General features: G+C 71.1%; 53 protein-coding genes, 1 tRNA gene, 1 rRNA gene and 2 pseudogenes (1 of these 57 running past the window's edge). 21 read left to right on the forward strand and 36 right to left on the reverse strand.

All coding sequences use genetic code 11. The annotated features are described in order from the left end of the window. Positions 1-434: 434 nt before the first annotated feature. A 16S ribosomal RNA gene (locus H629_RS14270) occupies positions 435-1,961 on the reverse strand. Between the two features lie 543 nt (positions 1,962-2,504). On the opposite strand from H629_RS14270, the gene tgt reads away from it, so the two are divergent. After that, positions 2,505-3,842: a tRNA guanosine(34) transglycosylase Tgt gene (tgt, locus tag H629_RS0112170; protein WP_029746948.1), complete on the forward strand. Its 1,338-nt coding sequence runs from the start codon at positions 2,505-2,507 to the stop codon at positions 3,840-3,842. A 7-nt stretch (positions 3,843-3,849) separates the two neighbouring features. Here tgt and H629_RS0112175 read toward each other — a convergent pair whose 3' ends face one another. From H629_RS0112175 to H629_RS0112195, 5 genes are all read right to left on the reverse strand, one after another. Beyond that, positions 3,850-4,584 (reverse strand): queuosine precursor transporter, encoded by a 735-nt coding sequence (locus H629_RS0112175; RefSeq protein ID WP_024357526.1) that lies wholly within the window; start codon positions 4,582-4,584, stop codon positions 3,850-3,852. Positions 4,585-4,594: 10 nt separating this feature from the next. Then, the gene (locus H629_RS0112180) at positions 4,595-5,617 is read right to left on the reverse strand and encodes an NAD(P)/FAD-dependent oxidoreductase (RefSeq protein WP_024357527.1); all 1,023 of its coding nucleotides are present in this window, start codon (positions 5,615-5,617) and stop codon (positions 4,595-4,597) included. A 2-nt stretch (positions 5,618-5,619) separates the two neighbouring features. After that, positions 5,620-7,146 (reverse strand): glutamate--tRNA ligase, encoded by a 1,527-nt coding sequence (gene gltX, locus H629_RS0112185; protein WP_024357528.1) that lies wholly within the window; start codon positions 7,144-7,146, stop codon positions 5,620-5,622. Positions 7,147-7,287: 141 nt separating this feature from the next. Continuing rightward, a complete protein-coding gene (locus H629_RS0112190) occupies positions 7,288-8,568 on the reverse strand; it encodes an MFS transporter (RefSeq protein WP_024357529.1) in 1,281 nt (426 codons plus the stop codon). Next, complete coding sequence (locus H629_RS0112195) at positions 8,565-9,515, reverse strand: LysR family transcriptional regulator (protein WP_024357530.1); 951 nt, start codon at positions 9,513-9,515, stop codon at positions 8,565-8,567. The genes H629_RS0112190 and H629_RS0112195 overlap by 4 nt, the downstream gene beginning before the upstream one ends. Positions 9,516-9,607: 92 nt before the next feature. On the opposite strand from H629_RS0112195, the gene H629_RS0112200 reads away from it, so the two are divergent. Continuing rightward, entirely contained in the window at positions 9,608-10,684 is a 1,077-nt protein-coding gene (locus H629_RS0112200; RefSeq protein WP_024357531.1) for an aminotransferase class V-fold PLP-dependent enzyme, read from the forward strand. Positions 10,685-10,697: 13 nt separating this feature from the next. Here the strand turns inward: H629_RS0112200 and rlmN are convergent, their stop codons facing one another. The 15 genes from rlmN to guaB1 form a co-directional block, all read right to left on the reverse strand. Next, positions 10,698-11,999, reverse strand: a complete 1,302-nt coding sequence (gene rlmN / locus H629_RS0112205) for a dual-specificity RNA methyltransferase RlmN (protein WP_024357532.1) — start codon at positions 11,997-11,999, stop codon at positions 10,698-10,700. A gap of 56 nt (positions 12,000-12,055) precedes the next feature. Beyond that, entirely contained in the window at positions 12,056-12,889 is an 834-nt protein-coding gene (locus tag H629_RS0112210) for an aldo/keto reductase (protein ID WP_029746953.1), read from the reverse strand. Between the two features lie 91 nt (positions 12,890-12,980). Then, complete coding sequence (locus H629_RS0112215) at positions 12,981-14,084, reverse strand: carboxylate-amine ligase (protein WP_024357534.1); 1,104 nt, start codon at positions 14,082-14,084, stop codon at positions 12,981-12,983. A 179-nt stretch (positions 14,085-14,263) separates the two neighbouring features. Further along, positions 14,264-16,069, reverse strand: coding sequence for an alkaline phosphatase family protein (locus tag H629_RS0112225; protein WP_024357535.1), 1,806 nt, complete (start codon positions 16,067-16,069; stop codon positions 14,264-14,266). Between the two features lie 14 nt (positions 16,070-16,083). Continuing rightward, positions 16,084-16,872 (reverse strand): fumarylacetoacetate hydrolase family protein, encoded by a 789-nt coding sequence (locus H629_RS0112230; RefSeq protein ID WP_024357536.1) that lies wholly within the window; start codon positions 16,870-16,872, stop codon positions 16,084-16,086. A 65-nt stretch (positions 16,873-16,937) separates the two neighbouring features. Then, complete coding sequence (locus H629_RS0112235) at positions 16,938-18,038, reverse strand: branched-chain amino acid aminotransferase (protein ID WP_024357537.1); 1,101 nt, start codon at positions 18,036-18,038, stop codon at positions 16,938-16,940. 64 nt (positions 18,039-18,102) lie between these two features. Continuing rightward, the gene (locus tag H629_RS0112240; RefSeq protein WP_024357538.1) at positions 18,103-19,161 is read right to left on the reverse strand and encodes a 3-isopropylmalate dehydrogenase; all 1,059 of its coding nucleotides are present in this window, start codon (positions 19,159-19,161) and stop codon (positions 18,103-18,105) included. Positions 19,162-19,668: 507 nt separating this feature from the next. Beyond that, positions 19,669-19,741 (reverse strand) — tRNA-Glu (locus H629_RS0112245). Positions 19,742-19,905: 164 nt separating this feature from the next. Further along, positions 19,906-21,612, reverse strand: a complete 1,707-nt coding sequence (locus H629_RS0112250) for a hypothetical protein (protein ID WP_024357539.1) — start codon at positions 21,610-21,612, stop codon at positions 19,906-19,908. 9 nt (positions 21,613-21,621) lie between these two features. Then, complete coding sequence (locus H629_RS0112255) at positions 21,622-22,209, reverse strand: ATP-binding cassette domain-containing protein (protein WP_051137900.1); 588 nt, start codon at positions 22,207-22,209, stop codon at positions 21,622-21,624. A gap of 73 nt (positions 22,210-22,282) precedes the next feature. Next, positions 22,283-22,693 (reverse strand): phage holin family protein, encoded by a 411-nt coding sequence (locus tag H629_RS0112260; RefSeq protein WP_024357541.1) that lies wholly within the window; start codon positions 22,691-22,693, stop codon positions 22,283-22,285. A 50-nt stretch (positions 22,694-22,743) separates the two neighbouring features. After that, positions 22,744-24,336, reverse strand: a complete 1,593-nt coding sequence (locus H629_RS0112265; protein ID WP_152485715.1) for an Ig-like domain-containing protein — start codon at positions 24,334-24,336, stop codon at positions 22,744-22,746. An 88-nt stretch (positions 24,337-24,424) separates the two neighbouring features. Beyond that, positions 24,425-25,618 carry an AI-2E family transporter gene (locus tag H629_RS0112270; protein ID WP_024357543.1) on the reverse strand — a complete coding sequence of 398 codons (1,194 nt, stop codon included), beginning with the start codon at positions 25,616-25,618 and terminating at the stop codon, positions 24,425-24,427. 242 nt (positions 25,619-25,860) lie between these two features. Then, the gene (gene thrC / locus H629_RS0112275; RefSeq protein ID WP_024357544.1) at positions 25,861-27,291 is read right to left on the reverse strand and encodes a threonine synthase; all 1,431 of its coding nucleotides are present in this window, start codon (positions 27,289-27,291) and stop codon (positions 25,861-25,863) included. 192 nt (positions 27,292-27,483) lie between these two features. Further along, positions 27,484-28,995 carry a GMP reductase gene (guaB1, locus tag H629_RS0112280; RefSeq protein ID WP_024357545.1) on the reverse strand — a complete coding sequence of 504 codons (1,512 nt, stop codon included), beginning with the start codon at positions 28,993-28,995 and terminating at the stop codon, positions 27,484-27,486. A gap of 197 nt (positions 28,996-29,192) precedes the next feature. Between guaB1 and H629_RS14640 the strand changes: the two genes are divergently transcribed. Together H629_RS14640 and mscL are read left to right on the forward strand one after the other, a co-directional pair. Next, positions 29,193-30,260, forward strand: coding sequence for a DUF4190 domain-containing protein (locus H629_RS14640; protein WP_024357546.1), 1,068 nt, complete (start codon positions 29,193-29,195; stop codon positions 30,258-30,260). A 27-nt stretch (positions 30,261-30,287) separates the two neighbouring features. Continuing rightward, on the forward strand, positions 30,288-30,749 hold the full coding sequence (gene mscL, locus H629_RS0112295; protein WP_024357547.1) for a large conductance mechanosensitive channel protein MscL: 462 nt from the start codon (positions 30,288-30,290) through the stop codon (positions 30,747-30,749). 162 nt (positions 30,750-30,911) lie between these two features. Here mscL and H629_RS0112300 read toward each other — a convergent pair whose 3' ends face one another. Together H629_RS0112300 and H629_RS0112305 are read right to left on the reverse strand one after the other, a co-directional pair. Beyond that, a complete protein-coding gene (locus tag H629_RS0112300) occupies positions 30,912-32,357 on the reverse strand; it encodes a dipeptidase (RefSeq protein WP_024357548.1) in 1,446 nt (481 codons plus the stop codon). A 159-nt stretch (positions 32,358-32,516) separates the two neighbouring features. After that, the gene (locus H629_RS0112305; RefSeq protein ID WP_024357549.1) at positions 32,517-33,236 is read right to left on the reverse strand and encodes an SOS response-associated peptidase family protein; all 720 of its coding nucleotides are present in this window, start codon (positions 33,234-33,236) and stop codon (positions 32,517-32,519) included. A 46-nt stretch (positions 33,237-33,282) separates the two neighbouring features. On the opposite strand from H629_RS0112305, the gene H629_RS0112310 reads away from it, so the two are divergent. Further along, the gene (locus tag H629_RS0112310; protein WP_024357550.1) at positions 33,283-33,732 is read left to right on the forward strand and encodes a YdeI/OmpD-associated family protein; all 450 of its coding nucleotides are present in this window, start codon (positions 33,283-33,285) and stop codon (positions 33,730-33,732) included. A gap of 13 nt (positions 33,733-33,745) precedes the next feature. Here H629_RS0112310 and H629_RS0112315 read toward each other — a convergent pair whose 3' ends face one another. From H629_RS0112315 to H629_RS0112330, 4 genes are all read right to left on the reverse strand, one after another. Continuing rightward, on the reverse strand, positions 33,746-34,867 hold the full coding sequence (locus tag H629_RS0112315) for a YihY/virulence factor BrkB family protein (RefSeq protein ID WP_029746960.1): 1,122 nt from the start codon (positions 34,865-34,867) through the stop codon (positions 33,746-33,748). A gap of 94 nt (positions 34,868-34,961) precedes the next feature. Continuing rightward, positions 34,962-35,480 (reverse strand): lipocalin family protein, encoded by a 519-nt coding sequence (locus H629_RS0112320; protein ID WP_024357552.1) that lies wholly within the window; start codon positions 35,478-35,480, stop codon positions 34,962-34,964. 144 nt (positions 35,481-35,624) lie between these two features. Next, a complete protein-coding gene (locus H629_RS0112325) occupies positions 35,625-36,062 on the reverse strand; it encodes a VOC family protein (RefSeq protein WP_024357553.1) in 438 nt (145 codons plus the stop codon). A gap of 69 nt (positions 36,063-36,131) precedes the next feature. Continuing rightward, positions 36,132-36,578 carry a MarR family winged helix-turn-helix transcriptional regulator gene (locus tag H629_RS0112330; RefSeq protein WP_024357554.1) on the reverse strand — a complete coding sequence of 149 codons (447 nt, stop codon included), beginning with the start codon at positions 36,576-36,578 and terminating at the stop codon, positions 36,132-36,134. Between the two features lie 51 nt (positions 36,579-36,629). Here H629_RS0112330 and H629_RS0112335 point away from each other — a divergent pair, with 51 nt between their 5' ends. The 5 genes and pseudogenes from H629_RS0112335 to H629_RS14275 all read left to right on the forward strand — a co-directional run bounded on the left by H629_RS0112335 (position 36,630) and on the right by H629_RS14275 (position 41,514). Next, positions 36,630-36,905 (forward strand): hypothetical protein, encoded by a 276-nt coding sequence (locus H629_RS0112335; RefSeq protein ID WP_024357555.1) that lies wholly within the window; start codon positions 36,630-36,632, stop codon positions 36,903-36,905. A gap of 143 nt (positions 36,906-37,048) precedes the next feature. Continuing rightward, entirely contained in the window at positions 37,049-39,148 is a 2,100-nt protein-coding gene (locus H629_RS0112340; protein WP_024357556.1) for an MMPL family transporter, read from the forward strand. Continuing rightward, positions 39,114-40,433, forward strand: a complete 1,320-nt coding sequence (locus H629_RS0112345) for a sensor histidine kinase (RefSeq protein ID WP_024357557.1) — start codon at positions 39,114-39,116, stop codon at positions 40,431-40,433. The genes H629_RS0112340 and H629_RS0112345 overlap by 35 nt, the downstream gene beginning before the upstream one ends. Further along, on the forward strand, positions 40,430-41,047 hold the full coding sequence (locus tag H629_RS0112350; RefSeq protein ID WP_024357558.1) for a response regulator: 618 nt from the start codon (positions 40,430-40,432) through the stop codon (positions 41,045-41,047). Before H629_RS0112345 ends, H629_RS0112350 begins: the two co-directional genes overlap by 4 nt. A 23-nt stretch (positions 41,048-41,070) precedes the next feature. After that, positions 41,071-41,514: pseudogene (locus tag H629_RS14275) on the forward strand (DUF2871 domain-containing protein). 183 nt (positions 41,515-41,697) lie between these two features. Here H629_RS14275 and H629_RS0112360 read toward each other — a convergent pair. Beyond that, on the reverse strand, positions 41,698-42,057 hold the full coding sequence (locus tag H629_RS0112360; protein WP_024357559.1) for a VOC family protein: 360 nt from the start codon (positions 42,055-42,057) through the stop codon (positions 41,698-41,700). A gap of 336 nt (positions 42,058-42,393) precedes the next feature. Between H629_RS0112360 and H629_RS14280 the strand changes: the two are divergent. Continuing rightward, positions 42,394-42,630, forward strand: a pseudogene (locus H629_RS14280) (IS1380 family transposase); the annotation flags it as partial. Between the two features lie 188 nt (positions 42,631-42,818). On the opposite strand, the gene H629_RS0112370 reads toward H629_RS14280, so the two are convergent. The 3 genes from H629_RS0112370 to H629_RS0112380 all read right to left on the reverse strand — a co-directional run bounded on the left by H629_RS0112370 (position 42,819) and on the right by H629_RS0112380 (position 44,505). Further along, positions 42,819-43,313, reverse strand: coding sequence for a DUF6328 family protein (locus tag H629_RS0112370; RefSeq protein WP_029746962.1), 495 nt, complete (start codon positions 43,311-43,313; stop codon positions 42,819-42,821). Positions 43,314-43,316: 3 nt separating this feature from the next. Beyond that, on the reverse strand, positions 43,317-43,538 hold the full coding sequence (locus tag H629_RS0112375) for a hypothetical protein (RefSeq protein ID WP_024357561.1): 222 nt from the start codon (positions 43,536-43,538) through the stop codon (positions 43,317-43,319). A 139-nt stretch (positions 43,539-43,677) separates the two neighbouring features. After that, the gene (locus H629_RS0112380; protein ID WP_051137902.1) at positions 43,678-44,505 is read right to left on the reverse strand and encodes a glycerophosphodiester phosphodiesterase family protein; all 828 of its coding nucleotides are present in this window, start codon (positions 44,503-44,505) and stop codon (positions 43,678-43,680) included. Between the two features lie 198 nt (positions 44,506-44,703). On the opposite strand from H629_RS0112380, the gene H629_RS15280 reads away from it, so the two are divergent. Further along, positions 44,704-45,483 (forward strand): hypothetical protein, encoded by a 780-nt coding sequence (locus H629_RS15280; protein ID WP_024357563.1) that lies wholly within the window; start codon positions 44,704-44,706, stop codon positions 45,481-45,483. Positions 45,484-45,489: 6 nt separating this feature from the next. On the opposite strand, the gene H629_RS0112390 is transcribed toward H629_RS15280, so the two are convergent. Then, positions 45,490-45,756 carry a DUF7218 family protein gene (locus H629_RS0112390; protein ID WP_024357564.1) on the reverse strand — a complete coding sequence of 89 codons (267 nt, stop codon included), beginning with the start codon at positions 45,754-45,756 and terminating at the stop codon, positions 45,490-45,492. A gap of 285 nt (positions 45,757-46,041) precedes the next feature. On the opposite strand from H629_RS0112390, the gene H629_RS0112400 reads away from it, so the two are divergent. Next, positions 46,042-46,713: a DUF6766 family protein gene (locus H629_RS0112400; protein WP_024357565.1), complete on the forward strand. Its 672-nt coding sequence runs from the start codon at positions 46,042-46,044 to the stop codon at positions 46,711-46,713. A gap of 13 nt (positions 46,714-46,726) precedes the next feature. Here H629_RS0112400 and H629_RS0112405 read toward each other — a convergent pair whose 3' ends face one another. Both H629_RS0112405 and H629_RS15285 read right to left on the reverse strand, forming a co-directional pair. Next, positions 46,727-47,740 carry a cation efflux transmembrane domain-containing protein gene (locus H629_RS0112405; protein WP_024357566.1) on the reverse strand — a complete coding sequence of 338 codons (1,014 nt, stop codon included), beginning with the start codon at positions 47,738-47,740 and terminating at the stop codon, positions 46,727-46,729. Beyond that, the gene (locus tag H629_RS15285; RefSeq protein ID WP_152485716.1) at positions 47,737-47,919 is read right to left on the reverse strand and encodes a hypothetical protein; all 183 of its coding nucleotides are present in this window, start codon (positions 47,917-47,919) and stop codon (positions 47,737-47,739) included. The genes H629_RS0112405 and H629_RS15285 overlap by 4 nt, the downstream gene beginning before the upstream one ends. A gap of 246 nt (positions 47,920-48,165) precedes the next feature. On the opposite strand from H629_RS15285, the gene H629_RS14285 reads away from it, so the two are divergent. Both H629_RS14285 and H629_RS0112420 read left to right on the forward strand, forming a co-directional pair. Continuing rightward, positions 48,166-48,393, forward strand: a complete 228-nt coding sequence (locus H629_RS14285; protein ID WP_024357567.1) for a hypothetical protein — start codon at positions 48,166-48,168, stop codon at positions 48,391-48,393. Next, entirely contained in the window at positions 48,371-48,952 is a 582-nt protein-coding gene (locus H629_RS0112420) for an HAD-IIIA family hydrolase (protein ID WP_024357568.1), read from the forward strand. The genes H629_RS14285 and H629_RS0112420 overlap by 23 nt, the downstream gene beginning before the upstream one ends. Before the next feature lie 9 nt (positions 48,953-48,961). Here H629_RS0112420 and H629_RS0112425 read toward each other — a convergent pair whose 3' ends face one another. After that, positions 48,962-49,984, reverse strand: coding sequence for a DNA topoisomerase IB (locus tag H629_RS0112425; protein WP_024357569.1), 1,023 nt, complete (start codon positions 49,982-49,984; stop codon positions 48,962-48,964). A 255-nt stretch (positions 49,985-50,239) separates the two neighbouring features. Between H629_RS0112425 and H629_RS0112430 the strand changes: the two genes are divergently transcribed. The 4 genes from H629_RS0112430 (at position 50,240) to H629_RS0112445 (ending at position 53,956) form a co-directional block, all read left to right on the forward strand. Then, entirely contained in the window at positions 50,240-51,418 is a 1,179-nt protein-coding gene (locus H629_RS0112430) for a type III polyketide synthase (protein WP_024357570.1), read from the forward strand. After that, on the forward strand, positions 51,415-52,125 hold the full coding sequence (locus tag H629_RS0112435; protein ID WP_024357571.1) for a methyltransferase domain-containing protein: 711 nt from the start codon (positions 51,415-51,417) through the stop codon (positions 52,123-52,125). The genes H629_RS0112430 and H629_RS0112435 overlap by 4 nt, the downstream gene beginning before the upstream one ends. Further along, on the forward strand, positions 52,122-53,348 hold the full coding sequence (locus H629_RS0112440) for an FAD-dependent oxidoreductase (RefSeq protein WP_024357572.1): 1,227 nt from the start codon (positions 52,122-52,124) through the stop codon (positions 53,346-53,348). Before H629_RS0112435 ends, H629_RS0112440 begins: the two co-directional genes overlap by 4 nt. Before the next feature lie 149 nt (positions 53,349-53,497). Then, positions 53,498-53,956: an arsenate reductase ArsC gene (locus H629_RS0112445; RefSeq protein WP_205618714.1), complete on the forward strand. Its 459-nt coding sequence runs from the start codon at positions 53,498-53,500 to the stop codon at positions 53,954-53,956. 124 nt (positions 53,957-54,080) lie between these two features. Here H629_RS0112445 and H629_RS0112450 read toward each other — a convergent pair whose 3' ends face one another. Next, positions 54,081-54,410, reverse strand: a complete 330-nt coding sequence (locus H629_RS0112450; RefSeq protein WP_024357574.1) for a DUF7882 family protein — start codon at positions 54,408-54,410, stop codon at positions 54,081-54,083. A gap of 200 nt (positions 54,411-54,610) precedes the next feature. Between H629_RS0112450 and H629_RS0112455 the strand changes: the two genes are divergently transcribed. Together H629_RS0112455 and H629_RS0112460 are read left to right on the forward strand one after the other, a co-directional pair. Continuing rightward, complete coding sequence (locus H629_RS0112455; RefSeq protein ID WP_051137903.1) at positions 54,611-55,573, forward strand: AraC family transcriptional regulator; 963 nt, start codon at positions 54,611-54,613, stop codon at positions 55,571-55,573. A gap of 165 nt (positions 55,574-55,738) precedes the next feature. After that, positions 55,739-56,123, forward strand: the beginning of a protein-coding gene (locus H629_RS0112460; RefSeq protein WP_024357576.1) for an SDR family oxidoreductase. It continues 524 nt past the right edge of the window; the window shows 385 of its 909 coding nt (coding positions 1-385); its start codon is at positions 55,739-55,741; its stop codon lies off the right edge, out of view.

Here is a 56,123-nt window from a genome sequence, read left to right on the forward strand (position 1 = left end):
CCCATGGCCGGTGTGCGACCAATGAAATTAAAGTATCAACCAACCCCAACCCACAACCCGCCCCACAAAGGAAACAGAATCATGATTTGACGTTGGCTAGATGCTCGCGTCCACTGTGTAGTTCTCAACGTACGGCCGATCCCACCATCATGGACAACACGTTCCATGACCGCGGGCCAGAAGAAACCCAGTCCACCCACCCCCAAAAGGAGGCGAATCGGCTGGTCTTCCAGGACCCAATAGTATGCACCTGCCGCAACCCCGCTCACACACCCCCACGTTCCAACATCATCTCCACGAAGAAGACCATGCGTACTAGCGCAGGCGAGCAAACAAGCTTGCTTGTTATATGTTCCACCCATGAGCGACTCGCAACGAACGTTTGTCGTTGGTCGAGTCATTCTGCGACAGCAGTGCTGTCGAGTGCTCCTTAGAAAGGAGGTGATCCAGCCGCACCTTCCGGTACGGCTACCTTGTTACGACTTAGTCCTAATCACCAGTCCCACCTTCGACAGCTCCCTCCCACAAGGGGTTAGGCCACCGGCTTCGGGTGTTACCGACTTTCATGACTTGACGGGCGGTGTGTACAAGGCCCGGGAACGTATTCACCGCAGCGTTGCTGATCTGCGATTACTAGCGACTCCGACTTCATGGGGTCGAGTTGCAGACCCCAATCCGAACTGAGACCGACTTTTTGGGATTCGCTCCACCTCGCGGTATCGCAGCCCTTTGTATCGGCCATTGTAGCATGCGTGAAGCCCAAGACATAAGGGGCATGATGATTTGACGTCATCCCCACCTTCCTCCGTGTTGACCACGGCAGTATCCCATGAGTTCCCACCATAACGTGCTGGCAACATAGGACGAGGGTTGCGCTCGTTGCCGGACTTAACCGAACATCTCACGACACGAGCTGACGACAACCATGCACCACCTGTATACGAGTGTCCAAAGAGTCCTGCATCTCTGCAGTGTTCTCGTATATGTCAAGCCTTGGTAAGGTTCTTCGCGTTGCATCGAATTAATCCGCATGCTCCGCCGCTTGTGCGGGCCCCCGTCAATTCCTTTGAGTTTTAGCCTTGCGGCCGTACTCCCCAGGCGGGGAACTTAATGCGTTAGCTACGACACAGAACCCGTGGAACAGGCCCTACATCTAGTTCCCAACGTTTACGGCATGGACTACCAGGGTATCTAATCCTGTTCGCTCCCCATGCTTTCGCTCCTCAGCGTCAGTAGCGGCCCAGAGATCTGCCTTCGCCATCGGTGTTCCTCCTGATATCTGCGCATTCCACCGCTACACCAGGAATTCCAATCTCCCCTACCGCACTCTAGCCTGCCCGTACCCACTGCAGGCCCGAGGTTGAGCCTCGGGTTTTCACAGCAGACGCGACAAGCCGCCTACGAGCTCTTTACGCCCAATAATTCCGGACAACGCTTGCACCCTACGTATTACCGCGGCTGCTGGCACGTAGTTAGCCGGTGCTTTTTCTCCAGGTACCGTCACTTTCGCTTCTTCCCTGACAAAAGAGGTTTACAACCCGAAGGCCGTCATCCCTCACGCGGCGTTGCTGCATCAGGCTTGCGCCCATTGTGCAATATTCCCCACTGCTGCCTCCCGTAGGAGTCTGGGCCGTGTCTCAGTCCCAGTGTGGCCGGTCACCCTCTCAGGCCGGCTACCCGTCGTCGCCATGGTGAGCCATTACCTCACCATCTAGCTGATAGGCCGCGAGTCCATCCATGTCCGATAAATCTTTCCAACACCTCACCATGCAGTGGATGCTCGTATCCAGTATTAGACGCCGTTTCCAGCGCTTATCCCAGAGACATGGGCAGGTTACTCACGTGTTACTCACCCGTTCGCCACTCATCCACCCGAGCAAGCTCGGGCTTCAGCGTTCGACTTGCATGTGTTAAGCACGCCGCCAGCGTTCGTCCTGAGCCAGGATCAAACTCTCCGTAAAAAACATGTGCAACCAACCACCGGAATAAGGCGACCAGCTGCGAGTTTGACCTGACAACAGACCATCATTACTGACAATCTCGTTATCCAAAAAAGGAATCTCCAACACCAACCAAAACAGTCGATGCCGGGGATAAATAATTGGCATATGACAATCAAGTGCACACTATTGAGTTCTCAAAGACCAGACACCACCCGTACCAGCCAAAGCCTTCCGAACAGCAACCTGTCCATGCTAGCACATGTTCTGTGCTCGCTGCGCATTGTTTTGAACCGAACCGCTCTGCGGCCCGGCTCCGTTGCGCTGACAAGGGAATACATTACGCAGATCCTGAGCTCCCTGCAATTACCGCCCGAATCCCGGGCGTGTCTCCGCATGATTCCGCGGATTCACCCCTCCGACACCTCCGCGCCACCCGCGCCCGATATGGGCCTCCAGGGGGTCATATTGGGTCATTCGCGTGCGCGGGGCCTGTTTCCCGGGCGCGCCGCACCTCTGGGCACCACGGCAGCACGAGCCCCGCTCGCCCCGGCCCCTGCTTAGATGGAGGGCGTGACTGAGCAGAGCGCATCGCCCACCCTTCCCTCCCCCGCCGACTTCGGCTTCGCCGTCGAGCACCGTCTCGAGCAGGGCGGTGCCGTCGGCAGCGACGGCCGCCCCCTCGGGCGGACGGGCACGATCCGCACCCCCCACGGCGACATTCAGACCCCCGCCTTCATTCCGGTGGGCACCAAGGCCACGGTGAAGGCGCTGCTGCCCGAGACGGTCGGGCAGCTCGGCGGGCAGGCGGTGCTCGCCAACGCGTACCACCTGTTCCTGCAGCCGGGCAGCGACATCGTCGACGAGGCCGGCGGTTTCGGCTGCTTCATGAACTGGGACGGCCCCACCTTCACCGATTCGGGCGGGTTCCAGGTGATGTCGCTCGGGGTCGGCTTCAAGAAGGTCATCTCGATGACCGAGGGCATGCACCGCAGCGACGACGTCATCGCGAAGAACAAGGAGCGCCTCGCGCACGTCGACGAGGACGGCGTCACCTTCAAGTCGTTCCTCAACGGGGATCGTCACCGCTTCACCCCCGAGGTGTCGATGCGGATCCAGCACCAGCTGGGCGCCGACATCATCTTCGCCTTCGACGAGTGCACCACACTGCTCAACACCCGCGCCTACCAGGAGGACTCGGTCGACCGCACCGCGCGCTGGGCCGTGCGCTGCCTCGACGAGCACGCGAGGCAGACGGCGGAGCGCTCGCACCGCCCCTACCAGGCGCTCTTCGGCGTGGTGCAGGGCGCCCAGTACGAGGATCTGCGTCGCAAGGCGGCCCGCGGTCTCGCCGAGATGCACGGCGCCGACGCCGAGGGGCAGCAGTTCGACGGCTTCGGCATCGGCGGCGCCCTCGAGAAGGCCGAGCTCGGCACGATCTGCAGCTGGGTCAATGACGAGCTGCCGGAGCACAAGCCGCGGCACCTGCTCGGCATCTCGGAACCCGACGACCTGTTCGCGGCCATCGCCGCCGGCGCCGACACCTTTGACTGCGTGGCCCCCTCCCGGCAGGCGCGCGGCGCCACGATGTACTCGAGTCGGGGGCGGATCAACGCGAAGGCGGCCACCCAGCGGCGCCGTTTCGAACCGCTCGATCCCGAGTGCGACTGCTACACCTGCGAGAACTACACGGCCGCCTATCTGCACCACCTCTTCAAGGCGAAGGAGATGTTGTCGTCCACGCTGGCCACGATCCACAACGAGCGCTTCATCGTGCGGCTCGTGGATCAGATCCGTGCCTCGATCGTCGAGGGCACCTTCGTCGAGTTCCGCGAGGAGGTGCTCGGTCGCCAGTACGGGGCCGAGTTCGCGCGCGAGGCCGCAGCCCGCTACCGCGTCTGATCCAGGCTCAGGATGCCGCGGCCCCCGACGCGGTGCGCTCCTCCGCGGCGCGCACCGCGCGGATCACGCGCGTGGTGACCGGCAGCAGCACCACCTCGGCGAGCACCTTCACCACGTAGCCGAGCACCACGTACATCACGAAGTCGACGCCCGTGATGATGCCGGCGAACGCGATCGTGCAGAAGAGCAGGGTGTCGACCAGCTGGCCCGCCACGGTCGACGCGATGAGGCGCGTGCGCAGGAAGCGGCCGGAGGTGCGCCGCCGCATGCGGTCCAGCACCCAGGCGTTCAGCAGCTGGCCGGCGAGGAACGCGACAAGGCTCGCCGCAACGATGCGCGGCACGAAGCCGAGCACCGCGGCGAAGGCCTCCTGGTTCTCCCAGCCCGCCGCCGGCGGCGACACCTGCACCGCGAGGATCGTGAGCGACGCGATGAGCGCGAGCCCGAAGGCGGTGAGGATCGCGCGGCGAGAGGCCTTCAAACCGTAGACCTCGGCGAGCACGTCACCCAGGATGTAGGCCAGCGGGAACAGGAACACCCCGCCGTCGAAAACGAGCGGCAGCGAGAACTCGCCGAACGGAATCGCACCGAACGCGATCGGCTTCACCGCGACCACGTTCGAGATCAGCAGGATGCCGACGAAGATCGCCGAGATCGTCGCGTACCGCCCACCCGACGAGGCCGACCGGGCCCCCGGGGTCAGGTACTTCGAAGGGTCTTCGGACTCCTGCACGCTGTTCATCCGCTGCGTCTCACTCATCGATCAGGCCCACTCCAAGCATCCCCCGGATCATGTCCATGTTCAGTTTCGCGGCGACCCGCGCACCGTTGCCGGCCGCGATGATGAGCTGCTGCGGCCCGGGCGGCACGATGTCGCCCACCGCGTACACGCCGCGCACGGAGGTCTCGCCGCGGTCGTCGACCACCACGAGGCCCCAGTCGTCGCGCTCGATGTCGAGCTCCCCCATGAACTCGACCGGGGCGTGCCAGCGCGGCCGCACGAAACCGCCGACGCGCGGGATCACCTCACCATCGGCCAGGCGCACCCCCGTCATCTCGGCCTTCTCGCCCACGATGTCATCGATCGCGCGCCGCTCCACTCGGACCCCGATGGAGGCGAGCTGCGCCTCCTGTTCGGGCCGCACCGTGTCGGCGCCGTTCGTGAACACGATCAGGTCGGAGCTGAACCGGCTGATGAGCAGGGCGCGGGCGAACAGGTCGCTCGTCTCGCCGATGAGCACGAGCGGCTTGTCGGTCTTCTCGAAGCCGTCGCACTCGACGCAGCTGTGCAGTGCGGTGCCGTAGTAGGCGCGGATCATGGGCAGCGCGGGCAGATCCTCGGTGAGGCCCGCGGCGATGAGCACGCGGCGCGCGACGTACTCGACATCGGCCGCGCCCCGGATGCCGGTGCCGCGCACCCGGAAGCCGATGCCGTCGGGGAAACCAGCGGCGATCGCTTCCTCCGCGGAGAGTGGGATCACCTCCCGCGTCATCACCTGCGAGAACACGGCGGTGGGGTACGCCTCGAACTCCTCGCGACCGAGGCGGCGCAGTTCGAGCGGCGACGCACCGTCGCGGGTCAGGAAGCCGTGCGACTGCAGCGTGGCCGAGTGCCGCGGGCGGTTGGAGTCGAGGATCGCGATGCGCCGATTCGCCCGCACCAGCTGCAGGCCGGCCGAGAGGCCGGCGGGCCCTCCCCCGATGATCGCGACGCCGACCCGGGTCGGGTCGCCATCGGCGGGGATCCCCTGATCCGTCCGGACCGCGGCCGACACGGTTACGCCCGATCCGCGAGGTGCGCGTCGAGACGGCGCAGGCGGGCGAGTGACTCGTCGCGGCCCAGCAGCTCGAACGATTCGAAGAGCGGCGGCGAGACCCGACGACCCGAGGCGGCGACGCGCAACGGCCCGAACGCGAGGCGCGGCTTCAGGCCGAGCCCGTCGATGAGGGCCGCCTGCAGCGCCGCCTGGATGGGCTCGGTCTGCCAGTCGGCTGCGGGCACGGCGTCGAGCGCCGCGATGCTCGCGGCGAGCACCTGGCGGGCGTCGTCCTTCAGCGACTTCAGCGCATCGTCTTCGTAGACGAGCGCGTCGGCCGAGGTGAACAGGAACGCCATGAGGCCCACCACGTCGGAGAGCACGGTGATGCGGCTCTGCACGAGCGGCACCGCGCGGCGCACCACCTCGAGCTGCTGCTCGTTCGGCTCGACGGGCAGCGCGCCCCCCGCGATCAGGTAGGGCAGGATGCGCGACTCGAAGTCGCTCTCCGAGAGCAGGCGGATGTGATCGGCGTTGATCGCGTCGGCCTTCTTCTGATCGAAGCGGGCCGGATTCGGGTTGACGTCGGCGACGTCGAACGCGGCCACCATCTCCTCGCGCGAGAACACGTCGCGATCCGGAGCCAACGACCAGCCCAGCAGCGACAGGTAGTTGAGCAGCCCTTCGGGGATGAAACCGCGCGAGCGGTGGTGCAGCAGGTTCGACTCGGGGTCGCGCTTCGAGAGCTTCTTGTTGCCCTCGCCCATCACGTAGGGCAGATGGCCGAAGCGCGGGATCGCGGGCTCGATGCCGAGCTCGACGAGCGCGCTGTGCAGGGCGATCTGGCGGGGCGTCGACGACAGCAGGTCTTCGCCGCGCAGCACATGAGTGATGCCCATGAGCGCGTCGTCGACAGGGTTGACGAGGGTGTACAGCGGGGCACCATTGGGGCGCACCACCACGAAGTCGATCGTGGAACCGGCGGGGAACGAGATGTCGCCGCGCACCAGGTCAGTGAAGGAGAGGTCGGTGTCGGGCACGCGGAAGCGCAGCGCGGGCTGACGGCCCTCGGCGCGGAACGCGGCGCGCTGCTCCTCGGTGAGGTCGCGGTCGAAGTTGTCGTAGCCGAGTTGCTTCGGACGGCCGGCGGCCTCGTTGCGGGCGTCGATCTCCTCGGCCGTGGAGTAGCTCTCGTAGAGGTGACCGGCCTCGGTGAGGCGTGCGATCACGTCCTGGTAGATGTCACCGCGCTGCGACTGGCGGTACGGGCCGTGCTCGCCGCCGGCGTCGATGCCCTCGTCCCAGTCGAGCCCGAGCCAGCGCAGCGAGTCGAGGATCTGCGCGTAGCTCTCCTCGCTGTCGCGCGCCGCGTCGGTGTCCTCGATGCGGAACACGAAGGTGCCTCCCGTGTGCCGGGCGTACGCCCAGTTGAAGAGGGCGGTGCGCACCATGCCGACGTGCGGGGTGCCCGTCGGGGACGGGCAGAAGCGCACGCGCACGTCACTGCCGGTTGCGGTGGAGAACTGGGAAACGCTGCTCGTAGACATCGCCTCTCATTCTAGCCTCCGAGCGCTCGGATTCCCGTTCGGGCACACCCCGGAGATATGGGATCTGCCGGAGATATGGCGATCCGCCCCGCAAACGCCATATCTCCGGCAGATCCCATATTCACGACAGGTGGAGGTGGATCAGCGGCGCACCCGCAGCGTGGCGAGCGCCCCCAGCGCCAGCAGGCCGCCCGTCACGAGCGCGAGGAAGGAGAAGTCGCCGATCGCGAAGACGATGCCCGAGAGCGCACCCGCCACCGCACCGGCCGCGCTCATGATCGTGTCCGATCGCCCCTGCCACCGCGGCCGATCCGCCGACGGGGTGAGCTCGGTGAGCAGGGCCGCCCCGGCGACCGTGACGGCCCCCCAGCCCAGACCGAGCAGCACGAGCGCGATCTGCACGAGCGCGTGCGACGCCCCGGCGAAGTAGGCGAGGGTGACGGCGCCGAGCAGCATGACCCACCCGATCCCGATCACCTGCACGCGGCCGATGCGCCCCGCGAGCACCCCGAAGACGGGCGAGAGCGCGTACATGCCGGCGATGTGCAGGCTGAGGGTCACGCCCACCAGCTGCGGCGTGCCCTCGTGATGCATGAGGTGCAGCGGCGTCATCGCCATGAGCGCCACCATGATGGCCTGCGCCATCGCGATCATGAAGACGGTGAGCACCCGCGGGCGGTTCGACACCGGGATGGGAAGAGGGGCGGATCCGGATCCGCCCTGCGGCCCGTCACCCGCAGCGGGCGCAACGGGCACGCTGTCGGTCTCGGGCGGCAGCTGTCGCGCAGTGAGCAGCGGATCCGGGCGCAACCCGAACCAGTTGACGAGCACCGCGAGGATCTGCGCCACGAAGGGGAAGACGAACACGCCGGCGAGCGGTGTCACGCCGAGGGCCTCGCCCACGACCGCGCCGGGGCCCATGAGGTTCGGCCCGACGACCGCACCCACGGTGATCGCCCAGGCCACCAGAGACAGGTCGCGGGCGCGGTTGCGTGGCAGCGCGAGATCGGTCGCGGCGAAGCGCGACATCAGCTGCACCGAGCTCGCGACGCCCAGCATCGCGATGCCGAGCGCGAGCAGCCACCACTGGTGCACCACCGTTCCGAGGATCGCAACGACCGCGCCCAGCATCGCGACCGCACTGCCCGCGACGAGCGCGCGGCGGCGGCCGTGTCGGGCGGCCACGCGCGCGAGCGGAATGCCCGCGGCAGCCGCTCCCGCGTTGAACATGGCGGATCCGAGCCCCGAGATGGCGTCGTTGCCGCTCACCTCTGCGAGCAGCAGCGCGCCCACCGAGAGGGATGCGCCCACACCGAGGCCGCCGAGGATCGTCGCGGTGGCCAGCACGGCCACCGTGCGGCGCTGCAGCCGCCCGCCGCGGCGCAGCTCCCCCGTCTCGAGCACGACAGTCGCGCCGCTCACGCGACGGGCTCCAGGCCCCAGCACGAGCCGTCGACGCTCGCGAGGAGCCGCTTCGCGAGGCGCACCTGCGGGCTCTCGTTCGCGGTGGCCATCGAGACGATGCCGATCGTGCGGTAGCGGGGCGGATCGAGCCGCAGCGCGTGCGCGTCATCGGGCAGCGTGCGCGCTGCCGCCAGCGCGAGCCCCGGTACGAGCGCGACAGCGCCGCCCGCCGCGGCCATCGCCAGCATGGCCGGCACGTTGTCGGTCTCCTGGATGATGTCGGGCTCGAAGCCGGCTTCGCCCGCCGCGCTCAGCAGGTGCCCGCGGCACTTCTCGCAGCCCGCGATCCAGTGGTCCGAGGCGAACTCGCCGAGCTTCACATCGGCGTCGCCCGGGGCGCGCTCGTCAGAGGCCACGAGACGCACCTCCTCGCGCCACAGCGGCAGGAAGGCGCTGCCCGCGGGCAGTTCCGCGGCGCCCTCGTAGTCGAAGATGAGCGCGCAGTCGACTTCTCCGTCGCGCAGCATCGCCGTGGCGGCCGGCGGCTCGGCCTCGCGGTACTGCAATGCCACGTCGGGCGCTTCGACCGCGAGCTCGCGCATGAGGGCGGGCACGAGTGTCGCGCTCGCACTCGGGAACCCGACGAGGCGCAGCGTGCCGGCGCGCTCGCCTCGCAGATCATCGATCGCGGCAAGGGCGGCGTCGATCTCGGCGACGACCGTGCGACCGTGATCCGCGAGGATGCGGCCCGCGGGGGTGAGACGGATGCCTCGCCCGCTGCGCTCGATGAGCGGCACGGCGAGCCGGGTCTCGACCCGCTTGATGCGCTGGCTGACCGCGGGCTGGCTCAGGCCGAGGCTCGCGGCCGCGGCGGTGAGCGACCCGGTGGTCGCGAGGGCGTGCAGAATGCGCAGCTCGGTCGAATCGATCGAGCCGAGCGGGTCGGCGTTGCGGAGCGTGGTCATGCCTCGATGATACGCCAAACATAACCATGCATGAAGCAAAATATAAGAATGATTCTGTTTGATTATGCATTGCGGTCGCCTAGCCTGGCCGCATGACCCCCGATCCAGCATCCGCCGCAGCGCCGCTACCGCAGCGACTCTCCGAGCTCGGCTTCACCGCGGGCACCGGCTACCTCTCCGCCTGCACCTCGGGCCTGCCGACAGCCGCGACCGCGCACGCCATGCGCAGCTTCGTCGACGACTGGGCCGCGGGGCGGGCCAACGCGCGAACTCTCGGCGAGCAGGCCGAGCGCTGCCGTGCGCTCTTCGCCGGCATCGCCGGCGTCACCGTCGACCGGGTGGCGATCGGCTCCCAGGTGTCGCAGCTCGTCTCCGTGATCGCGAGCTCCATGCCCGACGGCGCCGAGGTGCTCTGCGCCGCCGGCGACTTCTCCTCACTGACCCACCCCTTCGAACAGCACGCGCACCGCGGCGTGCGCGTGCGCTACGCCCCCGTCTCACAGCTCGCCGACGAGATCCGCGCCGGGACGACCCTCGTCGTGTTCTCGCTGGTGCAGTCGGCGACGGGCGAGGTGGCCGACGCCGAGCCGATCCGCGTCGCCGCGGCGCGCGCCGGCGCCCGCACCCTCGTCGACCTCACCCAGTCGCTCGGCTGGCTGCCCACCGGGGCAGGCGCCTTCGACTTCACCGTCTGCCACGCCTACAAGTGGCTGTGCGCGCCCCGCGGCACCGCCTTCCTCACCGTGCGGGCCGGACTGGAGGACGAACTCGTGCCCGTCGCAGCCGGATGGTACTCGGCCGACGACGTGTGGGGCTCCTGCTACGCCGGCCACACCCCGCTCGCCGCGGGCGCCGGACGCTTCGACGTCTCCCCCGCGTGGCCGGTGCTCGGCGGCACCGAGGCCGCACTCACCGGCATCGCGTCGCTCGACCCCGACGCCGTGCACGCCCACGACCTCGCGCTCGCGAACGCCGCGCGCGAAGTGCTCGGACTGCCGCCGAGCGACTCCGCCATCGTCGCCTGGGCCGATCCCGACGGCGACGACCTCGCCGCACTCACCGCCGGCGGCATCACCGCATCGGGGCGGGCCGGCAACGCCCGCATCGCGTTCCACCTCTGGAACACCGCCGCCGACGTCGAACGCCTCGCCCGCGCGCTCCGCCGCTAGGCCGGCCAGGCCCTCAGCTCTCGGCGAAGGCGGCGGCCTCGGCCTTGTCCTGCTCCGTCGCGACGAGCTGCCCGCAGGCTCCGTCGATCTCCTTGCCGCGGGTGTCGCGCAGCGTCGTCGGTACGCCGGCCGCGTTGAGTCGGTCGACGAACTCGCGCGTGACCTCGCGGGTCGACGACGTCCAGATCGATCCGGGCGTCGGGTTGAGCGGGATGGGGTTCACGTGCACCCAGCCGCGCCCGCGCGAGTTGAGCTTGTCGGCGAGCAGGTTGGCGCGCCACGCATGGTCGTTCATGTCTTTGATGAGCGCGTACTCGATCGAGACGCGGCGGCCCGTCTTCTCGTAGTAGTGGTAAGCCGCGTCGAGCACCTCCTCGACCTTCCACCGGCTGTTCACCGGGATCAGGTCGTCGCGCAGCTCGTCGTCGGGCGCGTGCAGCGACAGCGCGAAGGTGATCGGGATGTCCTCGTCGGCGAGCTTGCGGATCGCGGGCGCGAGCCCCACGGTCGACACGGTGATACCGCGCGCCGACATGCCGAGACCCTCGGGCGACGGCGCGATCATGCGGTGCACGGCGTTCATCACGCGCTTGTAGTTGGCGAGCGGCTCGCCCATGCCCATGAACACGATGTTGTTGACCCGCTCGGGTTCGGCGCCGTTGCCCTCGCGGCGGGCCCGGCCGAGGCCGCCCTCGGCGATGACGCGGTTGGCCTGCACCACCTGGTCGAGGATCTCGGCGGTCGACATGTTGCGGGTGAGGCCCGCCTGCCCGGTCGCGCAGAAGGGGCAGTTCATGCCGCAACCGCACTGGCTCGACACGCAGAGCGTGATGCGGCCCGGGTAGCGCATCAGCACCGACTCGACGAGCGCGCCGTCGAACAGCCGCCACAGGAACTTGATCGTGGCCCCATCGTCGGTGACGAGCCGCTTCACCTCGGTGAGCAGCGGCGGGAAGAACGCCTCCGCCAGTTCGGCGCGGCGATCCTTCGGCAGATCGGTCATCTGCTCGGGGTCGGTGGTGCGGTGCTCGAAGTAGTGCTTCGAGAGCTGCTTGGCGCGGAACTTGGGCACGCCCATCTCGACGACCTTCGCCTCGCGCTCCGCGAGCGTGAGGTCGGCGAGGTGCGTGGCGGGCTGCTTCACGCGCGGCGACGCGAACTGCAGCGTGGGGCGGCCGTCGGGCGTGGTGAGCTGCTGCCAGCCCTCGGCCTTCGGCTTGACCTGCGGGCGGGTCGCGCCGGCGGCGCGCGGCCGAGTCTTGACCAGTTTGCCCTCGGCGGGCGGCGCGTCGTGGTTGAGCTTGTTGGGATCCATCTCCCCCATTGTCTCATCCGCGAGCTGGGTGCGGCTGGCCGCGGCGGATCGGCGGCTCAGAACTCCTCGTAGACGGCGGGATCCTGCCCGGCGAGGCGGCCGTCCGCACGGCCGAGCGCAGTGATCGCGTCGACCTCGGCGCCGCTCAGCTCGATCCCGGCAGCGGCGAGGTTCTCGCGCTGGCGAGCCGGATCCTGCGACTTCGGCAGCGGCACCGCCCCGCGGGCCACGTGCCAGGCGAGGATCGCCTGCGTGGGGGTGATGCCGCGGGCCGTCGCGATCTCGACCACGACCCCCTCGAACATCAGCGGATCCCGGCCGCGGCCCACAGGGCTCCACGCCTCGGTGATGATGCCGCGCTCGCGGTGGTAGTCGAGCGCGTCGGGCTGCGGGAAGAACGGGTGCAGCTCGATCTGGTTCACGACCGGCAGCACGCCGGTCTCGCGGTCGAGGCGCTCGATGTGCTCGGGCAGGAAGTTGGAGACGCCGATCTGGCGCACGAGGCCGCGCTCGCGTGCGGCGATGAGCGCGCGCCACGCCTCGACGTAGAGGCCCGTCACCGGGTTGGGCCAGTGGATCAGGTACAGGTCGATCGCGTCGAGCCCGGTGCGGTAGACGCTCTCCTCGATGGTGCGCAGCGCGGCGTCGTACTCGTGGTGGCGGCCGGGCAGCTTGCTGGTCACCACGAGCGAGGCCCGATCCGCCCCGGAATCGCGCGCCGCACGACCGACCGCGCCCTCGTTCTCGTAGCGGAATGCCGAGTCGATCAGGCGGTAGCCGCCGCGCACGGCCTCGGCCACGGCAGCCGCGCCGGCCGCGCCGTTCAGACGGTACGTGCCGAATCCGATGGCGGGAAGGGTGAATCCGTTGTGGGCGCGCTGCTCGGTCATACCCCTCAGCCTACGCGGGGCCTGCCGCGGCATCGAGCCCCCCCTCGCCGCGAAGAACACGGGCGGATCACGCCCGCCCTGCGGCGGCGCTCTACGCGTCGGTCTCGGACGACGCCCGGTACAGCTCCAGCAGGCTGCCGATGCCGCCCGCCGCCCACGCCCGCCGCTGCGCCTCGGCGGCACCGCCGTCGGCGCGCCGCCGCTCCACGAAGCGCTGCACGTGCTCGAGGTCACCGGCGGCCTCGAGCGAGGGGGCGACGTGCGCGAGCAGTGCGTCGACCACCTCGAAGGCGGGTGCCGGTGCGCCGCTCGCCGGGTGCACCAGCTCGCTCGCGAGGCCGTTGCGGGCGGCGACCCAGTGCGCGCCGCGCAGCACGTCGCGCTGCGGCTCGGCCAGCGGGGCGCCGGCTTCGCGCTCGCCCAGCGCCCCCGCCACGAGGGCGCGGAAGATGAGCGCGAAGGCGACCGCGTCACCGCTCTCGAGCTGCGCATCGGCGGTGCGCAGCTCGATCGTGGGGAACCGCTCGGAGAGCCGGATCGACCAGTTCACGAGGGCCGTGTCGAGCAGCGCGCCCGCCCGCACCAGCTGCTGCACGACGTCGTCGTAGGCCGCTGCGTCTGAGAAATGCGGCGGGTAGCCGGAGCTCGGCCACTGCTGCAGCTGCAGGTAGCGCCAGCTCGCGTAGCCGGAGTCGCCGCCGAGCCACAGCGGCGAGTTGCTGGTGAGGGCCACGAGCACGGGCGACCAGTGGGCGATGCGCGCGAACACCTCGACGCCGGCATCCCGCGACGGCACCTCCACGTGCACATGGGTACCCGTCGAGTAGTAGCGGTGCACCATGCCGCGCATCGCACGGTCGATGTCACGGTAGCGCTCGTTGTCGGTGACGCGGCCGGGCACGTCGCCGCCGAGGGGCGGGAGCCCCGTGCCGGCGAGCACGAGCCCCTGCTCGGTCGCGGCCCGCGACGCGGCGACCCGGAACTCGGCGAGCGAGTCGAAGGCCTCAGCCGCGGCCGTGCAGGGCGGGGTGGCCGTCTCGAGCTGGCTGCGGAAGTACTCGTGCTCGGCCCGCAGGCCGGGCAGCGCCGCGATCATGCCCTCTACACCGTCGCGGGGCAGACCGGTCTGCGCGTCGAGCAGCAGATACTCCTCTTCCACGCCGAAGCGCGGCGGGGCGGGGGTGTCGACTGGCATCTCAGCACCGTCCGTTCGAGGTGGGGTTGCGGCGGGGCGGGATCGCCGTCACCGGTCGCGTCATGCTACACCGCGCGGGTCGCGCACGTCACTCGCAGCCGCGGGCCGGGCGGCACCCGGGCTGCGCAGCGGATCCGCCACGGCGCTCTCCCACGCGATCGAGCGCACGTCGAGACCGATCACCCTTCGGCCCGGGCGCCTGATCCGGCGGCGGATCCGGATCCGCCGCCCGTGCCGTGCCCGGTTCCGGCGTCGGCCCCGAACAGCCCTTGCCCGTACTTCTGCAACATGGCGTAAGCATCGGCGAAGGTGCGGGGCGGGTTCGCGCGTTCGCTCTCCGTGCCGTAGCGGGAGATGAGCAGCCCGAGCAAGCCCTTCGCGGGTGGGCTCAGCGGCCGGTCGGGCTCGGCATCGGCGGGGTGCGGGCCGCCCTCCGGGTTCGGCGGCACGAAGGCGGGCGAGGGCTGCGGCCAGTCGGCCACGTGCCGGGGCACCTTGCGGTTGAACGATCCTGCGATCGAGGGCGCACCCGCGTCGCGCTCGGTGAGGGGTTCGAGCCCGAAACGGTCGCAGAGCGTCGCCGAGAGGGAACCGTGGTGCATGACGCCGGTGAACACGCTGCCCCGCTCGACATGAGCCGATACGAGCACCGCCGGCACCCGGCAGCCGAGCCTGTCGAAGGTGAAGCCCATCTCGCCGGCGCCCTCGAGCGGCGGCTTCGCGGCGGGCGGCACGACGTGATCGTAGGTGCCGCCGTGCTCATCGAAGGTGAAGAGCAGAGCGGTGTTGAGATAGTTCGATCCGGTGGCAGACATCGAGGTGCGGATCGCGGTGTAGACGCGGTGCACCAGGGCGTCGCCGGCGCGCACATCGGAGAGTGCGCCGTTGTACACGTTCTCGCCGTCGACCGGGCTCTCGCGCGCCACCCCCACCGGCGGGTGGAAGTCGTTGTGATTGAACACCATGCGCGGCTCGATGAACGCGTAGTCGGGCAGCTCGCCGTTCTTCGCGTCGGCCTCGAACCGCTCCATGCTGGCGAAGCGATCCGTCTTCCAGAAGCGTTCGAGCACGGGGGCGTGGATCATGCCGGTGAACGACACGAGCTGCAGCTCGTCGAAGTAGATGCGCCAGCTCAGCCCGGCCTCTTCGAGCCTGTTGAACACGGTGGGTGTCGGGGCCGCGTTCAGCCATTTGTCGTAGTCGCCGTTCAGCGAGTTCGTGACGTAGCCGTGAGAGGTCGAGGCGTGGAAGAAGCTGCGGTTGCAGAAGGTCTGGCTCGGCACCGCGCAGAACCAGTGGTCGTAGACGCCGAACTCGCGCGCCAGGGCGGAGGTGACCGGCAGCATCTCGGGACTGAACGACCCCATGATCTGGTCGCGCTCCGCCGTGGACGGCTTGCGGCCGGTGCGCCCCTCGAAGTCGGTCTCGTAGTCGAGCACGAAACCGGTCATCGTGGCCCGCTGCCCGGGCTCCGGCGCGTTGTAGGGCTCGCGCATCTCGGCGACCTCTTTGCCCCGGTTGTGGTCGTCGAGGGATCCGAAGAGCTGGGTGTTGACGTGCGGGTACTCTTCGCCGGGGTCGGGGTCGGGCTGGCGCATGATGCGGTCGGTGGGACCCGAGTAGACGTGGGCCGGCACGACGGTGCCGTCGGAGGCGCGGTTCGAGTGGTCTCCGAAGGCCAGCCCCTCGAACGAGGCGCCTTCGGGCAGCGTGTCGGGCGTGTAGAGGTGCCCGAGCAGGTTGTCGAAGGACCGGTTCTCCCCCATGAGCACCACGAGGTGGTCGAAGCCGGGCGTCTTACGGGCCTTCGGCGCGGCGAACTCCTCCGGGATGTAGGGCTGGCCGACCTGGCCGTCGAGGCCGCGCACGATCGCGGCGCCGCCGATCCCGGCCGCCGCGCCCGCGGCGATGAGGCCGCCGCCCCGCAGTATCGATCTGCGGCTCGTGCCGCGCGGGGTGCGCTCCGGCTGTTCGTCGCTGCTCATGCGGGTGCTTCCGGTCACACGACGGTGTTGCGCAGGATCCCGATGCCGTCGATCTCCACCTCGACGGTGTCGCCGGCTTCGAGACGGCCGACGCCCGCGGGGGTGCCGGTGAGGATCACGTCGCCGGGGAGCAGTGTGAAGGCCTGGGAGGCGTGCGCGACGATTCGGGCGAGGGAGAAGATGAGCTGGGAGGTGCGTCCGTCCTGACGCACCTCGCCGTTCACGCGGGTCACCACGCGGGCGTCGGCGAGATCGGGGTCGGTCTCGATGACGGGACCGAGCGGGCAGAAGGTGTCGAAGCCCTTGCCGCGCGTCCACTGCCCGTCCTTGATCTGCAGATCGCGGGCGGTCACGTCGTTGGCGCAGGTGAAGCCGAACACGTAGCTGAGGGCGTCGGCCTCGGGCACGTTCTTCGCCATCGCGCCGATCACCATCGCGAGCTCGCCCTCGTGCTCGACGCGGTCGGAGATCTCGGGGCGCACGATGCGGTCGCCGGGGCCGATCACGGAGGTGTTGGGCTTCAGGAAGAGCAGCGGCTCCTCCGGGGTGTCGCCCCCGGTCTCCGAGCGCATCTCCTCGACGTGGTCGGCGTAGTTCTTGCCCAAGCACACCACCTTCGAGCGCGGGATCACGGGGGCGAGCAGCCGCACCGCGTCGAGGCGCAGCCGGCGCCCGGTGGTGTCGAAGCCGGCGACCAGCGGATCCGCCGAGAGTTCGACGACCTCGATGCCGCTGCCGTCCTCGGCCTCATCGAGGATCCCGTAGGAGATCTCTCCTGCTGCTTCGAAGCGTACGACCTTCATGTGCCCTTCCTCGTGGCTCGTGTGCCGGCCGGGGAGCCGATGCGGGGCGGGACGCCCCGCATCGCTCACTCCCCCGCAGCGATGATGCGGTCGACCCAGCCGAAGCGATCCTCGACCGTGCCGAACTGGATGCCGGTGAGCTCTTCGCGCAGCGACATGGTGACCTCGCCGGGGGCGCTGTCGCCGAAGTCGACGAGCGTGCCGTCTTCGCCCTTCAGCTGCCCGATCGGGGTGATCACGGCGGCGGTGCCGCACGCGAAGGCCTCGGTGATCGAGCCATCGGCGGCGCCGTCGCGCCACTCGCGCACGGTGACCTTGCGCTCTTCGACGGTGAGACCGCGATCCTGAGCGAGACGGATCAGGCTCTTGCGCGTGATGCCGTCGAGGATGTTGCCGTTGAGCTCCGGGGTGATGAGCTTGCCATCGCGATGCACGAGGAACAGGTTCATGCCGCCGAGCTCGTCGATGGTGTCGTCGGTGGCCGAGTCGGTGAAGAGCACCTGGGCGCAGCCGTGCTGTGCGGCGATGCGGGTGGGCAGCAGCGAGGAGGCGTAGTTGCCGCCGCACTTCGCCGCCCCGGTGCCGCCGCGACCGGCGCGGGCGAGGTTGCTGGAGAGCCAGATCGAGACGGGCTGCACGCCGCCCGTGAAGTAGGCGCCGGCGGGGCTCGCGATCACCAGGAAGCGGGCGCGCTCGGCGGCGCGCACGCCGAGGAAGCTCTCGTCGGCGATCATGAAGGGGCGCAGGTAGAGGCTCTGGTCGCTGCCGCTGGGCACCCAGTCGGCGTCGACGGTGACGAGCTCGTGAACCGCCTGCACGAACAGTTCGACCGGCAGCTGGGGCAGTGCGAGGCGCTCGGCGCTCTCGTTGAGGCGTCGCGCGTTCTCCTCGGGCCGGAAGGCGACGATGTCGCCGTTGGGGTGGCGGTAGGCCTTCAGCCCCTCGAAGATCTCCTGGCCGTAGTGCAGCACCGAAGAGGCGGGATCCATGGGGATCGGCCCGTAGGGCAGCACCTCGGCGTCGTGCCAGCCGCGCTCGCGATCCCACACGATCGAGATCATGTGGTCGGTGAAGCGCTTGCCGAAGCCGGGGTCGACGAGCGCGGCTTCGCGCTCGTCATCGGAGAGCCTGGTTGCCGGGGTGCGGGTGAAGGTGAGCTCGGTCATGGACTTGCTTTCTGTCGCCCGAACGGGCGGCCGTGTGAGGAGTTCGGGAGAGGCCCGGGCCGGGTCAGCGAGCCGCGATCAGGTCGACGATCGCGCTTCCCACCTCGGTGGTGGAGCGAGCCGACGCGCCGCGGGTGGCGAGGTCGGCGCGCACGGCGTCGCGGACGCGGTCGCCCTCGGCGGTGAGGCCCAGGTGGTCGAGCATGAGAGCCGCGGACAGGATCGCCGCGGTCGGATCCGCCTTCTGCTGCCCCGCGATGTCGGGCGCAGAACCGTGGACGGGTTCGAACATGCTCGGGAACGTGCCGTCGGGATTGATGTTGCCGCTGGCTGCGAGCCCGATGCCGCCGCCGATGGCGCCGGCCAGGTCTGTGAGGATGTCACCGAACAGGTTATCAGTGACGATCACGTCGAAGCGCGACGGATCTTGCACCATGAAGATGGTGGCGGCGTCGACGTGCATGTAGTCGACGGCGATGTCGGGGTGCTCGGCGGCGACGGCCTGCACCGTGCGCTGCCAGGTGGCGCCGGCGTGCACGAGCACGTTGGTCTTGTGCACCCAGGTGAGCTTCTTGCGGGGGCGCTGGCTCGCGACCTCGAAGGCGTAGCGCACCACGCGCTCGATGCCGAAGGCGGTGTTGACGGAGACCTCGGTGGCGACCTCGGCGGGGGTGCCGGCGCGCAGGCGCCCACCGTTGCCCGCGTAGGGCCCCTCGGTGCCCTCGCGCACGACGACGAAGTCGACGTCGCCCGGGTTGGCGAGGGTGGACTCGACGCCCGGGAAGAGGGTGCAGGGGCGAACATTCGCGTAGTGGTCGAAGTCGAAGCGCAGCTTGAGCAGCAGGCCGCGCTCGATGTTGGCGTCTGCCAGGCGGGGGTCGCCGGGCACGCCCCCGACCGCGCCGAAGAGGATCGCGTCGTGCTGCGCGATCTCGGCCTGCTCGGCTTCGGGCAGGGTCTCGCCCGTCGCGAGGAACCGCTCGGCGCCCAGCTTGAACTCCGTGCGGTCAAGCACCACGTCGCCGCCGATGAGCACCGCGTCGAGCACACGATTCGCCTGCTCGATCACTTCCGGTCCGATGCCGTCGCCCGGAAGGACGGCGAGCTTGATGGTGCGGGTCACTGAACGCTCCTCTTCGTACCTGAACAGAACATGATCAGCTTACTGGGCACCTCGGACATTCCCGCTCACCGCCGGTTCCCGGCACGAGACCAGCCGCTCCCGCTCCCCTTCCCCCCGCTTCCATTCCCCTTCCACGCCGAACCCCTTCCCCTTCTCCCACCCACTCCCCTTCCACGCCGAACCCCTTCCCCTTCTCCCACCCACTCCCCTTCCACGCCGAACCCCTCCACGCCGAACCCCCCTCCAAAATGCCTCCACTCAAGGCGGAGATCGCAGCTCAGGCGGAGGTTCTCGGAGAATACCTCCGTCTGAGCTGCGATCTCCGCCTTGAGCGGCGGCGCAGGGTCGGGGCAGGGTCGGGGCTGCGGAGGAAGGGGGCGCGGGGGCAGGGGGGCAGGGGGAGCAGGGGGGGCAGGGGGGCAGGGGGGCAGGGGGGGCACGGGGGCACGGTCGAGCGGGCGCGAAAACGCAGAAAGCCTCACCCGAAGGTGAGGCTTTCTGATCCGGTGACCCCAGCGGGATTCGAACCCGCGTTACCGCCGTGAGAGGGCGGCGTACTAGGCCGCTATACGATGGGGCCGGACGCTGTCACAGCTCTTCGGGGCTTCCCCCGCCGCGCTGGCAACTCATATATCTTGGCACACCTCCGCAACACTCGGCAAATCGGGCCGCGTATCCCGGGTGTGTCCCGCATGATTCCGCGGATCGCGGGCCTGCCGAGCGTGCCGCCCGGCATCGCCGCGCTCAGCCGCCCGCCCTGCCGAGCCGCACCCGCGCCCAGAGCAGCACCACCCCAAGCACCGCACCGCTCGCGAGCACCGCCGCGAACGGAGCGATCCACCCGGCCTGCGCCGAGGCCCACAGCAGCGCGAGGCCCGCGCCGACGAACCCCGAGGCGATGGGCCCGTCGAGCATCCACAGCAGCACGTTGATCCCCGAGGCGTCTCCCACCGGCGTGGGCACCGGCGCGAGCAACCGCATCGGGATCGCCCCCTTCAATGCAGCGGCCGCGCGCATGGCCACCGCCGTGCAGCCGACGAGCGCGGCCGACAGCACCGCCCGCACCAGCCCGCTGCCGTCGCTGCCGACGGCGGCACCGGCACTGATATCGACACCCAGCAGCGACCCGGCCGCCTCGCCCCCGACCACGCCGGCCACCATCGCGAGCACCGCGAACCCGACCGGCGCGAGGAGGTGCCGCGCTACGAGCGCCAGCGGAGAAGCCGGCAGCAGCGAAGGCGATCCGCTCCCCTGCGCTGCCGCCGCGAGCCCGCGGCACCAGGCCGAGCTCGACAGGTAGGCGAGCAGCACGGCCGCAGCGCCCCACAGCGCCGCCGAGCCGAGCGGCAGCAGACTCGCCCCGCCCGGGCTCCCCGCGGCGAGACCGTCGACGGCGCCGCCCGAGCCGAGGGCGGCACCCCACATCGAACCGGCCGCGAGCACCCCGCCGAGCCCCAGCAGGCTGCGGCCCGGGGCGCGCACGATGCCGAGCAGATCCCGCGCCACGATCGACGCCGTGAGACCCGCGCGCGGCGCGAACCTCAGGCGCCGCCCCCACCGGACCGGAGATCCCAGCCGGGCGAGCCCCGCACTGGGATCGCCCCCGACGACGAGGGTCTGCACCGTGTCCCAGCGCAGCGCCTGCCCCCGCAGCTCCTCCCACCGCAGCCGCGAGACGAGCAGCGGCGCGCACACCGCCGCAGCGATCGCCCACCCCGCCGGCGCGAACGCGAGCAGCGGGGAGGCGCCGCCGTCGATGAGCAGGCGGGCGGCGCACGACCACGGGTCGAGGGGCGCGATCCACTCCGCCGCACCCAGCAGCCGAGCACCGGCGAGCACGGCGAGCAGCGCTGCGGCGCCCGCCCGCGTGCGACGCCCGAGCTGCCCCACGAGCGGGGCCGCCGCGGCCAGCAGCCCGAGCGAGGCGCCCGCGAGCGGCAGCGCGACGGCGAGACCCGGGTCGAACTCGGCCCGCATCGCGCGCGCCACCACGACGACCCCGGCCACGACCGCACCCGCGGAGGCCCCGAGGGCGAGTCGGCGGGACAGCGGACCGCCGAGCAGGCGCCACCTCGGGATCGGCGTGGTGAGCAGCAGGTCGAGCTGAGGCAGGCCCGCCCGAGCCGGGCCGAGCTGCGCTCCCGCCAGTACGAGCAGCGCGGTGACCGCGGTGAGGGCGGACGCGAGGAGAGCAGCGGATCTCTCACCCTCCGCATCCGCAGAGACCGACGCCGGAGGCAACTCGAGTTGCAGCCACAGCAGCGCGACGCGCACTGCGGGCGCCACCACGATGATGACCAGCATGATCGCCGCATAGACGCGGAACGCCAGCTCCCCCGCATCGACGCCGTCCCCGCGACGGCGCAGCACCCGGCGGATCGCGCGCAGCGTCCCCCACATCGAAGGCGCCGAGCTCGCCGGCGCCGCAGCAGCCGTGCGCTCCTCAGCCATCGGCGCGGCTCACGCCTGGCTCACCTGGAGCTGCACATCGGCGACCCGCCCGACAAGCTCGGCGTCGTGGGAGGCGAAGGCCACCGCCGCACCCGACGCGCGGGCCCGCAGCAGCGCCTCCGCGACGAGCGCCCGGCGGTCGGGGTCGAGGCGCTGCTCCGGCTCGTCGAGCAGCAGCACCGAGCAGGGCCGCGCGCAGGTCACCGCGAGCGAGACGAGCTGCCGCTGGCCGCTCGAGAGCTCGTGGGGAAAGCGGTCCGCCAGCGGTTCGAGACCGAAGGCGTCGAGCGCCCCTGCTCCCAGCCCGCTCCATGACGTCGCTCGCTCGCCCGACCACGCGGTCTCGATGAGCGCGAGGTGGTCGCGCAGCGTCAGGTCGGGGTAGAGCGTGGGCGGTTCGATCAGCGCCGCGATGTGCCGTCTGGCATCGCGGTCGCGCTCGTCGAAACGGCGACCGTGCAGCTGCACCGTGCCGGAGCTGGGCCGCAGGCGCCCCGCGAGCACGCGCAGCAACGTCGTCTTGCCGGCCCCGTTCGGGCCGCGCACCGCCACGCAGGCGCCCGCGTCGAGACGGATCGAGGTGGGGTGCAGCAGGATGGCCCCGTCGCCTCCACCGCCGCGTCCTCGGCCGTCAGCAGCGCGCCGGCATCGTGCCCGGCGCCGTCGGTCGTCACGCCTTGCTGCGGCTCAGCATCTTCGTGGCCGCGCGGCGCTTCAGCCACTTGTCGATGAAGAAGGCCATGAAGATCCAGCCCCCGAGCGCCGTGATGACCCACACGATGATGGGCGCGAGCACCCAGGTCTCCACGCCGCGGAGCACGATGCCTCCTTGGAAGAGCGACGCCACCCAGAGCGCGAGCAGCGTTGCCACGAGGCCGACGCCGCCGGCGAGCGGCGCCGCGTAGCGCTGCGCGATGTTCAGCACGAAGGGGCCGAGGATCGCGTGCGCGAGCGTGAACACGCCGAGCGCTACGAGGAAGCCGCCGAGGTGCAGCTCGAAGCCGGGCAGTGCGAAGTGGCACACGATCATCGCGATCGCCGCCAGCACGAGCTGGGACACGATCTGAAACAGCAGTCGCATGGCGCGCTCCTTCCAGTCGGCGGAGCGACGCTCCGCACCTTGGCCTCAGCCTAGCGCGATGCCCGAGCCCGTCGAGCCCCGACGAGCGCGGCCCCGACGAGCGCTCCCGCTCCGAGCGCGAGCAGCCCGAGCCCCGCGGCGCCCGGCGCGAGCGGGTCGAGCCCGCCGGTGCGCGCGAGCGACGCAGCGTGTTTCGCCGGCGATCCTCCGCCCGGCGCCTCGTCGGCCGACACTTCGACGGCGACGACGGCAGAGCTGTCGAGCACGCCCGGCACCGCCGAGGCGAAACGCAACTCGACCCTGTGGGAGCCCACCCCGAGACCCGCCAGCGCCACGCTCGCGCGCCCGCCGTCGAGCGCCACCGGCGCTCCCAGCGCAGCACCGTCCACAAAAGCCTGCAGGGAGCCAGTGACGAACGGCGCGGCGGGCGACACGGCGGGCGCGGCGAGCGCCATCTGCCGGCCCTGCGTACCGGGGGCGCTCGGCACCGGCTCGACCGCGACCTCCACGACCGCGGGGCGCGAGGGGGTGGCGCGCAGCAGCTCGGCACCCACTGCGAGCCGGGTCTGCCGGCTGAGCACGTCGATCGCCACGTCGGCGCTTCGCGAGTCGAGGAAGCCTGCCTGCGGCACGAAGCGGGCGAACACCTCGTGCTCCCCGAACGAGAGCTGGGCGGTGTCGAGGCTGAACCTCGCCTCGCCGTCATCCGGCTCGGGATCGATGTCGTCAGCGGCGGGGATCGTGAACGCCACGGCCCCGTCGACCAGAACCTCGACGTCGCCGCGCGGGTCGGCGGGCGCAGTCCGGTCGACGTTGCTGACCACCACGTCGAAGGAGACGCGGTCGCCCACGCGCGGTTCCGCGGGCGACACGGTGAGCGTCGTCGCGGTCGCGTGCGGCACGACTGTCAGCGGCGCCACCGCCGAGTGCGACGGCGCGAAGTTGCCCGCAGCGTCGCCGAGATAGGCGACGGTGAGGTCGGCCGTCGCCGGCGGCGCGGCGACGGCGGAGAACTGCACCGCACCGTTCGGCTGCAGTTCGGCGGAGGCGAGTTCGACGCCGTCTGCGAGCAGCGCCGCCCGACCGCTCACCCCGGCCGCCGGGGAGGTCACCTGCGCCGTGACGTCGATCGGGGCGAAGGCCGACGCCGAAGCAGGCGAGCCCGTGATCGCGGTGCTGCTCATGGCCGGGGCGATCGTGATGGGGAGCACCGGGCTCTGTGAGGGCAGAGCGCGCTCGGGGAAGATCGCATCGCCGTCCTTGCCCGCGAAGCGCGCGACCAGATCATGGTCGCCGGCGGCGAGGTTCAGGACGGGAACGATCGCCACGAAGCCGCCGGTTCCGTTGTAGCCGAGCACTCCGAGCCCTGCGACGACGCCGTCGGCCTCGATCACCACCACTTCCTCGCTGAGGTTCGCGGCGCTCGGAAGCGACACCGTGACGAAGTAGATGGCCGGGTTGCCGTACGTCGTCGGAGGCACGAACGTCGTGATGCTGGTCGAGGTCGGCACCTCGGAAGCGGGGTCGGCCTGCGCGGCGGCGGGCTGAGCCAGCACGGCGGCGCCGAGCACCGCGGCGGAGACGACGAGCAGGCCGAGCCAGCCGCGAAGCGTCAAACGAAACGGTGTGCGAATTTGAACCATGTGCAAATATTAGCAGCCGCGCAGGTGCGCGCCGACACCGCGCACCGCGCACCGCGCTCGACGATCCGCAATCCGCGATCCGCCGAGATCACACCTCGCCGGGCTTGCGCCGGAACGGCTTCGCGGGAAGATCAGGTCCATCCCACACCTGGATGATGCCCCACACCACGGCCGCGATCGGCACCGCCAGCACCGCACCCAGCACCCCGCTCAGCACAGTGCCGATCGTCAGGGCGAGCAGGATGACGAGTGAGTGCAGCTTCAGCGCCCGCCCCATGAGCACGGGCTGCAGGAAGTTGCCCTCGAGCTGGTTGACGAGCACGACGACGCCCACCACGAGCACTGCGCTCAGCGGCCCGTTGGCGACGAGCGCCACGAGCGCGGCCAGAATGCCGGCGAGGGTCGCGCCCACGATTGGGATGAACGCGAGCACGAAGACGAGCACGGCGAGCGGCAGCGCCAGCGGCACCTGGAGGATCAGCAGGCCGACGCCGATGCCGATCGCGTCGACCGCAGCGACCGACGCCGTGCCGCGCACGTAGTGCCCGAGCGTCTGCACCGTCTTGTCGCCCGCGCGCTCGGCGCGCGCCAGCGCCTCGCCCTCGAAGGGGCGCAGCAGGAAGCGCCAGATCTGCGGCCCGTCCTTGAGGAAGAAGAAGAGCACGACGACCATCAGGATGAGCCCCGTCACGAAGTTCGTGACGATGCCGACGCCGGCCAAGGCGCCTGAGCCGAACTGCGAGCTCGTGAGGAAGCCGGTGAGGAAGTCGGTGACGTTCTGCTGCCACTCGACCAGCTGATCGTGATCGGGCGCGAACGGCAGCGTCTTCACCCAGTCGATCACCTGCTGGAAGCCTGTCTCGGCCTGCGCCGAGAGCTCGTCCCACTGATCGCGCACGGCCCATACGATGAGCCAGCCCACACCGGCGAGCAGCAGCACGATGGTGAGCAGCACGAGCACGGTCGCCAGAGCCGACGGCACTCGGTGCCCGCGCAGCCACGCCATGACGGGCGAGAAGGTGCTCGCGAAGATGAGGGCGAGCAGGATCGGGATCACCACCGTGCTCAGCGTGCTCATGCCGATGACCACGCCGGCGGTGAGAATCAGCACGACGATGATCTGCAGCGACCGCGTGGCGAGCAGCCCGAAGCTGTCGCCCCACGCGCTGCCGGCGCGCCTCAGATGCCGCGACTGCGCGACCACGCCCTGCGGCGCGTCGCCCCCGCGCTCGAGTCTTGCGACCCGGTGTTCCAGTTCTCGCCGTGCCCGCCCACCGAACATGTCAGCCTCCCTGTCTAGCTGGGTTTCACCCTACGGGGTGCCACCGACAGCGATCGATAGCGCCCGGGCCCTTGCCCGGTAAGCGCCGATGCGATATCGAGGTCACCCGTGTGGTCGTTTCTGCGTCGCAGAAACGACCACACGGGTGACCTCGATGAGATCGCGGATCGCGGGAGTGCGGGTCGCGGGCACGGCAGCGGCCCGGCGCTCAGGGCGCCTGTGGCGCGGCGCGCCCGGGGCGCTCAGCGGGAGACGGCGCGCTCGGCGACGAAGTCGCGCAGGGCGGCCTCGTCGTCATCCATCTCGGTGACGTGCTGCGGCAGATCGAGCAGGCCGGCAAGGTGCTCGGGCAGGCCGATCCGCGTGCCGGTCGCCTCGAACACGATCTCGGGGAACTTCTCGGGCTTCGCGGTTTCGAGCACGAGCATCGGCACGCCGGGCTCCAGGTGCTCGCGAGCCACCTTCACGCCGTCGGCGGTGTGCGGGTCGATCACGGTGCCGCTCGCGTCGAACACCGACTTGATCGTCGCCACGCGATCCGCGTGCGTGCTCGTGCCGCTCTGGAACCCGAACTCCTCGACGAAGCGGGGCTGCTCGGCGGTGAGGTCGATCCGCCCGGTCTCGGCCAGTTCGCGCCACGCCGCCGCGAGGCGCTCGGGGTCGCGGCCCAGCACCTCGAACACGAAGCGCTCCAGGTTGGAGGCCTTTGAGATGTCCATCGACGGGCTCGACGTGGCGTGCGTGTCGGCCGCGCCGCGCGGCTCGTAGACGCCCGTGCGGAAGAACTCGTCGAGCACGTTGTTCTCGTTGGCGGCGAGCACGAGGCGGCGGATCGGCACGCCCATCTTCTTCGCGAGGTAGCCGGAGAAGATGTTGCCGAAGTTGCCCGACGGCACCGTCACCGAGATCTCGAAGGAGGCGCGCTCCTCGGCGGGCACGGCGTCGCTCGCGCGCAGCCAGGCCCAGAAGTAGTACACGGCCTGGGCGCTGACGCGGCCCAGGTTGACCGAGTTGACGGCGCCGAGGTCGTGGGCGCGTTTGAACTCGAGGTCCTCGAACAGCGCCTTCATGAGGTTCTGGCAGTCGTCGAAGACGCCCTGCACGGCGATGTTGTGGATGTTCTCGTCGGTGAGCGAGTACATCTGCGCCCGCTGGAACGCGCTCATGCGGCCCTGCGGCGAGAGCATGAACACCGCGATGCCGTCCTTGCCGCGCAGCGCGTACTCGGCGGCCGAGCCGGTGTCGCCGGAGGTGGCCCCCACGATGTTGAGCGCGCGGTCGGTCTTTGCGAGCACGTACTCGAGCGACTGGCCGAGGAACTGCATCGCCATGTCCTTGAACGCGAGCGTGGGGCCCTCGGAGAGGCCGACGAGCGAGATGCCCGCCTCGAGCGGCGTCACCGGCACCACCTCTGCGGCGACGAAGTTCTGGGCGCTGTAGGCGTCGCGGCACATGCGGGCGAGGTCGTCGCGCGGGATGTCGGTGGCGAAGAGCCCCAGCACCTCGGTGGCGAGCTCCGCATAGGAGAGGGATCGCCACGACTCGAGCTGCTCGGCCGTGAGCCGCGGCACCGATTCGGGCATGACGAGCCCGCCGTCGGTCGCGAGTCCCTCCAGCAGGATCTCGCTGTAGGGTGCCGGCGCCATGCCGCCTCGGGTCGAGATGTACTTCACCGCTGCTCCTCGTGTCCTGGTCGGTGTCGCGGTCGGGCTGTGCGCGCCGACCCCACCATCCTATTCGGCGCGGCTGCACGGCTCGTCCGTGCAGCTCCCTCCGTGACGGTGTTTCGGAGCTCACGCATGCTTCGGGGCCCAGGACCGCGATCGATCCGAAGCATCGGCGAGATCCGAAAGACCGCTCGGCGTCTACCAGGAGACCGGCAGCGCCTTGCCCTCCTCGTAGCCCGCCGCGGACTGCAGCCCCACGCGGGCGCGCACGTGGAACTCGCGCAGTGAATCGGCGCCGGCGTAGGTGAACGAAGAGCGCACCCCCGAGGTGATCATGTCGACGAGGTCTTCGACGCCCGGCCGCAGCGGGTCGAGGTAGATCTTCGACGACGAGATGCCCTCGGCGAAGAGTTCCTTGCGGGCGCGCTCGTAGGCGTCGAGACCGCCGAAGCGGCCCTGCACCGCCTTCGTCGACGCCATGCCCCACGACTCCTTGTACTGGCGGTCGTCGGGGTCGGTGCGCAGCTCGCCCGGCGACTCGGCCGTGCCCGCGAACCAGGATCCGATCATCACCGACGCGGCCCCCGCCGCGAGCGCGAGCGCGACGTCGCGCGGGTAGCGCACGCCACCGTCGGCCCAGACGTGCGCGCCGAGCTCCCGAGCCGCCTGAGCGGTTTCGAGCACGGCCGAGAACTGCGGGCGGCCCACGGCGGTCATCATGCGGGTGGTGCACATCGCGCCGGGCCCGACGCCCACCTTCAGGATCGTGGCGCCGGCCGAGACGAGGTCGTTCGCACCGTCGGCGGTGACGATGTTGCCGGCCACGATCGGCAGCCCGAGGCCGAGGTCTGCGACAGTGCGGATGGCTCGGATCATGCCCTCCTGATGCCCGTGAGCGGTGTCGATCACGAGCACGTCGGCCCCGGCCGCCGCGAGTGCCCGGGCCTTCGCCGCGACGTCGCCGTTGATGCCCACCGCGACGGCGACGGCGAGTCGCCCGTCGCGGTCGAGCGCGGGGCGGTATATCGAGCGGCGCAGGGCGGAGCGCCGCGAGAGGGTGCCGACGAGGACTCCCCCGCTCACCACGCACACCGCCTCGGCCGGATGCTGGTCGACGCCCGGCGGATCCGCACGCTCCTCGCCGGCCCCGGTCGCCGCCGTGACCGCGTCGAATGCGGCGCGCGGGTCCGCCAGCTCGTCGGCGGAGAGCAGCGGCGCGCGGCCGATCACGAGGTCGCCCAACTGCGCATCGGACGGCACCGACGCGAGCCGGGCGGCGGAGAGGATCCCGCGGATCCCCGCGGCCGGCGCGGCCGAGTGCTCGTCGGGGCGATCCGCCACCACCACCGCCTGGCCCTCGGCCCGCGGGATGAGCCGCAGCGCGTCGGCGGCCGTCGCCTGCGGGGGCAGCACGATGGGGGTGTCCGTGGTGACCGGCTGGCTCTTCACCCAGCGGATCGCGCGCTCGGTGTCGGCGAGTGCCAGGTCTTGGGGCAGCACGGCGAGACCCCCGCGTCGCGCGAGCACTGCGGCGAGGCGGGGGCCGGTGACCGAGTTCATGTTCGCAGCCACGAGCGGCAGGGTCGCCGGGGTGCCGTCGGTGGGGGTGAGATCGACGCCGAGCCGGCTGCCGACGCCCGAGTGCCGCGGCACCAGGAAGACGTCCGAGTAGGTGAGGTCGACCGTGGGCATCGCGCCGATAAACTCCATACCCCCACGCTACCCCCTCGCCCCGGCTCGACCGGGGCGATGATCTGGAGGACATCTGTCGCATGGACGACATAGGATGAAGGAGGTGGGGGTCATCGACGGCTCGCGCACGATTGAGCACAAGCGGATCCACGGGCTGCGCGCCTCCCGGCGACGTTCCCGGGGCTCCGCAGATGATTGAAGGAGCAGCAGGGGCTATGTCTGACACGAACGATCCCGGAAATCCGACCCCGCCCGAGACCCCGGTGCCGCCCGTACCGCCGGCGCCTCCGGCTCCGCCGGCGCAGCCGGAGCAGCCCGAGCCCGAGCAGCCGCAGCAGCCGAGCTTCTCGAGCAGCGATGAAGCGGCCGCGGCTCCCCAGCCGGCCGAGCAGCAGCCCACGAGCGTGCTCCCCGGTTTCGAGGGCTCGGCCTACAACGGCTCGCAGCAGCCCGTCGACCAGCAGCCGACCACCGCGCTGCCCCAGCCCGGCGGAGCTCCGGCTCCGGCCGCACCCCAGTACGCCGCAGCACCGCCCGCGACACCGCTCCCGCCGCAGCAGCCGCAGCAGCCGCAGCAGCAGTTCCCGCAGCCGGCACCCGGCGGCCCCGCCCCCGGCGCGGGCTACCCCGGCTACGCCCCTGCTCCCCGCGCGCCGAAGGGCCTCGCGATCACCGCGCTGGTGCTCGGCATCGTGGCGGTGGCCGGCGCGATGATCTTCGGCTGGATCCCGTTCGTCGGCGGCGTGATCACGATCGTGGTCGGCATCGCCGCGCTGATCCTCGGCATCCTGGCGATGCAGAAGCGCCAGCCGAAGGGCATGGCGCTCACGGGCCTCATCCTGGGCGGCGTGGGCGTGCTCGTCGGCGCCGGCATCGTCATCGCCTGGAGCATGCTCTTCGCGAGCGTCGGCTCCGAGCTCGACCGCTACAGCACCGAGCTTGAAGACCTGCAGTCGGAGATCGAGTCCACCATCCCCGGCACCAGCGAGCTCGACGATTCCGGCGCCTCGTCGGACACGGCCTCGGGCGAGCGCTCCCCCGAGTTCTGCACGGCGTTCAACGTGGCGCTGGAGACCGAGACCGACCCGAGCAGCAGCACCTGGTCCGAGGCCGAACTGGCCCCGTACGTCGCGCTGTCGTCGATCGACAGCCCGAACCGCGAGGTCTACGAGCGGTTCGTCGCCATCGCCGGCGACCCGAACGCGATCACCAACCCGGACTACGGTCAGATCCTCAGCGATTTCACCACCGCCATGTTCGACGACGCGATGGCCTGCGCCTAACGCACCGACAGAACGGGGGAATCGCAGGTGTTCAAGGGTTTCAAGGAGTTCCTGCTGCGCGGGAACGTGATCGATCTGGCCGTCGCCGTGGTCATCGGCGCAGCGTTCAACTCGGTGGTCGAGCGTGTCGTGGACTCGCTCATCAACCCGGTGATCGGCGTGGTGTTCAAAGCCGACTCGCTCGACAGCGCCATGCAGGTGGGGCTGCCGGGCGGCGGCACGATCGCGTTCGGCGCGCTCATCGGCGCGCTCATCAACTTCATGATCGTCGCGGCCGTCGTCTACTTCGTGTTCGTGATGCCGATGAACAAGCTCAAGAGTTTGCAGCAGGCCGAGCAGCAGGAGCCCGAGGCGCCCGCGGGGCCCAGCGAGCAGGAGCTGCTCACCGAGATCCGGGATCTGCTGCGCGCCGAGGCTGCGGCGTCGGGCCGCATCCCCGACATGAACCGCTCGGAGCACCCGGTGCAGGCTCCCCCGCACCGGCACTGAGCCGGGCGCGAGCACAGCAGCACCGAGCAGCGCGAGCACAGCAGCACCGAGCAACATTGACGCCCCCTCCGGCCATGCCGGAGGGGGCGTCACCGTTCAGGCGAGGACCGCGCCGCGGGATCGGCCCGCGCGCCCGGAGCGCTCAGCCCCCTCGCCCGGCGCTCAGCTCGTGCGAGCGTCGAGCCGCGCGAGGAACAGCGCCTCCGTGAGCAGCGACTTGCGGAACGACTCGATGTGCAGCGACTCGTTGGGGCTGTGCGCGCGCCCGTCGGGATCCTCCACCCCTGTGACGAGGATCTGCGCCGCCGGGAACTCCTCGACGAGCTCGGCGATGAACGGGATCGACCCGCCCACGCCGATGTCGACGGGTTCGCGCTGCCACGCGTCGGCCATTGCACCGCGCACCTCGGCGACCGCCCAGCCGCTGGTGTCGACGAGGAACGCCTGACCGAGGTCGCCGCCCTCGAACTCGACGCGCGCACCGTAGGGCGCGCGATCCACCAGATGCTTCGTGATGGCCGCGTAGGCGGCCTCGGGATCCTGCCCCGGTGCGATGCGCGCGCTCACCCGCACGCGCACACTGGGGATGAGCGTGTTCGAGGCGTTCGCCACATCGGGGGCGTCGATGCCGGTGATCGTGATCGCGGGCTGCGCCCAGACGCGGCTGAGGATCGAACCGCGGCCGATCGGGCTCACCTCGTCGAGCAGGCCGGACTCCTCGCGCAGCCGCGCCTCGCCGTAGTCCGGGGCATCGATATCGGCGCTGATGAGGCCGTCGACCGCCACGGAGCCGTCGGCATTCCAGAGCGTGTCGAGCAGGCGCACGGCGGCGAGCATCGCGTCGGGCACGGCGCCGCCGTGCATGCCGGAGTGCAGGGCGTGGTCGAGGGTGCGCACGCTCATGTTGAAGGCGACCGCGCCGCGCAGCGCGACGGTGAGGGCGGGCGTCTCGGTGTCCCAGTTGCTCGAATCGGCGACGATGATCGCGTCGGCGGCGAGCAGATCCCGGTTCTCGCGCAGGAAGTTGCCGAACGACTGCGACGCCCACTCCTCCTCGCCCTCGATGAAGAGCGCGATGCCGAGGTCGAGCTCGCGGCCTTCCGCCTCGGCCGCCGCGGCGAGCGCGCGGATCGCGCCGATGTGGGCCATGACCCCCGCCTTGTCGTCGGCGGCCCCGCGGCCGAAGAGGCGGCCGTCGCGCTCGGTCGGCTCGAAGGGCGGCGTGTGCCAGTCCTCGTCGCGGCCGGGCGGTTGCACGTCGTGGTGGGCGTAGAGCAGCACGGTCGGGCGGCCGTTGCGGGCTTCGCGCCGGGCGACGACGGCGGGCTGGCCGAGTTCGGGCTCTGCGCCGTCGGCGCCCTCGCCGCCCGCGACCGGTGCGCGGCGGATGTCGACCACGTCGAAGACGCCGGTGTCGCGCAGCAGCTCGGCGATGGCGTCGGCGCTCCGGGCCACGTGGGCCGGGTCGAAGGCCGGCCACGACACCGAGGGGATGCGCACGAGGCGCTGCAGGTCGTCCATCGTGTGGGCGAACTGGGCTGCCACCGTGGTGCGCAGTGCCGCCTCGAACGCCGTCTGCTCGGGCTCCTGGCCCGCCTGCTCAGTCATGTGTAATTCCTCCCGCGTGTTGCGTGGTCGTGTGCTGCGGCGGCGCGTGGTGCGTCTGCGCGGAGTGCATCTGCGCGGAGCCGGCCGGCTCCGTCTCCGCGATCAGCCTATCGCCGCGGTCGCGGCGGCGATCCGCTTCCCCGCCGCTCCTGCCAGGCCTCAGAAGAGCGTCGGGGCGGTGGCTTCCGCAGAGGCCGCCGCAGTGCCGCCATCGGCAGCCGCGGCCCCGGCGGGCGACTCTGGATCCTGCCACCCCCGCGGCCCGATGGCCCGCACCGCGAGCGACAGCGTCTCCGACTCGGCGACGGCCGCCGCGATGAGGGCGGCATCGCCGCTGCGCTCCGGGTCGAGCCACGCGTCGTGCAGGCCCCGCGGCAGCAGCAGCGGCATGCGCGGATGGGTGTCGGCCGCGGCTCCCACCGCGTCGCGGGTGACGAGGGCGTAGCTCATGAGCGGCGTGCCGTCGGACTGCGGCACCGGGGTGACGATGGCGGCGATGCCGAACAGCTCGTCGCCGGGCAGGCCGAACGGCGTGCCCCGTTCGAGGTACCAGTGCGCGGGCACGATCGCCCGCCGCTGGAACGGCACCCGCCACTTGCGCAGCAGGGTGTCGTCGCGGGCGTTGAAGGCGCTGTAGGGTGCCGGATCGGGCCCGCTGTGGAGCCACCACCAGCCGAGCTCGACCGCACGGTCTCCGTACCCGCGGTGGATGATCGGGTTGAGGTTGCGCGCGCGGCGACCCGTGATGCGGGCGCGGCCCCGGTGCTCGCGCACCCAGGCTTCGAGCAGCCGCCGGCTGTCGGGCTCGTGCATGGGCGGCAGATCGAAGGTGAGCCCGAGACCGTGCGGGCCGCCCCCGTATCCGTAGCTCGAGCACATGCCCTCAACTGTAGGCCGCCGCGCGCGGTGCGCGTAGCATGAGCGCATGGCACTCCAGATCGAGACCACGCTCGCGCCCCAGGGGCCGGCCACCGCGATCGAGCTCAGCGAGGAGCAGCTCGCCGAGCTGGGCGGCGGCAAGCGGGCCGCCGTGCTCGTCACGATCGGCGGCCGTTCCGCTCGACTGCGCCTGGCATCGATGGGCGGCAAGAACCTCATCGGCCTCTCGAAGGCCGCCCGCGCCGAGCTGGGCGTCGAGATCGGCGATGCCGTGTCGGCGCGCATCGAGCTCGACACCGCAGAGCGCGCGGTCGAGGTGCCCGACGAACTCGCCGCGGCGCTCGACGCCCGGCCCGGGCTGCGCGCCGCCTTCGACGCGCTCGCACCGTCGCGCCGCAAGGAGCACGCCCGCTCCGTGGCCGAGGCGAAGCGCTCGGAGACGCGCGAGCGCCGCATCGCAGCGATCGTGGATCAGCTGCGCGCCGCACAGGGCTGAACGACGCCGCCCGTCAGCGCAGCGGCGGCGAGTCCGCGCCCGACTCGGGGTCGCGATCGCGATCCGCTGCGGCCGCGGGATCCGCATCGCGTGCCGGCTCCCCCCGCTCCGCCCGCTCCGCCTCCCGCGCCTCCCGCAGCTCGCGGGTCGCCACCTGCAGCGCGTCCTCCGCGCGCTGCCGGCGGCGCTGCGCGAGCGTGCTCGCACCGTACTTCGCCCGCACCCGGTCGTGCGACTCGTGGGTCGCGGTGATGATGTAGCTGCTCGCGATGAGGATCACCTGCGCCGACAGGTTGAACCAGAGCAGCAGCGCGATGAGCGCCGCGAAGGAGGCGAGCAGCGGATTCGACGCGGCCCCGCGCACGAAGAGGCCCGAGAGCTCCTGCAGCACCGTGAGACCGACACCGCCGAACAGGCCGCCCGTCCAGAGCGCCCGCGCGGGTGCGCGCACCCCCGAGAGCAGCCGGAACACGACGACCACCGCGAGCGTGTCGATCACGAGCACCAGCACGATCCCCACGACCCGGGTGAGCGCCTCGGCGGCCGCGCTGCTCTCCGAGAACCCGAGCCACGACGCCGCAGTCTCGACCCCCGCCGACGCCACCATGCTCAGCACCGCCGCCACGACCAGCAGACCGCCGAACACGATGCCCACCAGCAGGTTGCGCAGCACCACCCACAGGAAGAACCCGTCCTCGTGCACCTCGTCGGCGAGCACACGCAGCGCGGTGCGCAGACTCGTGATCGCACCGATCGCCGCGCCGATGAGACCGAGCAGCGAGACGATGCCCACGATCGTGAACCCGGCGGGGGCGTCGATCTTCGAGGGGTCGACGACCTCCGTGAGCCCCGGCAGGAAGCTCTCCAGCGCGTCGACGAGCGCGCGCATCGCATCGGGGTTGCCGCCGAGCCAGAGCGCCGCGAGCGAGAAGCCGAGCAGCACCGCGGCGAACACGCTGAACAGCGCGCGGTACGTGATGCTGTCGGCGAGCATCGCACCCCGGTGCTCCGCGTAGAGCAGGTAGGCGCGCACGATCCTGAGCCGCAGCGCCCACGCGATCACGCGTTTCGCGAGGCCCGCGATACCGCCCGCGCGCCCCTGCTCCGTGCTGTGCTCCTCCGCCTGCTTCGCCATGGATTCAGCCTATCCAGCGGTTCGGGGCGCGCCAGGCCCTTCCGCTCGCCCGCCCGGGTGCGCTATGCGGTGCCGAGACACCGGATCACCGGTGCTACGCACCCGCCGCGTCGGTGACGCGAGCGCCGGACTGGGCGGGGCGGATCCACCGCTCCAGCTCGTATCCCTGCCGCCGCGCCTCGTCCAGGAACTCCCGCTCCGTCGCGTCGTCGATGCGGGGCTCGCGAGCGAGCAGCCACAGGTGCTTCCGATCCGGCGTGCCCACGAGCGCGTGGCGGTAGTCGGGGTCGATGCGCAGCACCCAGTAGTCGGCTCGGGTGAAGGGAATCCAGCGCAGCCCCTCCGGCAGGAAGGTGACCCGCAGCCGGCCTGCGTGATCCGCGTCGGGCTCGGCCTGACCGAGCGCCTGCGTCGGCTCGCCGTCGGCGTCGATGCAGCGGTTGTCGACCTGCACCGTGCCGTCGTCGCGCAGCGAGTACTCGGCGGTCACGTCGCGCGCGCCGTCGTCCTCGAACCGCAGCGGCAGCCGCCCCAGCTCGTACCAGAGTCCCAGATACCGCTGCAGATCGAGATCCGCCACCGACCGCACTTCGCGGCCCTCCTGCTCGCTCATGAACGCTCCTCCCCCGTGTCGATCGCTCACCAGTCTGCAGAGCTTCGCTGAGCTGCGACAGCCCTTGACAGCCGCGCAAGGCTCCTGCGCACGGCTGCTGCGCCGGTGGACACACCGGCTGCGGCGCCCCGCGAGCAGCCGCGCTCAGGCCTTCCGCAGATCCTCCGCGAGCATCACGAGAATGCCGCTCGGGCCGCGCAGGTACGTGAGCTTGTAGATGCCCTCGTAGTTCGCCACGCCGCGCAGCGGGTGGCAGTCGTGGCGGGCGGCGATCGCGAGGGCCGCCTCGATGTCGTCGACCGAGAAGGCGACACGGTGCATGCCGATCTCGTTGGGGAGCGTGGGCGGCGTGTCGATCGCCGCGGGGTGGAGGTACTCGAAGAGCTCGAGCCTGCCGTGGCCGTCGGGGGTCTGCAGCAGGGCGATCTTCGCGTGGTTCCCGTCGAGGCCGACGGCGGTGTCGGCCCACTCGCCGCTCACCGTGTCGCGGCCGACGAGTGTCAGGCCGAGATCTGTGAAGAACGCGATCGCGGCCTCGATGTCGCGCACCGCGATGCCGACGTTGTCGAGTGAGATGCTCATGGGCGGATCGTAGCAAGCCGCGCCGAGGGGCCTCTCAGCGGCCGATGAGGTGCGGATCGCGATCCGCCGTCATCGTGAGCGGTCGACGGCCTCGATGATGGTGGTGAGTTCGTCGCGGAGGGCGAGCAGGCGGTCGACGGGCAGGCCGAGCCGTTCGACCACGGCCGGCGGCACCCCGAGGGCGCGCTCGCGCAGCGCCCGCCCATCTTCCGTGGGGACGATCTCGAAGGTGCGTTCGTCGCCCTCGACGGGCACGCGCTCGATGAGCCCGGAGTGCTCGAGCCGCTTCACGATCGGCGACAGGGTGGCGGGGTCGAGCCGCAGCATCTCGGCGATCGCTCCGAAGCGCAGCGGGGCGTCGCCCCAGAGCGCGAGCATCACGAGGTACTGCGGGTGCGTGAGACCGAGCGGCTCCAGGATCGGCCGGTAGACGCCGATCACGCTGCGGCTGGCGACCGCGAGCGCGAAGCAGACCTGGCGGTCGAGTTCGAGCGCGTCCTCGGGAAGATCCTGCATCGCACCAGTGTACCTCGTTAGTGCCCTAACGAATCTGCTACTATTTCGTTTGTGGGCGAACAAAAGCGCAAGAAGCGGCACCTCTGGCACCAGACCCCCTACGACGGCGTGCCCGGCGTGTACGCGGCGATCCAGCGATTCTTCTACCAGTTCGAGGGACCGGCGCAGCTCGGCGACCGCAACGAACCGCCCTACGTGCCTCCGGCCGACCCGAAGTGCCCCATCTGCACCCGGTCGATGCAGGCGCACCGCATCCACCGCGGCGGCCCGGGCAAACCCACCCACCTCACCTGTCCCCCGCCGGAACCGAGCGACGCCGCCGCCTGATCGCGGCCCGGCGCAGGCGACCGCACGGCACGCACCCGACCGCGCCCCGGCACCGAGCAGGCCCCCGCATCGCCCAAAAGGATGAGATGCGGTTCACCCCTCCTCGCGATGCTCCGCGAGGAGCCGCCTGGTGAGCTTGGAGCATGGCAAATCCTCATGCTCACCGGCCCCTCGCCGACCGACTGACCTCCCGCCGCGGTGCGTGGATCTCGCTCGGCCTCGCCCTCGTCGTCATGGTCGCGCTCTTCGGCGCCTTCGGCTCGGCGACGGCGCCCGCGCGCAACGACCAGGCGCCGGCCGACTCGGAGTCGACGCGAGCGAGCGAGCTGATGGCGGAGTTCCCGAACGCGGATCGCCAGTCGGTGCTCGTGGTCGCCTCCCGCGACGACGGCGCGGAGCTCACCGCCGCCGAGATCGAAGGCCTCGCCGAGATGCTGCCGGTGCTCGACGCCCACGCCGCCGCAGATGCGACCGGTCCCCTCCTCAGCGAGGACGGCCGTGCCGCCCTGCTCGTCACCCCGATCACCGTCCGCGAGACGAACAGCGACACGGCGGCCGTAGTCGAGACGCTGCGCGAGGCGGTCGCCGGCGCCGCACCCGCCGGCCTCACCCTGCAGGTCACCGGAGGCCCGGCGTTCGGCGCCGACGTGGCGGCATCGTTCGCGGGAGCGGACTTCACGCTGCTGCTCGTCACGATCCTGATAGTGGCGATCCTGCTCATCATCACCTACCGCTCCCCCGTGCTGTGGCTGGTGCCACTCGTGGCGGTCGCGCTCGCAGACGGCCTCGCCGGCCGCCTCACCGCCGCCGCCGGCGCGGCGTGGAACCTGCAGTTCGATGCAGGGATCATCAGCGTGCTCGTGTTCGGCGCCGGCACCAACTACGCCCTGCTGCTCATCTCCCGCTACCGGGAGGAGCTGCTGCGCACCGCGGATCACCGGCGGGCGCTCATCACCGCCTGGCGGAAGACCGCGCCCGCGATCGTGGCGTCGAACGTCACCGTCGTACTCGCGCTCCTGACCCTCGTGCTCGCCGTCATCCCGGGAACGCACGGGCTCGGGGTCTCATCCGCCATCGGGCTCCTCATCGCCCTCGCCGCCGTGCTGTTCCTGCTGCCGCCGCTGCTCGCGGTGTGCGGGCGTCGGGTGTTCTGGCCGTTCGTGCCCCGCCCCGGCGAGGCCCCTCGGCAGGGCCGCGGCTGGCGGAAGCTCGCCTCGGGCGTCGTGAGCCGGCCGGTCGCGAGCCTGCTCGCGGGCGTCGCGCTGCTCGCGGTGATGGCGTCGGGCCTCATCGGCACCGCCGTCGGCCTCGACCAGGTCGAGAAGTTCCGCGTGCCCTCGGAGTCCGCGGCCGGGCTCGAAGTGCTCTCCGCCCACTTCCCGCCCGGCGAGGCTGCGCCGATCTTCGTCGTCGCGAACATTGCGGCGGCGGAGTCCGTCGTCGCAGCGGCGACCGAGGTCGAGGGCGTGGTGCGAGCGCACCCCGTGGGCACCGCCTCCGAGCAGGGCCTCACGAAGATCATGGTGACGAGCGACTACGCGCCGAGCACCGACGACAGCCTGCATCAGATCACCGAACTGCGCGACGCGGTGCACGGCGTGCCCGGCGCCGACGCCGTGGTGGGCGGTGCCGTCGCGACCGACCTCGACGCCCGCGCCGGCAACCAGCACGACCTGTGGCTCGTCGCCCCGCTCGTCCTCGCCGTCAGCTTCGTGGTGCTCCTGCTCCTCCTGCGCTCCGTCGTCGCACCGCTGCTGCTGCTGCTCGTGAACCTCGCCAGCGCCGTCGCGGCCATCGGCGCCGGTGCGTGGCTGAGCCGGGTGCTGTTCGGCCAGCAGGCGCTCGACCTGCAGGTGCCGCTGCTCGCGTTCCTCTTCCTCGTCGCGCTCGGCATCGACTACACGATCTTCCTCGTGCACCGCGCCCGCGCCGAAGCCGCCCGCCTCGGCACGCGGGACGGGGTGGTCGAGGCGGTCGCCCGCACCGGCGGGGTCATCACCAGCGCGGGCATCGTCCTCGCGGCGGTGTTCGCCGCGCTCGGGGTGCTGCCGCTCGTCACGCTCGGCCAGCTCGGCCTCATCGTGGGCGTCGGCGTCATCGTCGACACCCTGGTGGTGCGCACCGTCATCGTGCCGGCGATCTTCGCCCTGCTCGGCGACCGCATCTGGTGGCCGAGCCGCCTTGACGCCGGGAGAGGAGAATTGACGCATGAACCTCGTGAACGCGCCGTTGACGCGCACTGATCCCGCGGTCGCGGCGTCGCCCGGCGCCATGGTGCGGGCGATGGAGATCGGCCAGCACCTCATCGCGGCCGTGCTCACCCTGATCGGGGTGATCCGCGCCATCGGCGACGGCACCCCCGCAGCGGCGGCGATCGTCGCGGGCCTCGCGATCCTCGCCTGGCACACCGCCGGCGCACTGCTGCCGTCGCGCACCCGTTCGCGCCGCATCGTGGCGTGGTGGCTGCTCGGGCTCGCCCTGATCTGGATCGCGGCGGCCGCCGTCTCCGCCGAGTTCGTGTGGATCGCGTTCCTGCTGTGGCTGCTCGCCGGGCACCTGCTGCCGCTGTCGTGGGGGCTGCTGTTCTCCGGGCTCGTGCTGGCGGTGGTGATCGTCGCGCCGATCCTGCACCACGGGGCCACGAGCTACGCGAACGTGTTCGGTCCGCTCATCGGCGGGGTGTTCGCGTTCGGGATCTCGCGCGGCTACCTGCAGCTGCTGCGCGACGCCGCCGAGCGCGAACGCCTCGTGCGCTCGCTCACCCTGGCACAGCGCGAGACGGCCGAACTGCAGGACGAACTCGCGCTCGCCCAGCGCCAGTCCGGTGCCATCGCCGAGCGCACCCGCCTCTCGCGCGACATCCACGACACGATCGCGCAGGCGCTCTCCTCGATCCGCCTGCTCGCCCACGCCGGCGCGGACCGCGCCCACGACCCGGATGCGGCCCGCACCCTCGGGCAGATCGAGGCACTGGCGGGCGACAGTCTCGCCGACGTGCGCCGCATCGTCGCCGCGCTCGCCCCGACCGAACTCGAGAACGGCGCCCTCGCGGCCGCGCTCCAGCGCATGCTCGACCGCCTGCACGACGAGGCCGGCCTGCAGGTGGAGCTGCGCGTCGACGAGGGCCTCCCGACCCTGCCCACCGAGGTCGAGGTGGCGCTGCTGCGCACCGCGCAGTCCGCCCTCGCGAACGTGCGCCTGCACGCCGAGGCGAGCCGGGTCGTGATGAGCCTCATCGACGACGATCATGACGTCCGGCTCGACCTCATCGACGACGGGCGCGGATTCGACGCCGCCGCGTGGGAGCGGGAGGCGGATCCCGGATCCGCCGCGACGGGGTACGGCCTCGGCTTCATGCGCGGACGGCTGCGGGAGCTCGGCGGCGGCCTCGAGATCGAGAGCAGCCCCGGCGAGGGCACCGCGATCTCCGTGCACCTCCCGATCCACCCCGCACCAGCCTCGTCGACTCTGACAGCCCCGACAGCCTCGACCGCCTCGACCGCCCCGACCGCAACGGAGACCCCATGACCACCACCGTCCTCCTCGTCGACGACCACCCCGTCGTGCGCAGCGGGCTCCGCGCCGTGCTCGACACCGGAGAGGTGCAGGTCGTCGGCGAAGCCGCGACCGGCGAGGAAGCCGTCGCCCTCGCCGGTCATCTGCGCCCCGACGTCGTGCTCTGCGACCTCCGCCTCGGCGACGGCATCGACGGCATCCAGACCACCGCCGCGCTGCGCGCCCTCGACCCCGCCCCGGCCGTCCTGATCCTCACCACCTTCGACCGCGACGCCGAGATCCTCGGCGCGATCGAGGCCGGCGCCGCCGGCTACCTGCTCAAGGACGTCGCCCCGGAGGCGATCATCGAGGGCATCCAGCGCGCCGCCCGCGACGACGTGGTGCTCGCGCCCGAGCTCGCCGCCCGCGTGCTCAAGGGCATGCGCAACCCGCTTCCGCGGCTCACCGAGCGCGAGGTCGAGGTGCTGCAGCTCATGTCCACGGGGGCCGCGAACAAGGAGATCGCCCGCACCCTGTTCGTCACCGAGGCCACCGTGAAGAGCCACATCGGGCACATCCTCACCAAGCTCGACGTCGACAGCCGGTCCCGCGCGATCCACGTCGCCCGGGAGACCGGCCTGATCTAATCCACCCATCGAAAGGAAACACTGTGAAGAAGCTTCTCAACACCGCATTCATCTACATGCTGGCCGGCGTCGCCTCCGGCCTGTTCTACCGCGAGTTCACGAAGCTCAACGATTTCCCCGAAGGCGAGTTCACGCAGCTCGGTCTCGCTCACACGCACCTGCTCACCCTCGGCTTCATCGTGCTGCTGATCGTGCTCGTCATCGAGAAGGTCTTCCAGATCTCGCGCAGCCCGAAGCTGTTCGCGTGGTTCTTCTGACTGTACAACGCGGGCGTGATCCTCACCTCGGCGATGCTGATCTGGCACGGCAGCCTCACCGTGCTCGGGCAGGAGTCGAGCAAGATGATCGCGGGCATCGCCGGGCTCGGGCACATCCTCATCACCGCGGGCATGATCGTGTTCTTCGTGGCACTGCGGCGGGCCGTGATCGGACGCGGATCCGCATCCGTCACCGCGGTCACCGCTTAGCCTCGATCCACCGACGGGCTGGGCTTCTGGGCGGATGCCGTAACAGAGAAACGCCTCTCTGCCCCGGAAGAATGAAGCTTGCTCAAGGTCCTATTCACCGAGTCTGAGAGGCATCTCGTAGATGCAATTCAAGCATGCTCCGGCCGCAGTGCGTGCGGTGGTTGATGAGGCGTGAGCTTCGGCTCAGCGCACCAGCTCGGCGACCGACACGCAGAACCGATTGCCCTCGGGGTCTTCGAGGGTATGCCAGTGGATGGCGCCGTCGCTGTGCTCGTCGACGGCGCGCGCGCCTGCCGCGATGAGCCGCTCGGCCTCGGCGCACGGGTCCTGGGCCCGGAAGTCGGGGTGCATGCGGTTCTTGCCCGGCGTCGGCTCCGCGACGCGCTGCACAGAGAGCGCGGCCGGCGAACCCGGATACCCGACGATGTAGAACTCGCCGTTGAAGCTGCCCACGATCTCACCGCCGAGCTGATCGGCCCACCATCGGGCGAGAGGTTCTGGATCGGTGCTGTCGATGGTGAGGCTGCCGAGCGTGAGGGTCATGGGCTCAGGCTACGGTGCATCCGCGCGGCCCGGCAGGGCCGCTCGTCGCCCCAGCACTGACGCACAACACCCCAGCGGTGCCGAACAACCGCCCCAGCGCGATCGGCACGACCGCGAGAGGGTGGTGATCGCGAAGCCGCGTCCGAGGATTCGCTTCCCCTGCTTCTTCGCCCGCTTGATGCGCGAGAGCGCGAGGTGCGCGAGGACAATGCCCACGGGGAAGCCGACGATGACGAGGGGCCCAGTGGCTGCGACAACGATCGAGACGATCGCCATGGTATTCAAGAGGCGCAGGTGGGCACCAGGCCCCGCGGTGAAGGCAGCGATCGCAACAACCCCGATGACGTCTGGGAGATGATCGAGTACCCGGACGCGATCCGCGACAAGAGCACCGGCCAGTGGATCTCGAAAGCTGAGGTCGCCGAAGCGCCTTTCGTCGTGTTCCGTTCACGGAAGCTCGTCGAACAGGTCGAAGAGCGACTCGTGGTGCGCCGCATCCCGGAGTTGAACCCCAAACAGGTGGAACAGCCGACACTGCGCAACACCTACCGGCACCACGCGTTCTTCACCACCACCCACGCTCCACCGTCAACCGCGACCACCTGACCGCCGACGCAACCCGCGGCACGGACGAAAACCCAATGGAAGACCGGGATGAGACGCTCGGAACACGCCCCTGCCCGCGGCACATCACCCCGCGCCGATCACACCAAGCCCACCCGCTGAACGCTCATCGGTGCATCGAGGTTCAGACGCTCCTCCTACTCGTCCGGCTCCTCCGCGGCGCCGCTCAGCGGCACGAACACCCAGAGCACCACGCTCAGCAGCAGGGCCGCCGCAAGGGCGACCAGCCCGGCGCCGCGATTCCAGGCGAAGTCGAAGATGAGGCCCGTCACGCCGGCGATGAGCAGGGCGACGACCACGAGGTTCGCCATCAGCAGCCGGTTGCCGACCCGCACGATGCGGCCCTTCTGCCGTTTGCCGAAGAAGCGGCGGTGCACCACGACGAGCGACAGCCCGAGCAGCGTCGACGCGCCCGCGAGCGAGACCAGCGTCAGGTAGAGCACGAGCTGAACCCCGTCGAGCTCGGTGAAGCGGGGTTGGAACGCGACGGCGAGCAGGAAGCCGCCGAGGATCTGCGTGCACGTCTGCGTGACGCGCACCTCCTGCAGGATCTCGTTCCAGTTGCGGTCGGCGCGCTCGTTGGCGCTCTCGCCGCGGCCGTCGTCCGTCACCGCGTCGGGCTCAGCGGCCATCGACTACCGCCCGGGATCCTCGAGGTCCTCGTGCCCGCGGCGAGCCGGCGACGACGACACGTCTTCGCCGAGCTCGTCGAGCGCGGCGCGAGGATCCTCCTCGATCGTCTCGACAGTCTGCTCCTCATCGGGGTCCACCGCGGGCTCCGCGTCGTCGCGGTGCTCGGTGACGACGAGCTCGTCGCCCTCGTCTTTCTCCTCGTTCTGCTCCCAGATCTGCGCCATGACGCCCTCCTTCGCGGCCGAAGCGATACTCGGTCGCGGCCCGGCCGTTGCGCCGGATCCGAGCTGCGATGCCTTCAGCCTAGGAGCGTCGGCGCCCTTCGTCAGCGGGTTGACGCGGGAGCACCGCACCGGTATCGGGTCAGCCGAGGGCGGCGAGCGCGAGGTCGGCGCGATCGGTGACGACGCCGTCGACGCCGCCGCTCACGAGTTGCAACATGCGCTGCGGGTCGTTGACCGTCCACACGTGCACCTCCACGCCCGCGCGGTGCGCCGCGTCGAGCAGTCTCGGGCCGAGCACCCGAATCGGTCCCTGCCGCTCCGGGATCTGCAGTGCGTCGAGGCCCGCGAGCGCGCGGCCCTCGAGACGGCGCGAACGCGACGCGACGGCCGCGAGCAGCCCGGCGATCCCCCGCTGACCGGGCGAGGTCGCCGGCAGCCCGCCAGCCGCCCCGGCCGAGCGCAGCGCGCGCAGCCGATAGTCGTCGGAGAAGCTCGTGAGGAGCACCCGGTGCGCGTGCGGCGCGACGATGCGACCGGCCGGATCCGCCGCCTCCGCCGCCTTGACGTCGATGTTGAAGCGGGCGTGCGGAAATTCATCGAGCGCCTGCTCCAGCGTCAGCAGTCCGCCCCGGCCCGCCATGATGTCGGACAGCTCGCGCAGCGAGAGCTCGGCGACCCGCCGCGGATCCCCGGTCACGCGGCGCAGCTCGGCGTCGTGGAAGAGCACCACCTCGCCGTCTGCCGTGACGCGGCAGTCGGACTCCAGGTAGAGCGCCCCCGCCGTCTCCGCGGCGGCGAAGGCGGCACGGGTGTTCTCCGCCGCAGGTGCCGCTCCGGCAGCCGCCGCGTCCACAACCGCCGCTGCGGCTGCGACGAGCCCACGGTGGGCGAGCACCCGCGGCGGACGCGACGCCTCGCGCCCCGGGATCGCAGCCAGATAGGGGTGCAGGTCGCTACGCGGCGGCATGCGCGCTCACGCTCGATGCGGCGGATCGGCTCTCGGACACGGTGACAGTATGCCACCGCCGGGGCGCGGACCCGTCGAAGTAGCCCACCCCGCACGGTTTGTCGACCCCCTGAAGCCGTGCGGCGCCGAGGTGTTAGCTTCGCACCAGAGGCGCGAAGCCGACCTCCGTCGCGCCCGGGTCTTCGAGAGGAGCCGATCATGGACGCGAACGAACGACCGGAGCGCCGCCCACCGTCTGACGACGGCGAACGCCGCTCCCCCGCGCACGGCGATCCCGTGCCCGAGCCCGACTCCGAGCCGCTGCTCGATCCCGTGCCCGAGCCGCTGCTCGATCCCGTGCCCGAGCCGCTGCTCGTTCCCGTGCCCGATCCGCTGCTCGATCCCGTGCCCGAGCCGCTGCTCGCTCCCGTGCCCGATCCGCTGCTCGATCCCGTGCCCGAGCCCGACCCTGAGCCGCCGCTCGACCCCGATAGCAAGGAGCGCCTGCTCGAGGAGTCGCCCGAGTTGCCCCACGCCGCCTCCCGCTTCGACGCCGGCACCGGGCAGGGCACCGTATCCGGTCCGTCGAAGGATCAGGCTTTCCAGGACCGCCCGATCCTCGACGGTTCGACCCAGGGTCCCGCCGCCGAGGCCTCCGTGCCGAACCCGCACCGCGGCCAGAGCGATCCCGCCACGATCGGGCGGCAGCCGGCTCTCAACAGCACGAAGACGGATCGCTGGCTGATCTCCTCGACCGTCGCGGCGGCGGTCGTGACAGCGGTGCTGCTGCTGCTCGCCCAGTTCGATCCGGTGTGGAGCGGCGTCGGCATCGTGGTGGCGCTCGTCGGGCTGCTCGCGATGCTGGTGGTGCGAATCAGCAAGCTCGGTCGCCGGCCGCGCCTGCGGACGATGGCGGTGCTGCTCGCCGTGACCTGGCTCGTGCCGCTCGCGGTGATCATCACGATCATGATCGGCAGGGCCGACCAGATCTGGGGGTGAGCCGTCTCAGTGGTTGCGGAGCTTGTCGATGAGCTCCGCCTTGCGCAGCTTCGAGTAGCCCGTGATGCCGAGCTCTTTCGCGCACTGCTTCAGCTCGCCGACCGTGCGCTCCTCGTAGTCCTCGGCCTCGCCGCCGCGCCGACCCACCTTCGAACGGCCCTCCTTCGCGGCGGCGTTCGAGATGCGCGCCGCCTTCTCCTCGGAGTTGCCCTCCTTGCGCAGGCGGTCGTAGAGTTCAGGATCCTTCAGCTGCGGGGTCTTCGACTTCGGCATGGCGCTCACATCCTCTCCGGCGGCGCGCGCACGCTCGCCGATCATACGTTCGTCTCGACGTTAAGCGGCCAGGGCTCCGCTCGATAGACCCTCGACAGCTGCACGGCGAACGGCTACGCTGTCGCCGCTTCGACTGGCACACCCCGGGGCGCTCCGCAAGGGTCTACCGGCGCCGATCCGCACGGCCCTACGATCACGGCATGAGGGCCATGTTCTGGGTATGGATGGGGTTGGTGCTGCTCGGGCTGCTCGCGATGTTCGCGATCGTGATGGCGGGGCGCTGACATGCGGATCAAGGATCACGCCCTCTCGCTCTGCTTCGCGGCGGCGTTCATCGTCACGCTGGCCGCGCAGTCGTTCGCGGGCCTCTCCGTCTACAACGAGGAGCAGCTGTCGCACGGCGGGCAACCGAGCGACTGGCTGGCGTTCGTGACCTCCTCCGATTTCGTGGTCGACGTGGCCGAGAACTGGCAGTCGGAGTTCCTGCAATTCCTGCTGTTCATCATGGCGACCGTGTGGCTCGTGCAGCGCGGCTCCCCCGAGTCGAAGAAGGCGGGCGACGAGGGTCTCGGCAGCGACGAGGATCAGCTCGTCGGGGAGCACGCCCGGCCCGACTCTCCGAAGTGGGCGCGCGTGCGCGGGTGGCGGCGGTGGATCTACAGCAATTCGCTCGCGCTCACCATGGGCGCGATCTTCGTCGCATCGTGGACGCTGCAGGGCCTCGCCGGGGCCGTGGTCTACAGCTCGGAGCAGGAGCAGCACGGGCTGCCCCCGGTCTCGTTCGGCGAGTACCTGCTGAGCGCCGACTTCTGGAATCGCACCCTCCAGAACTGGCAGTCCGAGTTGCTGGCGGTGGGGTGCATGGTGGCGTTCTCGATCTTCCTGCGCCAGCGCGGTTCTTCGGAGTCGAAGCCCGTCGGCGCCCCGCACGGGGTCTCCGCGCTCGAGTCGGAGTAGCGGCCCTGGTCGATCAGGAACCGGACTCGCTGTCGTTGAGGCGGTCGGCGTAGTCGGGAATCGGATCGGCCGGCACCACGACCACATCCTGGATCTTCCAGTCGAGATCCGCCACGCCCTCGCTGACCTCGGCGAGCCGTTCCAGACTCACCTCGCTCGCGAGGGGGCGCACGAATACCTCGACGTGGAACACCTGCCCCTGATCCCGCACCCGGATCCCGGCCTCGGCGATCCAGCTCTGCCGCCGCAGATAGGCGAGGATCATGCCGCCGAGCGGGTGCGGGCGGCTGCCGTCGTAGCTGCGGGCCCGCCGGTCCATGAGATCCTGCACCGCCGCCGAGCAGTTGCTGACGCCGTCGCGCACGATGCCGACCGCGATGAAGATGGCCGCCGCGCCGTCGAGCCACCAGATCCCCGCCCCGATGCCGAGCACGCCCACGATGGACGCGACCGTGGTCTGCCAGTCGGCCTTCGCCATGTCCGCGTCGGCGTAGAGCAGCTTGCTGTGGAGCACAGGCGCGATCCGCGCCTTGGCCGGCCCGTACAGCCAGATCGGGCCGATCACGATCACCGCCATGACGCCCACCATGATCCAGCCCTGCCAGATCGTATGACCGAAGATCTCGACGTCGCCGATCCTCGTGCGCTCGCCCGTGAAGATCCCGTCGATGAGGCCGCCCGCCGAGTCGATCGCGAGGTGCAGGCCCACGCCCAGCAGCGCCGCACCCGCGAGCAGGTGCCCGATGCCCATCGCGCGGTGCCAGCCGTAGGGGTGGTCGCGGCTGGGGCGGCGGCGCACGAACGGCAGCGCGACCAGGAAGGAGACCTGCGGCAGCAGCGACAGCATGTCCTCGAACCACGCGGTCCGCATGGCCTGCGAGTCCCCCATCACGAACGCGATGATCGTGATGGTGCAGGTCGTGTAGGCGATGGTGAAGATCTGCCAGCGCACCGCGCTCCGCAGGGCGCTGCGCTGCTCCTCGGGCAGGTGCTCGTGAGTGCCCTGCCAGTAGCCGGCCGCCGTCATCCGGGGCACCCGACGGTGGCGGGATCATCCTCCACGCGCTCGGATGCGGCGGACGGACGAACCGGATCGGCATGCCCCGTCGAGCCGGGGCGCACCGTCGCCGGTGCGGGATCACCGGCCAGCTCGACCAGTTCCGCGAGCGGCAGCACGGAGAGCAATCGCAGGGTCTCAGTTCGCACAGTCCAAACCTCCTCGGCAGGTGCGGGATCGCGTCGCCGCTCGCGAGGCGGGACGTCGCTCCCAGTCATATCGTGGCCGTCCGTCGCACGCCCACCCAGGCCTTGACAGACGCCGCGGCAGAGGATAGGCGCCTCGTAGCCCAAGCGAGGCGGAAGCGCAAGCCCTCGAAGGTGCGGGAACCGCGCGGCTACGGTCGGTGAGGACCGGGTGCTCGGAGCCCGGACGCAGCAGAGAGGAGAGCCGTGATGAGCATCGACAACGCACGGACGCCGACGCCGAACGAACCGGAGACGCACGAGTCGGAGGAGGACGTGCTGAGCGACCCCGCCCGCGACGACCGACTCGGCTCGGACTGGGCCGACGAGGGCGGCGCCGTGCCGACGGGCCCCGCCACGGACGCTCCGGCGCCGGACGCCGACGAGGATCCGCAGCGCACCGCGCGCACCGACGATGAGCGCGACCTCGCCGAGTGACCGCGGGCGCGCAGCCCGAGCCGAGGCCCCGGTCGCGGCGATCCTCTTCGACCGCGACGGCACGCTCATCGAGGACGTGCCGGACAACACCGACCCCGACCGGGTGCGATCGCTGCCCACCGTGGCCGACACCCTGGACGAGCTGCGCGAGCTCGGCATCGCCGTCGGTGTCATCAGCGAGCAGCCGGGGATCGGCCTGGGCACGCTCACCGCGGATCAGGTGCGCGAGGTCGACCGGCGCGTGAACGCGCTGCTCGGCCCCTTCGACGTGTGGCGCATCTGCCCCCACGCACCGCAGGACGGCTGCACGTGCCGCAGGCCCCAGCCCGGACTGATCGTCTCGGCCGCCCAGCAGCTGAGGGTCGACCCGGCGCTCGTCGGGGTGATCGGCGACGCCGGAGCCGATGAAGAGGCCGCGCGCGCCGCCGGGGCGCGCGCGGTGCTCGTGCCGACGCCCCGCACCCCGCCCTCAGTGGTCGCGGCCGCCCCGCTCGTCGCCCGCACGGTGCGGGAGGCCGTGGCACTGCTCGTGTCGGAGCTCGCGGAGACGAGACCCTGAATCGGCGGATCAGCGATTCGACGCCCGGGTCGGCGAGGCCGCGGCGAGCAGCGCCAGCGCGCCCTGCTCGTCGTCGTCGAGGAACGGGCGCGGCCGCATCCGGGCGAGCGATCGACGGGCCTGTTCGATCGCCTCGGGGCGCTCCGCCGCGTCCATCACCCGCGGGTCGACGTAGGAGGATCGGGTGACGGCGGGCGTGTTGCCGAGCCGTTCGGCGGCCTCCCGCACCCCCGCCCGCAGCGCCGCGGTGCGGGCCTTCGCCGATTGGAGCTCTTCGTCCGAGAGGGCGAGCAGCGCCGCGGCGACGATCACCGTACCGCCCCAGGTGCGGAAATCCTTCGCGGTGAACTCCTCGCCCATGTGCCGCTTCACGTAGGCGTTGACGTGGCGGCTGCGCAGTCGGCGCACCACCCCGTCCTCGTCGAAGAAGCGGAACACCTCCGGCCCCGGCAGCTCTTCGAGCCGCGCGACGAGCCGCGCCACCCGCGCGTCACGCACTCGGCCGCGCTGACGCTGCCCGCTCTTGCCCACGAAGTCGTACGCGACCGACGTCGAGGATGCGCTCAGATGCTTCGCGCGCAGCGTGGTGACACCGTAGCTGCGGTGCTGCGCGGCATAGCGCGAGCTGCCCACCCGGAAGAGCTGCTGGTCGATGAGGCGCACGGCGCAGGCGGTGACGCGGTCGCGGCTGAGCCGGCGACGGCGCAGGTCGCGATCGACCGCGGCGCGCAGCCCGGGCAGTGCGCGCCCGAAGCGTTCGAGCCGCGCGAACTTGCGCCGATCCTGCCGCCGTCTGAACGCCGGGTGGTAGATCGTCTGCGTGCGCCCGGCGGCGTCGAGGCCCCGCGCCTGCACCTTCGCGCGCGGCGAGCGAGCGATCTCCACCTCCGTCCACGCGGGCGGCACGGCGAGCGCGTCGAGGCGCTCCACCTCGGCACGCTTCGTGATGCGGCGTCCGTTCAGACGGTAGACGAAGCCGCCGTCGACCACCTCGCGCACGATCGCCTGACGGCGCGATCCGCGATCCGCCATGCCCTCCCCTTCCTCACCCGGTGGACCCCCCACCCGGTGCGACCGGGCGCCACCGGGCGCAGCACCCTCAGGCGAGATTGTAGGAACGCCGAAGCAGACCGCCACAGGGGCTTGCGCCGGTGCAGCCTCCGCGCTATCGCGATCCCGATCCACTGCGCATCCCGACCTCGCGCAGTCGCGGCGCCGTGCCACCGCGCGCCGCGGGCACCCTGTCAACCCCTCCCGCGCGGAGCACGCATCGGCTTGCATGGGGATATGTCCACCAAGATCCTCTCCATCGGCACCGCCGTCCCGACCGCACGGCTCGACCAGTCGCGGGCGCGCGACTTCTTCGCCGCGCAGCCCGGCGCCGACCGCCTCACCGCCCGGCTCATCGGCGCCGCGTTCGACCAGTCGGCCATCGACCACCGCTACTCGGTGATCGGCCAGATCGGCTCGGGCGGCACGCTCTTCTCGGAGGACGGCGAACTGCTGAGCGTCCCCAGCACCGGCGAGCGCAACGCCGTCTACCGCCGAGAGGCGCCGCCGCTCTCCGCGGCCGCCGCGCGCGACGCGCTCGACCGGGCCGGTATCGACGCCGGCGAGATCACCCACGTCGTCACCGCCTCGTGCACCGGCTTCTTCGCCCCCGGCCCCGACTACCTGCTCGTCAAACAGCTCGGCATCCCGTCCACCGCCCAGCGCACCCACATCGGATTCATGGGCTGCGCCGCCGCGTTCCCGGCGCTGCGCACCGCGCAGGCGATCACTGAGGCGAGCCCCGGCGCGATCGTGCTCGTGGTCTGCACCGAGCTCTGCTCACTGCACATCCGCTCCTCGCGCGACCCCGAGCAGATCGTCGCCTCGGCCGTGTTCGGCGACGGCGCCGGGGCGGCGGTCGTGACGTCGGCGGATCCGAGGCCCGGCCGGCCCTGGCTCGACGCCGGTGCATTCTCGACCGCGATCACCGCCGAGGGCGAGCAGGACATGGACTGGACCATCGGCGACAGCGGCTTCGAGATGCGGCTCACCGCCGAGGTGCCGCGCATCATCGGCCGCGAGATCGCCGGAGTGGTCGAGGCGATGCTCGGCGGCGGCGACCCGCTGAGCGAGGTGGATGCCTGGGCCGTGCACCCCGGCGGGCGCAGCGTGCTCGACCGCGTGCAGAGCGGCGTCGGGCTGCCCGAGGAGGCAATGGCGCACTCGCGCGCCGTGCTGCGCGACTACGGCAACATGTCGAGCGCCACGATCCTGTTCATCCTGCAGCGCATCCTCGCCGACGACACCCTGCCCGACGGCGCCCGCGTCGCGGGCCTCTGCTTCGGGCCGGGCCTGACCGTCGAGACCGCGCGACTCACCCTGCGATCGGGCGCGGCGGGCACGGCCTCCGCATCCGTCCCCGCGGCGAGATCGGAGCGCGCCGAGATCCCCGAAGCGCAGCGGGAGCTCGTGTGAACCTGACGTGCCGAGACGAGCAGCTGACCGAGCTGATGGACGATCCGGCCTGCGATCCCGCCACGCTGCGGCGCACGCTCCGACGGTTCTGGATCGTGAATCGCGCCGTCTCCCGCTGGGGCCTCGTGTATCGCACGCAGCTGCGGCCGGCGCTCGCCGCCGCACCGGGGCCCGCCCGCATGCTCGACATCGGCTGCGGCGGCGGCGACGTGCTGCGGCGCCTGCTGCGGCTCGCGCGCCGCGACGGCTTCACCGTGGAGGGGGTCGGCATCGATCCGGATCCGCGCGCGATCGAGGTGGCCCGGGCCGGCGCGCGGGGCGCGAACGGCGAGGGGGTCCGCTTCCGCCAGAGCGACAGCCGCGCGCTCGTCGCGGAGGGCGAGCGCTTCGAGGTGGTCGTCTCGAACCACCTGCTGCACCACCTCGACGGCGCGGAGCTCGACGGCGTGCTCGCCGACTCCGAGGCGCTCGCGACGAGGCTGTGCGTGCACTCCGACATCGCCCGCGACCCGCGCGCCTACGGGGCGTTCTCGGTGGCGGCGGCACCCGTCGCCCCCGGCACCTTCCTGCGAGTCGACGGGCTGCGCAGCATCCGGCGCAGCTACACCCGCGACGAGCTCGCCGCGCGGCTGCCCGACGGCTGGCGGGCCGAGCAGCCCGCGGCCTTCCGGGTGCTCGCCGTGCGCCGGGCCGGGAGCCGGGGGTGAGCGCGCCGCAGCACGAGGTGGCGGTGATCGGCGCGGGCCCGGCCGGGCTCTGCGTCGCGGCCGAGCTGCGGCGGCTGGGGATCGACGTCGCGATCTACGAGCGGCGCCCGAGCGCGGAGCCCGGCAGCCGCGCCATCGGCGTGCACCCGCCCGCGCTCGCGGCGCTCGAGGCCTCGGGCGCGACCGAGCGCATGCTCGCGGAGGCGGCCCGCATCCCGCGCGGTATCGCCCGCACCCGGGAGGGCCGCGTGCTGGGCGAGGTGCGCTTCGACTCGGGTCGGCGGCGCTTCCCCTTCGTGGCGGCCGTGCCGCAGGCGACGACGGAGGCCGCGCTCGCCTTCGGAGCCCCGACCCCGATCCGGGACGCCGAGGTGCGGCGGCTCGCCCCGCACGGCACAGGTGCGATCCTGCGGGTGCGCGTCGGCGGTGCCGAGACGGAGGTGCGCGCCCGGGCGGTGGTGATGGCAGCGGGGGCCGAGGCGCGGAGCCTGCTGCTGCCGGTCGCGCGGCTGCGCGGCCGGGAGTACGGAGACCGCTACCTCATGACCGATCTGCGTCACGCGCCCGGGCAGCCCGAGGATCTCGCGATCATCACCCTCGACGCCGCGGGCGTGGTCGAGTCGTTCCCCCTGGGCTACGGGGGCCGGCGCCTCGTCGCGTGGGACGGGCCGCTCGACGGCCCGGGGCCGGGTGGGCATCGCGGTTCAGGATCGCGCGCCGCACTCGATCCCGATCTCGATGCCGCCGCCCGCGCCGAGCGGCTGCGCGTCGCGGTCGCCGAGCGCAGCGGCGAGCGGGAACTCGCCGACCGCATCGAGACCGCGAGCGGTTTCGGGATCCGCCGCGCACTGCTGCCTCGGATGCGCAGCGGCGCGCTCTTCGTGATCGGCGACGCCGCGCACGAGGTGAGCCCGATCGGCGGCCAGGGCATGAACCTCGGCCTGCTCGACGCGGTGACGCTCGCCCCGGCGCTCGCCTCGTGGCTGCGCCGGGGCGCGGGCGATACGGAGGCCGAGCGGGCGCTCGAACGATGGGAGCGGCGACGGCTCGCCTCGGCGCGCACTGCGGCGCGGCTCGCGGGGCTCAACACCAGTCTCGGGCGCGCGCGCTCGCCGCGCAGCCACCGGATGCTGGCGGCTGGCATCGGCGCGGTCGCAGGCGGCCCGGTCACGCGGATCGCGGCACGCGCCTACACGATGGGTTTCGACCGCCACGCCGCGTAGGCGCCCCTCGCTCATGAGCGACCGGAGCGGCGGCCGGGCTCGGGGTTGCTCGACTGGAGACCCCGTGCCGGGCGGGGCGGAAGATGAACATTGGGTGACGCTGCGCCTTCCGGCTTGTCGACCGCTGCGATCCGCATGAACATGGATGGATGTCGAATCAAGAGCCGACGACGCCTGTGCCGAGCCCGCGAACGGATGGGATCACGACCGAGCAGAAACCCTCCGTGCTGTTCGTCTGCGTGCACAACGCCGGCCGCTCCCAGATGGCCGCGGGCTGGCTCCGCCACCTCGCCGGCGATCGGGTCGAGGTCCGGTCGGCGGGATCGATGCCGGCCGAGCGGATCAATCCCGTCGCCAGAGAGGCCATGCAAGAGGTCGGCATCGACATCGCAGGCCACCAGCCGCGGGTGCTCACCGTCGACGCCGTCGAGGCATCGGACGTGGTGGTCACGATGGGGTGCGGGGATGCGTGCCCGTTCTTCCCGGGCAAGCGCTACGAGGACTGGAAGCTCGATGACCCCGCCGGGCAGGGCATCGCAGCGGTGCGCCTGATCCGCGACAGCATCAGGACCCGGATCGAGGCGCTGCTCGCCGATCTCATCGCTTGAGCCGACGACGCCGCGGGAGGGAAGCGAGAGCCGTTCCCCTCCCGCCGGCGAGCGCCCGATCCGTCCGCCCGATCCGGCCTCGCCCCGCAGCCGGCCCCGTCCCCCGGGGCCCGCTCCCCCCGGGTCAGTGCGATTCGCGCTCGCGGCGCGCGTACATCTCGGCTTCCTCCTCCGAGATGACGACCAGTCCCCTCGGTGTGTGCGCCAGCGCGGTGAGGGCCTTGAGCCAGTTCGGGTTGAGCTGCGGCGGGCGGCTCCCCGAGAACTTGAACGCGATCGCGATGTGCGGCGACAGCCACACCGACACGCGGCCGCTGCCCGACTCGGGCGACTTCGTCCAGCTCAGGAAGAAGCACTCCTGCTTGCGCAGCTTCTGCCCGATGACCGTCTTCAGGTGCGCCAGCACCCGATCCTCGAACTCATACGTGTTCCCCCCGTGCAGCAAATACCCCATGGACGTATCGTCGCAGTCGCGGGCGGCCGCGCCGCGTCTCCCCGCCGCACCGCCGCACCGGCTGACAGATCCCGCAGCAGTTGTTCGCGTCCTGCATCGCGGCTGCCGGTGCGTCGCTGTGCGCCGGCACAGGCGGCCGGGCTAGGCTGCACTGACGCGCAATCGGTGCGCCGAAGCGTGAAAGGTCCAGCCGATCCTCAGTGCGACATAGCCCCCAGATTCTGAAGTTCCGGTCGACCGATGCCGACGAGGTCGCCGAAACGTGGCGCACCTTCGCACCGTCATCCGAGCTGAGCCAGGTCGACGAGACCCGCTGCGAACTCGACTGGGCCTCGGTGTCGACCCCCGCGCTCTCCGTCATCCGATACGAGCTGGCCGCGGGCGTGCGCTCCTCGATCGAGCCTGACGACCAGCTGTTCAGCTGCCGCGTCGCCACCGCGGACGGCAGCTGCGAAAGCGACCGGCGGGAACTGCGCCCCGACGTGCCCTGGGCATCGGCCGGGCAGCCGATCCGCGCCCGCTGGGAGGATCGCGCGACCGTGCGCGCGCTCGCCTTCGAGCGCACGCACGCAGAACGGCTCGCGCGTCAGATCTCGGGCGACGACACTCTGCGGCTCGAGGTGAAGGATCCCGAGGCGACGAGCGTTGAAGCCGGTCGGCAGTGGGACCTCGCCTTCCGCTACCTCGCCTCGGGCCTCATGTCACTCGGCGGCGCGGGTGCTGGCGCCGAACTCGCCACCGCAGGCCTCGAGCGGCACGCGCTCTGGACGGTGCTGACGACCTTCCCGAGCACCTTCGCCGACGCCCTGCAGCGCTCCGCCCAGACCGGCTCGGCGCCGAAGACCGTGCGGATGGCGCTCTCGTACATCGACGCGCACGCCCACCTGCCGATCACGGTGGACGACGTGGCCGTCGCGGCGCGCATCTCCACGCGAGGCCTGCAGTACGCCTTCAAGCGCGCGCTCGGCTTCTCTCCGCGGGACTACCTGCGGCGAGCGCGGCTCGCAGGAGCCCGCGGCGACCTGCTGCGGGCGCTGCCGGGCGAGACGCTCGCCGGGATCGCGCAGCGCTGGGGATTCACGAATGTGTCGCGCTTCACGGTCGCCTACCGCACCGAGTTCGACGAGCACCCCGCCGAGGTGCTGCTGCAGCGCACGCGCTGAGCGCGGTCGTCACGCCGGCCCGCGCCGCGCCCGGACGATACGGCAAGCGGCCTGTGATTACCAGGCCCTTGTCGCGCACCGCCGCCGCGGGAAGCATGGGACGCGAGACAGCACCCACCGGCGTCGAAAGAGCGAACGCGCCGCCCGCGACCGAAGGAGGCACCCGTGTCCGACCCCACGCACACCGACCAGCTCACGTTCCAGAACCCCGTCACCCGCTTCCCCCGGATCTCCCCGCCCGAGCAGGATCAGCCCGAACCGGGGCTCGACCAGAAGCTCGTGCCGCAGACCGACCGCGGTCAGCACAGCTACCGCGGCACCGGTCGCCTGCGCGGGCGCCGGGCGCTCATCACGGGCGGGGATTCCGGGATCGGCGCCGCGGTCGCCATCGCCTTCGCCCGTGAGGGCGCCGACGTCGCACTCTCCTACCTGCCCGCCGAAGAGCCGGACGCGCAGGAGATCAAGGCGGTCATCGAGGAGACCGGACAGCGCGCGATCCTGCTCCCCGGCGACATCTCGGATCGCGACTTCTGCGAGCGCCTCGTGGCCG

It is taken from the genome of Leucobacter chironomi DSM 19883, assembly GCF_000421845.1.
GTDB classification, from domain to species: domain Bacteria; phylum Actinomycetota; class Actinomycetes; order Actinomycetales; family Microbacteriaceae; genus Leucobacter; species Leucobacter chironomi.

Bases quoted from the DNA above. Each gene is read 5' to 3' on its own strand.
- H629_RS0112405 (WP_024357566.1), bottom strand. From the start codon at position 47,740: ATGACGGCGGCCGGCTACTGGCAGGGCACTCACGAGCACCTGCCCGAG.
- H629_RS0112430 (WP_024357570.1), top strand. From the start codon at position 50,240: ATGTCCACCAAGATCCTCTCCATCGGCACCGCCGTCCCGACCGCACGG.
- H629_RS0112235 (WP_024357537.1), bottom strand. From the start codon at position 18,038: ATGACCGAGCTCACCTTCACCCGCACCCCGGCAACCAGGCTCTCCGAT.
- H629_RS0112380 (WP_051137902.1), bottom strand. From the start codon at position 44,505: ATGCCGCCGCGTAGCGACCTGCACCCCTATCTGGCTGCGATCCCGGGG.
- H629_RS0112175 (WP_024357526.1), bottom strand. From the start codon at position 4,584: ATGAACAGCGTGCAGGAGTCCGAAGACCCTTCGAAGTACCTGACCCCG.
- H629_RS0112340 (WP_024357556.1), top strand. From the start codon at position 37,049: ATGGCAAATCCTCATGCTCACCGGCCCCTCGCCGACCGACTGACCTCC.
- H629_RS0112260 (WP_024357541.1), bottom strand. From the start codon at position 22,693: ATGCGACTGCTGTTTCAGATCGTGTCCCAGCTCGTGCTGGCGGCGATC.
- H629_RS0112320 (WP_024357552.1), bottom strand. From the start codon at position 35,480: ATGAGCGAGCAGGAGGGCCGCGAAGTGCGGTCGGTGGCGGATCTCGAT.
- H629_RS0112425 (WP_024357569.1), bottom strand. From the start codon at position 49,984: ATGGCGGATCGCGGATCGCGCCGTCAGGCGATCGTGCGCGAGGTGGTC.
- H629_RS0112345 (WP_024357557.1), top strand. From the start codon at position 39,114: ATGAACCTCGTGAACGCGCCGTTGACGCGCACTGATCCCGCGGTCGCG.
- H629_RS0112195 (WP_024357530.1), bottom strand. From the start codon at position 9,515: ATGACCACGCTCCGCAACGCCGACCCGCTCGGCTCGATCGATTCGACC.
- H629_RS0112360 (WP_024357559.1), bottom strand. From the start codon at position 42,057: ATGACCCTCACGCTCGGCAGCCTCACCATCGACAGCACCGATCCAGAA.
- H629_RS0112330 (WP_024357554.1), bottom strand. From the start codon at position 36,578: ATGCAGGATCTTCCCGAGGACGCGCTCGAACTCGACCGCCAGGTCTGC.
- H629_RS0112370 (WP_029746962.1), bottom strand. From the start codon at position 43,313: ATGGCCGCTGAGCCCGACGCGGTGACGGACGACGGCCGCGGCGAGAGC.
- H629_RS0112400 (WP_024357565.1), top strand. From the start codon at position 46,042: ATGCGGATCAAGGATCACGCCCTCTCGCTCTGCTTCGCGGCGGCGTTC.
- rlmN (WP_024357532.1), bottom strand. From the start codon at position 11,999: ATGGATCCCAACAAGCTCAACCACGACGCGCCGCCCGCCGAGGGCAAA.
- gltX (WP_024357528.1), bottom strand. From the start codon at position 7,146: ATGTCTACGAGCAGCGTTTCCCAGTTCTCCACCGCAACCGGCAGTGAC.
- H629_RS0112250 (WP_024357539.1), bottom strand. From the start codon at position 21,612: ATGGCTGAGGAGCGCACGGCTGCTGCGGCGCCGGCGAGCTCGGCGCCT.
- H629_RS0112200 (WP_024357531.1), top strand. From the start codon at position 9,608: ATGACCCCCGATCCAGCATCCGCCGCAGCGCCGCTACCGCAGCGACTC.
- H629_RS0112350 (WP_024357558.1), top strand. From the start codon at position 40,430: ATGACCACCACCGTCCTCCTCGTCGACGACCACCCCGTCGTGCGCAGC.
- tgt (WP_029746948.1), top strand. From the start codon at position 2,505: ATGGAGGGCGTGACTGAGCAGAGCGCATCGCCCACCCTTCCCTCCCCC.
- H629_RS0112230 (WP_024357536.1), bottom strand. From the start codon at position 16,872: ATGAAGGTCGTACGCTTCGAAGCAGCAGGAGAGATCTCCTACGGGATC.
- H629_RS14640 (WP_024357546.1), top strand. From the start codon at position 29,193: ATGTCTGACACGAACGATCCCGGAAATCCGACCCCGCCCGAGACCCCG.
- H629_RS0112265 (WP_152485715.1), bottom strand. From the start codon at position 24,336: ATGGTTCAAATTCGCACACCGTTTCGTTTGACGCTTCGCGGCTGGCTC.
- H629_RS0112310 (WP_024357550.1), top strand. From the start codon at position 33,283: ATGGCACTCCAGATCGAGACCACGCTCGCGCCCCAGGGGCCGGCCACC.
- H629_RS0112420 (WP_024357568.1), top strand. From the start codon at position 48,371: ATGAGCGCGACCTCGCCGAGTGACCGCGGGCGCGCAGCCCGAGCCGAG.
- H629_RS0112225 (WP_024357535.1), bottom strand. From the start codon at position 16,069: ATGAGCAGCGACGAACAGCCGGAGCGCACCCCGCGCGGCACGAGCCGC.
- H629_RS0112445 (WP_205618714.1), top strand. From the start codon at position 53,498: ATGTCGAATCAAGAGCCGACGACGCCTGTGCCGAGCCCGCGAACGGAT.
- H629_RS0112270 (WP_024357543.1), bottom strand. From the start codon at position 25,618: ATGTTCGGTGGGCGGGCACGGCGAGAACTGGAACACCGGGTCGCAAGA.
- H629_RS0112315 (WP_029746960.1), bottom strand. From the start codon at position 34,867: ATGGCGAAGCAGGCGGAGGAGCACAGCACGGAGCAGGGGCGCGCGGGC.
- H629_RS0112375 (WP_024357561.1), bottom strand. From the start codon at position 43,538: ATGGCGCAGATCTGGGAGCAGAACGAGGAGAAAGACGAGGGCGACGAG.
- H629_RS0112450 (WP_024357574.1), bottom strand. From the start codon at position 54,410: ATGGGGTATTTGCTGCACGGGGGGAACACGTATGAGTTCGAGGATCGG.
- guaB1 (WP_024357545.1), bottom strand. From the start codon at position 28,995: ATGGAGTTTATCGGCGCGATGCCCACGGTCGACCTCACCTACTCGGAC.
- H629_RS0112325 (WP_024357553.1), bottom strand. From the start codon at position 36,062: ATGAGCATCTCACTCGACAACGTCGGCATCGCGGTGCGCGACATCGAG.
- H629_RS0112215 (WP_024357534.1), bottom strand. From the start codon at position 14,084: ATGCCAGTCGACACCCCCGCCCCGCCGCGCTTCGGCGTGGAAGAGGAG.
- H629_RS0112300 (WP_024357548.1), bottom strand. From the start codon at position 32,357: ATGACTGAGCAGGCGGGCCAGGAGCCCGAGCAGACGGCGTTCGAGGCG.
- H629_RS0112210 (WP_029746953.1), bottom strand. From the start codon at position 12,889: ATGACCGAGCAGCGCGCCCACAACGGATTCACCCTTCCCGCCATCGGA.
- H629_RS15280 (WP_024357563.1), top strand. From the start codon at position 44,704: ATGGACGCGAACGAACGACCGGAGCGCCGCCCACCGTCTGACGACGGC.
- H629_RS14285 (WP_024357567.1), top strand. From the start codon at position 48,166: ATGAGCATCGACAACGCACGGACGCCGACGCCGAACGAACCGGAGACG.
- H629_RS0112390 (WP_024357564.1), bottom strand. From the start codon at position 45,756: ATGCCGAAGTCGAAGACCCCGCAGCTGAAGGATCCTGAACTCTACGAC.
- H629_RS0112305 (WP_024357549.1), bottom strand. From the start codon at position 33,236: ATGTGCTCGAGCTACGGATACGGGGGCGGCCCGCACGGTCTCGGGCTC.